The sequence below is a fragment of the Streptomyces sp. NPDC058291 genome (assembly GCF_042880855.1).
Lineage (GTDB): Bacteria > Actinomycetota > Actinomycetes > Streptomycetales > Streptomycetaceae > Streptomyces.
Genome location: NZ_JBHVYK010000008.1, coordinates 83,966 through 141,636, shown reverse-complemented (window position 1 = coordinate 141,636; position 57,671 = coordinate 83,966). Strand labels below are relative to the sequence as shown.

Genomic DNA, 57,671 nt, shown 5'->3' with positions numbered 1-57,671 from the left:
GGCGACCTCGCGCGGGCTGTCCGCCTACCTGTGGCAGCTGGAGCAGCCGGCGGCCGCGGTCGCCAACGAGTACTTCGTCGGCGCGATCAACCGGGTCGGCGTGGAGGAACTCGGCGACAACGACTTCTACGGGACCTCGTACTTCGTGGACCCGGAGGCCCAGTTCGTCGGCGAGGTGGCGAGCGACAAGGAGAGCGAGCTCGTCGTCCGCGACCTCGACATGGCCAAACTGCGCGAGGTGCGCGACCGCTGGCAGTTCTACCGGGACCGCCGCCCCGACGCCTACCCCCCGCTGACCGCACCGTAGTCGGCCACGGCCGCCGCCGGTCCGCAGCAGGGGGGCCGGACCGGCGGCGACCGCCGGGCACGACACCAGTGTTGAACACGGCAGGAGAGGGAGTATGAGCAGCCGTACCGTCATCCGGGGTGGCCTCGTCATCACCGCGTCCGACGAGATCCACGCCGACGTCCTGATCGAGGACGGCCGTGTCGCCGCCCTCGCCGCCTCGGGCACCCCGGCCGCCGAGGCCTGGAGCGCCGGGCACGTCATCGACGCGACCGGGAAGTACGTGATCCCGGGCGGGGTCGACGTCCACACCCATATGGAGCTGCCGTTCGGCGGCACCTTCGCCTCCGACACCTTCGAGACCGGCACCCGGGCGGCCGCCTGGGGCGGCACGACGACGATCGTCGACTTCGCCGTGCAGAGCGTGGGGCACAGCCTGCGCGAGGGCCTCGACGCCTGGCACGCCAAGGCTGAGGGCAACTGCGCGATCGACTACGGCTTCCACATGATCGTCTCCGACGTGAACCAGGACACGCTCAAGGAGATGGACCGTCTGGTGGAGGAGGGCGTCACCTCCTTCAAGCAGTTCATGGCGTACCCCGGCGTCTTCTACAGCGACGACGGCCAGATCCTGCGCGCCATGCAGCGCTCCGCCGAGAACGGCGGACTGATCATGATGCACGCCGAGAACGGCATCGCCATCGACGTCCTGGTCGAACAGGCGCTGGCGCGCGGCGAGTCGGATCCGCGCTACCACGGGGAGGTGCGCAAGGCCCTCCTGGAGGCGGAGGCCACCCACCGCGCCATCAAGCTCGCGCAGGTCGCCGGGGCGCCGCTGTACGTGGTGCACGTGTCGGCCATGGAGGCGGTCGCGGAACTGGCCCGGGCCCGCGACGAGGGACTCAACGTCTTCGGCGAGACCTGCCCGCAGTATCTGTTCCTGTCGACGGACAACCTCGCGGAGCCCGGCTTCGAGGGGTCGAAGTACGTGTGCTCGACGCCGCTGCGGCCCAGGGAGCACCAGGCCAAGCTGTGGCAGGGCCTGAGGACCAATGATCTCCAGGTCGTCTCCACCGACCACTGCCCCTTCTGCTTCGTGGGCCAGAAGGAACTCGGCCGGGGCGACTTCTCGAAGATCCCCAACGGTCTGCCGGGCGTCGAGAACCGTATGGACCTGCTGCACCAGGCCGTCGTGGACGGGCACATCAGCCGCCGCCGCTGGATCGAGATCGCCTGCGCCACCCCGGCCCGCATGTTCGGCATGTACCCCAAGAAGGGCACCATCGCGCCCGGCGCCGACGCCGACGTCGTCGTCTACGACCCGCACGCCGAGCAGATCGTGTCCGCCGAGACGCATCACATGAACGTCGACTACTCGGCGTACGAGGGCAAGCGGCTCACCGGCCGGGTCGAGACGGTCCTGTCGCGCGGCGTGCCCGTCATCACCGAGCGGGAGTACACCGGACACGCCGGTCACGGCGTCTACACCCCGCGCTCCACCTGCCAGTACCTCAACTAGGAGCAGCGCACATGGACTTCGGACTCGTCCTGCAGACCGACCCGCCGGCCTCCAAGGTCGTCAGCCTGATGCAGCGCGCCGAGCGCAACGGCTTCACGCACGGCTGGACCTTCGACTCCGCCGTGCTCTGGCAGGAACCGTTCGTGATCTACAGTCAGATCCTGGCGAACACGCAGACGTTGACGGTCGGGCCCATGGTGACCAACCCCGGCACCCGCACCTGGGAGGTCACCGCCTCCACCTTCGCCACCCTCAACGACATGTTCGGCAACCGGACCGTGTGCGGCATCGGCCGCGGCGACTCCGCGATGCGCGTCGCGGGACGCGCCCCGAACACCCTGGCCCGGATCAGCGAGGCCATGAAGGTCATCAGGGCGCTCGGCTCCGGTCAGGAGGCCGATCTCGGCGGCACGGTCGTCAGGTTCCCCTGGATCAAGGAGGACGCCAGGCTCCCCGTCTGGATGGCGGCGTACGGTCCCAAGGCGCTGAAGATGACCGGCGAGGAGGCCGACGGCTTCATCCTGCAACTCGCCGACCTGTACCTGACCGAGTACATGGTGAAGGCCGTCAAGGACGCCGCCGTCGCCGCCGGCCGGGACCCGGCCGAGGTGAAGATCTGCGTCGCCGCCCCGGCCTACGTCACCGAGGACGACTCGCCCGAGGCGCTGGCCCACGCGCGGGAGCAGTGCCGGTGGTTCGGCGGCATGGTGGGCAACCACGTCGCCGACCTCGTCTCCAAGTACGGCGCGCACTCCGCCGCCGTCCCCGACGAGCTCACCGACTACATCAAGTCCCGCGAGGGCTACGACTACTCCCACCACGGGCGCGCCGACAACCCCGACACGGCGTTCGTGCCCGACGAGATCGTCGAACGGTTCTGCGTCATCGGACCCGTCGAGAAACATGTCGAGAAGCTGACCGCGCTGCGCGAACTGGGCGTCGACCAGTTCGCCGTCTACGACATGCACGACGCGCAGGAGGCCACCATCGACGCGTACGGCACGACGGTGATCCCGGCCGTCAACGCCTGACCCCGCCCGTCCCCAGGGGCCCCGTCCGCCTGTCCTCAGGAGCAACTCCCCATCCCCCCACTCCAGTTCTCCCCTCCTCCACCTCCCCGGAGGAGGGGACCGGAGACCCGCACGGCCTTTCCGGATCCGCCCCTCGTTTGATTGGCCTGCCCATGACCGACACCGCTCCCACGGCCATACCGCCGACCGCTCACGTCACCCTGGCCGACGGCCGGGTGGAGATCGCCCCTGGTTCGCCGCAGCCCAGCGGCCCGTACGCCAACGAGGACCTGCTGCCGGTCCCCGTGGAGAAGCGCACCTGGACCACCTACAACTTCTCCGCGCTGTGGGTCGGCATGGCCCACAACACGGCGTCGTGGACGCTGGCCTCCGGTCTGATCGCCGTCGGCATGGACTGGAAGCAGGCGGTGTTCACCATCGGCCTGGCCAACCTCATCGTGCTGGCGCCGATGCTGCTCACCGGGCACGCGGGCCCGAAGTACGGGATCCCCTTCCCGGTCTTCGCCCGCGCCTCGTTCGGCGTCCGCGGCGCCAACCTCCCCGCCGTCGTCCGGGCGTTGGTGGCCTGCGGCTGGTTCGGCATCCAGACCTGGATCGGCGGCGAGGCGATCTACTTCCTCGCCGGGAAGCTGATCGGCGCCGGCTGGTCCGACGCGGGGAAGATCGGCGGCTACGCCTGGACCATGTGGCTGTCGTTCGCGCTCTTCTGGGTGCTCCAGGTCGCCGTCATCTACCGGGGCATGGACACGATCCGCCGCTTCGAGAACTGGGCGGCGCCCTTCGTGCTCGTCGGCGCGCTCGTGATGCTGGTCTGGATGAGCGACAAGGCAGGCGGTTTCGGCCCGTTGCTGGACCAGCCGTCCAAGCTCGGCTGGGGCGGCGACTTCTGGAAGCTGTTCTGGCCGTCCCTCATGGGCATGATCGGCTTCTGGTCGACGCTGTCGCTGAACATCCCCGACTTCACCCGCTACGGCACGTCGCAGAAGGCGCAGACCTGGGGGCAGGCGCTCGGCCTTCCCACGACCATGACCCTGTTCGCCCTGCTGTCGGTGCTCGTCACCTCCGGTTCACAGGCCGTCTACGGCGAGACGATCTGGGACCCGGTACAGCTCGCCGCCAAGACGGACAACGTCTTCGGGCTGCTGTTCGCGCTGGTGACCGTCCTGGTGGCGACCCTGTCGGTGAACATCGCCGCCAACCTCGTCTCGCCGGCCTTCGACTTCTCCAACATCGCGCCGCGCAGGATCAGTTTCCGCACCGGCGCGCTGGCCACCTGTGTCCTCGGCGTGCTGATCTTCCCGTGGAAGCTGTACTCCGACCCGCAGGGCTACATCTTCACCTGGCTCGGCCTGGTCGGCGGTCTGCTGGGCACGGTGGCCGGCATCCTCATCGCCGACTACTGGATCCTGCGCCGCGGCAAGCTCGACCTGACGGACCTGTACCGCAGGGGCGGCCGCTACTGGTACGACGCCGGCTGGAACTGGCGGGCCGTGGCGGCCTTCGTGACCGGCGGAGTGCTGGCCGTCGGCGGCGCCGACTTCAAGCCGCTGATCGACGGTCGGCCGATCCCGGCGCTGGAACCCCTCGCCGACTACGGCTGGGCGGTCGGCCTCGGCGCCTCGACCGTCGTCTACCTGGCCCTGATGCTGCTGCGCGGGCGCCGGGAGGAAACCGCCGTCTGACACGCACGACGGCGGCGACACCGCACGCTACGGCCAAAGGAGCGCTCGCGCCCCTGCGGCCGTCGCGTGCGGATCGATCAGCTCTTGCGGCCGCTCTGCAGGGCGGCCACCGCTTCCTTGGCCGCCTTGATGGCGCCCTTGTTGATCTCGTCGGTGCCGGGGGCCTTCTTCGACTCGAAGTCGCTGCCGTTGTAGTTGACGACGACCAAGGCGTTGGACACCTGGGCGATGACGACGCCCTCGCGGGTCTGCTGCTTGTCCTGCGTCGTCAGGTTGACCACGGAGTAGGCCGCGCTGCCGAGCCCCGGCACCGTCCCGCCGCCGCTCTTCTCCTTGACGCGCTCCTGGTAGGAACTGCGCGCCGCGTCGTCCGAGTCCGCGATCTCGAAGGAGATGTCGAGCCAGCGGTAGTCGTACCCCTTGAGGGCGTTCCACGAGCAGGTGCGGCGCAGCGAGGTGTCCGTGGACGGGATCTCCTTGCCGGCCGTCTTGGCCCCCGGCACCAGCGCGGAGACCGTCTTCGCGGCGACACTGGCACAGGGCGCGGGCGCGGCGCCGTAGGTCTTGGACACGGCCGTCGTGGACGGCTCGGACGCCTTCTCGGACTGGGTCGTGCGGGTGTCCTCGGCCGCGGTGTCCCGTGTTTCGGTGGGCGGGCCGGACGACATCGCCCAGCCCGCACAGGCGAGGACGACCACGGGGGTCAGACGCGCGGTGAGGGCGAGCGGCAGGGGCAGAGAGCGCACGGCGCACTTTCGTGGGGGACGGTGCGGACGGAGTCCGCGATGCGGACGGTGGACGCCAGTGTCACACGACTCCCTGTGGGGCGGAAGCGAAAACTCGCTGCGTGCACGGCCGGTGACGAAGTGCCGCGCCAAGGCGCCGACTTCGCCGGGACATTGGTGCGTATACGGACGAATCGGTCCCGAGGCGCCCTTCAGGCCGCCGCCCCGCCGACAGGCGGTTCCGTTGTGACGTCTCCCACCCGCTCTTGCCCGGACGAGGATCGCTTCCCTACGTTCGGTCGCATGTCCACCCACGACCGCGCTCTTCCCGGCGACCCGGACGAACCCGCCGCGGCGAGCAGGCCCGCGGCGGACCGGCCCGACGCCCTGCCCACGGCCGACCTGGTCGTCGACCTCGGCGCACACGACATGCTCCGGCGCGCCCACGTCCTGGACGCTCTCGGCCCCGACTGGGACCCCGTCGCCGCACTGCGCGGCGAGGAGGCGGCGTACGGGCTGCTGTACTCCGGCCTCAGCGCGGAGCAACAGCGTGTGTACGACGAGCTGGTCTCGGCCGGTGTGCTTCCGCGGCGAGGAGACGGCCATGCTGCCGCTTGACCCGCACGCGGACCTGGGGCGCCGCGCCTGGGTGGCCTGCCCGAACTGCGACGACCGTCGCGGGTGCGCCACGTGCGAGCAGGGACGCACCTGCTCCGAGCACTGGCGCTACCTGCTCTCCCACGTCGGCAGCCTGCTCCACCTCCAGTGCCGCTCGTGCACCCACATCTGGGCGCACGAGACCCGTTTCGGCGCCACCCGCTCCCCGTGAGAGCGCATCGCCGGCGGCCTGCGACGACGGTGATCATCGGGAACCGCTGAGCCGGTGACGCCGGGGCGTCCGTGCCGCCGCGGGCGGTGGCCGGTGAGGCCGGACGGCGGAGCGGCGCCCGCTTTCGGATGACCGTGCCGCCTGCCGCCGGGGACGGCGGTCCGCCGTGGCCGAGGATCGCGTCGGTGGCCATCGCTGCCTGCCGTTCGCCCGCCCGCCCGGAGGCAGCCGTGCACATCCTGATCCTGGCCAGTGCGTTCAACAGCCTCACCCAGCGCGTCCACGCCGAGCTGCGCGACCGCGGCCACCGGGTGGCGGTGGAACTCGCCCTGCCGGGCGGCTCGCTGCCGGATGCCGTGCGGCGCCATGCGCCCCAGCTGGTCGTGGCGCCGATGCTGAAGTCGGCGATCCCCGAGGAGGTCTGGGCGGCGTATCCCTGCTTCGTCGTCCATCCGGGGCCCGTGGGCGACCGCGGGCCCTCCTCCCTGGACTGGGCGATCCACGAGGGCGTCGACCAGTGGGGCGTCACCGTCCTGCAGGCCGACGCGGAGATGGACGCCGGCGATGTGTGGGCCGAGGCGCCCTGCCGGCTTCCCGAGGCGTCCAAGAGCGAGCTGTACCGGGGCGAGATCGCCGATGCCGCACTCGAGGCCGTCCTGCTCGCCGTGGAGCGCTTCGCCGGGGGCGCCCACGTGCCGCTCAGGCAGGACGCGGCCCGCGCGGCGGACGCCCGCCTGCGTACGCGTCCGTACCTCGACCAGAGCGTCCGGCGGATCGACTGGGCGGAGGACTCCACGCGCACCGTGCTGCGCAAGCTGAGGGCGGCGGACTCGCAGCCCGGAGTGCTGGACACGCTGCTCGGGGGCGAGTGGTACCTGCACGGCGGTCACCCCGAGGGCGTGCTGCGCGGCCGGCCCGGCGAGCTGCTGGCGACCAGGGCCGGGGCGATCTGCCGGGCCACCCGGGACGGCGCCGTGTGGATCCCCGAACTGCGGCCCCGGCGCGAACCCGGTCGGCCCCCCACGTTCAAGCTGCCCGCCGTGCGGGCCCTGGGGGACCGGCTGCCGCCGCTGCCCGAGAGGCCGGCGCCCCTCTCGCCCGGCGACCGGGACCGCACCTGGGCGGACATCCGCTACCGCGAGGACGGCGAGGCGGGCTTCCTCTCCTTCTCCTTCCCCGGCGGCGCCATGAGCACCGAGCAGTGCCGGCGTCTGCTGGACGCCTACCGGGAAGCGTGCGCGCGTCCCACGTCGGTCCTGGTGCTGGGCGGCGACCGGGACTTCTTCTCCAACGGGATCCACCTCAACGTCATCGAGGCGGCCGACGATCCCGCCGCCGAGTCCTGGGCGAACATCAACGCGATCGACGACCTGGTCGAGGCGGTCCTGACGACGACGGACCGGCTGGTGGTCTCGGCGGTCGCGGGCAACGCCGCGGCGGGCGGGGTCATGCTCGCCCTGGCGGCCGACGAGGTGTGGTGCCGCTCGGGGGCCGTGCTGAACCCGCACTACCGCCTGATGGGCCTGTACGGCTCGGAGTACTGGACCCACACGCTGCCGCGCAGGGTGGGCCCCGAGACGGCCGAGCGGCTCCTGCGCGACGCCCTGCCGGTGAGCTCGGCGGGCGCGCTGCGCCTCGGGCTCGTCGACCGCGTCGTCGACAGCGGTCCCGGCGGGTTCGCGCGGGAGGTCGGGGGCCTGGCGGTGCGGCTGGCCGCACTGCCGGGGACCGCGTCACGGATCGCCGCCAAGAAGACGGAGCTGGACCGGCTGCAGAGCGCGACCCCGCTGGCCGGCTTCCGTGAGCGGGAGCTCACCCGGATGCGCCGGACCTTCGACGATCCCGACGCGCCCTATCACGCACTGCGTCGTAGCTTCGTCCACAAGGAGCGGCCCTCGTGCACCCCGCCGCACCTTCGCCCGGCCGCGGTTGCGGAAACCGGCCCGACCCCCTCTGCCGCGGACGTCACCTGAACGGCCCTCGTCGGCGTCTCATCACGGCCCCGCGGCTGTTACGAAGAAACCGACGGCCGAAACGCAGGCTTTCATCCCTTACCTCCCCAGGAGGCGGTCCCATGACTGAGGCGACGGCGAAGACGGACGGCGCTGCGCCCGCCGACGAGACACCCACGATCCACATTCTCTGGATCAACGCGGGTCTGAGCTGCGACGGCGACTCCGTCGCGCTGACCGCGGCCATGCAGCCGAGCATCGAGGAGATCGTGCTCGGCGTGCTGCCGGGGCTGCCGAAGATCGCCGTCCACTGGCCGCTGATCGACTTCGAATGCGGTCCGATCGGCGGCTCGGACACGTTCATCGAGTGGTTCTTCAAGGGGGAGCGGGGCGAGATCGACCCGTTCGTGCTGGTCGTCGAGGGGTCCATCCCCAACGAGGCGATCAAGCCCGAGGGCTACTGGTGCGGGTTCGGCGACGACCCGGAGACCGGTCAGCCCATCACCACCAGCGAGTGGATCGACCGGCTGGCCCCGAAGGCCCTGGCGGTCGTCGCGATCGGCACCTGCGCCACCTACGGCGGCATCCACGCCATGGCGGGCAACCCGACCGGCGCGATGGGCGTGCCCGACTACCTCGGCTGGGACTGGAAGTCCCACGCCGGCATCCCCATCGTGTGCGTCCCCGGCTGTCCCATCCAGCCCGACAACTTCTCCGAGACGCTCACGTATCTGCTCTACCAGGCGACCGGCGCCGCGCCGATGATCCCGCTCGACGACAAGCTGCGGCCCACCTGGCTGTTCGGGGCCACGGTCCACGAGGGATGCGACCGTGCGGGCTACTACGAGCAGGGCGAGTTCGCCCTGTCGTACGACTCCCCGAAGTGCCTGGTCAAGCTGGGCTGCTGGGGGCCGGTCGTCAAGTGCAACGTGCCCAAGCGCGGGTGGATGAACGGGATCGGCGGCTGCCCGAACGTCGGCGGCATCTGCATCGCCTGCACCATGCCCGGGTTCCCCGACAAGTTCATGCCGTTCATGGACGAACCCCCCGGCGCCAAGGTCTCCAGCACGGCCAGCGGCGCCTACGGAGCCGTGGTGCGCAAGCTGCGCTCGATCACGGCGAAGACGGTGGAGAAGGAGCCCAGGTGGCGCCGTACCGGAGAGAAGATCACCACCGGTTACCGGCCGCCCTGGTGACGCCCCGCCCCGACCGACCGCGCGTGACCCACGACCGACTCGCTTCTGCTTCGCGCACCCCACGACCCGACCTCCCGCGCAACGAAGGGCACGGCAAAGACGATGGCAACGACGAAGGCGGCCGGTGACGGCAGCGGCCTGGTGGAGATGGCCTGGGACCCGATCACCCGGATCGTGGGCAGCCTGGGCATCCACACGAAGATCGACTTCAAGCAGAAGCGGGTCGCGGAGTGCTACAGCACATCGTCGGTGTTCCGCGGCTACAGCGTCTTCATGCGCGGCAAGGACCCGCGCGACGCCCACTTCATCACCAGCCGCATCTGCGGGATCTGCGGCGACAACCACGCCACCTGCTCGGTGTACGCGCAGAACATGGCTTACGGCGTGAAGCCTCCGCACCTCGCCGAGTGGATCATCAACCTCGGCGAGTCCGCCGAGTACATGTTCGACCACAACATCTTCCAGGAGAACCTGGTAGGGGTCGACTACTGCGAGAAGATGGTCAGGGAGACCAACCCCGGCGTCCTCGAACTCGCCGAGCGCACCGAGGCCCCGCACGCGGCCGAGCACGGCTACCGCACCATCGCCGACATCATGCGCTCGCTGAACCCCCTCGAAGGGGAGTTCTACCGCGAGGCCCTCCAGGTCAGCCGCTACACACGCGAGATGTTCTGCCTGATGGAGGGCCGCCATGTGCACCCCTCCACCCTCTACCCGGGCGGCGTCGGCACCATCGCCTCCGTGCAGCTCTTCACGGACTACCTCAGCCGCCTGATGCGCTACGTCGAGTTCATGAAGCGCGTCGTCCCCCTGCACGACGACCTGTTCGACTTCTTCTACGAGGCGCTGCCCGGCTACGAGGAGGTGGGCCGCCGCCGTGTCCTGCTCGGCTGCTGGGGCGCGCTGAACGACCCGGAGTACTGCGACTTCACCTACGCCAACATGACGGACTGGGGCCGGCGGATGTTCGTCACGCCCGGCATCATCGTCGACGGCAAGCTGGTCACCAACGACCTCACCGAGATCAACCTCGGCATCCGCATCCTGCTGGGCAGCTCCTACTACGAGGACTGGCAGGGCCAGCAGCAGTTCGTCACCCACGACCCGCTCGGCAACCCGGTGGACCCGCGCCACCCGTGGAACCAGCACACCATCCCCGCCCCGCAGAAGCGGGACTTCGACGACAAGTACAGCTGGGTCATGTCCCCCCGCTGGTTCGACGGCAAGGACCACCTCGCCCTGGACACCGGCGGCGGCCCCATCGCCCGCCTGTGGTCCACCGCCCTGTCCGGGCTCGTCGACATCGGCTACGTCAAGGCCACCGGGCACAGCGTGGTCATCAACCTGCCGCGCACCATGACCAAGCCGGAGACCACCTTCGAGTGGAAGATCCCGAAGTGGTCCAACGCGCTGGAACGCAACCGCGCGCGCACCTACTTCCAGGCGTACTCCGCCGCCGTCGCGCTGCACTTCGCGGAGAAGGGGCTGGAGGAGGTCCGCGCCGGACGCACCCAGACCTGGGAGAAGTTCGAGGTGCCGCAGGAGGGGATCGGCGTCGGCTTCACCGAGGCGGTCCGCGGAGTCCTCTCCCACCACATGGTCATCCGGGACGGCAAGATCGCCAACTACCACCCGTATCCGCCCACTCCCTGGAACGCGAGCGTCCGCGACACCTACGGCACCCCGGGCCCCTACGAGGACGCCGTGCAGAACACCCCGATCTTCGAGGAGAACACCCCGGAGAACTTCAAGGGCATCGACATCATGCGCGCCGTCCGCAGCTTCGACCCCTGCCTGCCCTGCGGCGTACACATGTACGTCGGCGGCGGCAAGACGGTGAAGTCGATGCACGTGCCCACCGGCCTGAGCGGACTGGGCGGATGAGCGCGCCGACGGCGGCGCGACCCGTCGACGCGGAACAGACCGGGCGCCGGGTCGAGGAGGTGCTGGACCGGCTGGCCGGGAGCGACCCGGCCGCCGCGGCGGCGGCCGAGGAACTGGTCCGCTCCCTCATGGACTTCTACGGCTCCGGCCTGGCCCGCGTCCTCCACCTGCTCTCCGCCGCTCCGCCGGGCGACGCCCTCGCCCACCTGCTCGGCGACGAACTCGTCGCGAGCCTCCTCGTTCTGCACGACCTGCACCCCGAGGACCGCGACACCCGCATCGCCCGTGCCCTCGACAGCGTCCGGGAACACGCCCTGGACGTCGTGGACTTCGACGAGGAGAGCGGCACCCTGACCCTGCGGTCCCGGGAGGCCGGGGGCTGCGGTTGCGGCTCCGGCGCGAGCGCCCGGGAAGCCGCGCGGACAGCCCTCGCCTGCTTCGCCCCGGAGGTCACCGCCGTCGACGTACGGACCGCGCCCGCCGGGCCCGCGCTCCTCCAGATCGGTACCGGGCCGGCGCCGACGGGGACCCGATGAGCGCATCCCCCGCGCCCGTCCGCCGGGCGCACCCCGTCGTGGGCCTGCGCAGGTTCCGCACCGAGCGACCGCCCCGGCCCGAGCGCTGCGAACTGTGCGCGGTGACCGTGCCCGAGGCGGACCATCGCCACCTGGTCGACACCGAGAAACGCGCCCTCGTCTGCGCCTGCGCCGCCTGTGCGCTGCTGATGGAACAGCCGGGCGCCGCCGCGGGCCGCTTCCGCACCGTCCCGTCCCGCTACCTCACCGACCCCGGCCACCGCCTCGACGAGAGCGCGTGGGACGCGTTGCAGATCCCGGTCGGCGTCGCCTTCCTGTTCCGCAACGCGGCGCTCGACCGGCTGGTCGCCCTCTACCCGAGCCCGGCCGGGGCCACCGAGAGCGAACTCGAACCGGCGACCTGGACGGCGGTCCTCGGCCGCAGCCCCCTTGCCGAACTCCTCGAACCCGATGTCGAGGCGCTGCTGCTGCGCCGCACCGACGGCCGCTTCGAATGCCACCTCGTACCGATCGACGTCTGCTACGAACTCGTCGGCCGTATGCGCCTGTTGTGGCAGGGCTTCGACGGCGGAGCCGAGGCCCGCGCCGCGCTGGACGCGTTCTTCGCGGACGTCCTGCGTCGGGCCCGGCCGGTGGACGAGGCGGTGCGCCCGTGACGGAGTTCTCCTTCGCCTGCACCGGCGTCCGCGCCGACCGGTACGCCGCCGGACCGACCCTCGTCTTCCGGCTGCGCGTCACCGCGTCCGGCGACACCCCGGTGCACGCCCTCGCGCTGCGCTGCCAGATCCGCGTCGAACCGGCCCGCCGCGGCTACGGGTCCGCCGAGGCCGACGGCCTCGCGGACCTCTTCGGCGAGCGTTCCCGCTGGGGCAGCACACTCCAGCCGGTGCAGTTCGCCCAGATCTCGGTCATGGTCCCCGGTTTCACCGGTGAGACCGAGGCCGACCTGGTGGTGCCCTGCACCTACGACATGGACATCGCGGCCACCCGGTACCTCACCGCTCTCACCGACGGCGAGGTCCCGCTGCTGATGCTGTTCTCCGGTACGGCGTTCACCGGAGCGGGCGGCTTCCGGGTCGAGCCGGTCCCGTGGGACCGGGAGGCGGCCTACCGGATGCCGGTCGCGACCTGGCGGGAGATGATCGAGCAGCACTTCCCCGGATGCGGCTGGATCCGGCTGCCGCGCGACACCATGGACGCCCTCCTCGCCTACCGCTCCCGGCGCGCGCTGCCCTCCTGGGAGGCGACCCTCAAGGCCCTCCTCGACGACGGCGGCGCCGTCGACCCGCCCCGCGGCGACCCGCTGCGCGCGCTCACCGGCACCACCAAAAGGACGGATCCGTGACCGTCACCGCGTTCGCCTCCGAGACGGAGGCGCGGTTCGCCCTGGCCCGGCAGGTGGCCGACGCCGTCCTCTTCGAGGGCTATGTGCTCTACCCGTACCGCGCCTCGGCGGCCAAGAACCGGCTGCGCTGGCAGTTCGGCGTGCTGGTGCCGCCCGGCTGGGGCGCCGAGTGCGAGGAGCACGACTTCCAGCACACCGAATGCCTGATGGAACCGAAGGAGGGCGCGACCCTCTCGGTCGAGGTGCGCTTCCTGCACGCCCGCCGGCGCACGGTGCAGCGGGCCCGCCCGGACGGCGGCTTCGACACGGTCGCCGAACTCCGCCTCGAAGACCGGGTGCTGATGCCCTGGGACGAGGGGACCGAGGAGCGCGTCGAGGTGGTCGCCCCGGTGGAGGACCTCCTCGGCGACGGTGTCACGCACCCCTTCCGGCGCCCCGCCGGGGAGGACGCCGAACCGGTCCTGGACGCGGCCGGCCGCGTCGTGGGCCGACTGCTGCGGCGGCGCGAGGAGATCAGCGGGACGATCCGGCTGTCCGCCCGCGAGCTCGACGGTCCCTACCGGGCCGTGCGGCTGACCGCCGTCGTCGAGAACACCAGCGACTGGACGTCGTCCGACGGCCGTGACGCCGGCCGGGACGCGGCGCTGCCGCACTCCCTGGTGGCCACCCACACCCTCATGGCCCTCAGCGCCGGATCGTTCCTGTCGATGACCGATCCCCCGGAGTGGGCGAAGGGCGCGGTCGCCGCCTGCCGCAACCTGCACACCTGGCCCGTCCTCGCCGGCGAGCCAGGCAGCGCCGACCTCGTGCTGTCCTCGCCGATCATCCTGGAGGACCATCCGGCCATCGCGCCGGAGAGTCCCGGCGCGCTCTACGACGCCACCGAGATCGACGAGATCCTCGCGCTGCGCACCGCGGCCCTCACCGACGAGGAGAAGCGCGAGGCCCGCGGCACCGACGAGCGGGCGGCCGCCGTGATCGAGCTGGCGGACTCGATGCCGGCGGAGGTTCTGGAGCGGCTGCACGGGGCGGTGCGCGGTCTGCGCGAGGCGACCGGCCGGGGCCCCGCGGCCCCGGACGACGGCTTCCCCGACGAGTACGGGGTGCAGCGCCCGGACACACCCTGGTGGGACCCCGCGAGCGAGGCGGGCTTCGACCCGGCGCGCGACCACGTCGTCGTGGACGGCCGGCGGGTGGGCAAGGGCAGCCGCGTCGCGTTGCGCCCGGGCCGGCGTCGCACCGACGCGCAGGACATCTTCCTGCACGGCCGCACCGCGAAGGTCGAGGCGGTGCTGCACGACGTCGACGGCGGGGTGCACCTGGCGGTCACCGTCGAGGGTGACCCGGGCGCCGACATCCGCCGCGAGCAGGGACGGTTCCTGTACTTCCAGCCCGACGAGGTCACCCTGCCGGAGGACGAGGCATGAACCCCTCCCCACCGGCAGGCCCCAGGACGCTCGTCGCGGGCATCGGCAACGTCTTCCTCTCGGACGACGGCTTCGGCGTGGAGACGGCCCGCCGGCTCGCCGAGCGCGGCCTGCCCGCGGACGTCGAGGTCGTGGACATCGGCGTGCGCGGAGTGCACCTCGCCTACCAGCTCCTGGACGGCTACGACACCCTCGTCCTGGTGGACGCCACGGCGCGCGGCGAAGCCCCCGGCACCCTGTACGTGATCGAACACGACGTCGGCGGCGCGAGCCCCTCGCCCCCCGCGCCCGCGCTGGACGGCCACCGGATGACCCCGGACACCGTCCTCGCCCTGCTGGGCGCCCTGTGCGCCGGGACGGGCGGCGAACCACCGCGCCGCGTCCTGGTCGTCGGCTGCGAACCGGCCTCGGTGGACGAGGGCATCGGCCTCAGCGCGCCGGTGTCCGACGCCGTGCCGGAGGCCGTCCGGCTGATCGAAGAGCTGCTGCACGGCGGCGAGCCGGGAGAGTCCGCGCCGCGGGCCACGGCCGGTGGGATCTCGACACGAGGAGAGACGGGATGAAGAAGTTCGTCATCGGCGGAGCGGCCCTGGCGGCCCTGGTGGCCATCGGCGCGGAGGTGTTTCCCGACCTGAGGCGCTATCTGCGGATCCGACGGATGTGAACCGTGGGCGCCGCCGGTGTGCCGCGCGGTTGCGTCGAACGGAGTACCCGCCGACCGGTGACGGCGCGCCGGGCCGTACGACCCGGCCGCGCGCGCCTCTAATGAAGGCCGGCCGGGGGCAAGGGCGCACGAGGACGGAGACCCATGCACGAGATGTCCGTCGCGCTGGCCGTCGTCGACCAGGTGGCTGAGGCCGCCGAGCGGGCCGGTGACGTCACGACGGTGCGGTCGGTACGGCTCCAGGTGGGCGAACTGGCCGGCGTCGTCCCCGACGCGCTCGCCTTCTGCTTCGAACTGGTCTGCGCCGGAACCCTGCTGGAAGGCGCCGAACTGGTCACCGAGACGGTGCCGGGGCGGGCGCGCTGCACGCCCTGCGCACACGAATGGGCCGTCGGCATGCCACCCCGGCTGACCTGCCCGGGCTGCGAGGGGACGGACACCGAGCTGCTCGCGGGGCGGGAACTGCAGATCGTCGACGTGCACTGGGTGGACGGCGGCCCCGCGCACGCCCCCACCCGCGAACCGATCTCCGAGGAGCGCTGAACCATGTGTCGTGTCGTCGATCTGCGCCAGGCCGTACTCGCCAAGAACGACGCGAGCGCCCATGAACTGCGCGCCCACCTCGCCGGCCGGGGCGCCGCGGTCGTCAACCTGCTGTCCAGTCCGGGCAGCGGCAAGACCGCGCTGCTGGAACGGGAACTGGTGCTGGCGCGGGAGCGGTCCGTTCCCGTCGCGGCGCTGAGCGCCGACCTCGCCACCGAGAACGACGCGGCCCGCCTGGCGCGTTCGGGCGTCCCGGTCAAGCAGGTGCTCACCGACGGACTGTGCCATCTGGAGGCGGGGATGCTCGCCGGGCACCTGGACGGGTGGCTGCCGGACGGCACCCGGCTGCTGTTCGTGGAGAACGTCGGCAATCTGGTGTGCCCGGCCTCCTACGACCTGGGGGAGACGCTGAGGGTCGCTCTCGCCTCCGTGACGGAGGGCGAGGACAAGCCGCTCAAGTACCCCACCGCCTTCGGTCTCGCCCACCTCGTCGTGGTCACCAAGACCGACATCGCCGAGGCCGCCGAGTTCGACGAGGACGCGTTCCGCGCGAACGTCGAGCAGGTCAACCCGGGAGTCGAGGTGATCCTGACCTCGGCGCGCCGGGGACAGGGGATCGGCGCGCTGCTCGACCGGGCGATGGCGGCCGCGGACGGCGCACCCGTCCACGCGCCGGTCATGGCCCGGTCGCACCCTCACCACGGTCACACCCACGCGCACCCGGAGGCCGCCGGCACGATGGCCCACACCCACCCGTGAGCGCTCCGCAGGCCCCGGCCGCCGTCACCGAGGACACCCCGCGACGCCGCCTGGTCACCGTCCGGGGAGTGGTGCAGGGCGTGGGCTTCCGGCCCTACCTGTACGGCCTCGCCACCGAACTCGCCCTGTCCGGACACGTGACCAACACCCCGGAGGGCGTCGTCGTGGAGGTCGAGGGCACCGCCTCGGCCGTGGCCCGGTTCTGCGACCGGATCGCCGCCCAGGCGCCCCCGCTGGCCCGCGTCGACTCCGTCCACCACCGGGAGGTGCCTCCCGCCGGCGGCGCCGGGTTCACCATCCTCACCTCCCGCACCGGCGGACCCGCCCGCACCCTGGTCTCCCCGGACTCCGCCACCTGCGCGGACTGCCTCGCCGAGCTGGCCGACCCCGCGGACCGGCGCCACCGCCATCCGTTCGTCAACTGCACCCACTGCGGCCCGCGCTTCACGATCGTCACGGGCGTGCCGTACGACCGGGCCCACACCACCATGGCCGACTTCGCGATGTGCCCCGACTGCGCCCGCGAGTACGCCGATCCGGCCGACCGCCGCTTCCACGCGCAACCGGTCGCCTGCCCGGCCTGCGGGCCGCGGCTGCGGCTGCTCGTCGCCCGGCGGCCACAGCCCCCGAGCGTCGACGAGGGGGATCCGGTCGCCGGCGCGCGCGCCCTGCTGGCCCGGGGCGCGATCCTCGCCGTGAAGGGCCTGGGCGGATACCACCTGGCCTGCGACGCCACGAACCCCGCGGCAGTCGCTCTGCTGCGACGCCGCAAGGCGCGCGGGGACAAGCCGTTCGCCGTCATGGCCAGGACCGCCGACGACGTCCGCCACCTCGTCCGGCTGGGCCCCGAGGAGCGGAGCCTGCTCGAAGGCCGGGACAGGCCGGTCGTCCTCATGAGACGGCGTCCACACGCGTCGGGCACGGCCGGGGACCCGCGGCCCGCCGAGGCCGTCGCGCCCGGCAGTCCCGACCTCGGGGTGCTGCTGCCGTACACGCCCCTGCACCATCTGCTGCTGGGCCTCCCGGGAGACCCGGACGGCCCGCGGCTGCTCGTCATGACCAGCGGCAACGTGTCCGGCGAACCGATCGTCACCGACGACACCGAGGCCCTGGAGCGGCTCGCGCACCTGGCCGACGCCTGGCTCACGCACGACCGCCCGATCCACGTCCCGTGCGACGACTCCGTGGTCCGCGTCTGCGACGGACAGCCGCTGGTGATCCGCCGTTCCCGTGGTCACGCCCCGCTGCCGCTCGCGCTGCCGCTGCCCGTGCGGCCGGCCCTCGCCGTCGGGGGAGACCTGAAGAACGCCTTCTGTCTGGGGGAGGGCCGCCGAGCCTGGCTGTCGGCGCACATCGGCGACATGGACGACCTCGGCACGCAGCGCGCCCTCGAACGGGCCGTGGAGCACCTGGAGTTCATCACGGGCGTACAGCCGGAAACCGTGGCGTCCGACCGGCATCCCGGCTACCGCTCCACCCGATGGGCCGACCGGAACGCGGCGCGCCGCCCCGTCGTACGCGTCCAGCACCATCACGCGCACATCGCCTCCGCGATGGCCGAGCACGGGCTGGACGGCGCCCGGCCGGTGATCGGCGTCGCCTTCGACGGAACGGGCCACGGCGACGACGGCGCCGTGTGGGGCGGGGAGTTCCTGCTCGCGGACTACGACGGCTTCACCCGGTTCGGGCACCTCGCGTACGTCCCGCTGCCCGGTGGCGACGCCGCGGTGCGCCGTCCGTACCGCATGGCGCTGGCCCACCTGAGGGCGGCCGGGATCGCCCGGTCCGCGGACCTCGCCTGTACGACCGCCTGCCCGCCCGACGAACTGAGGCTCCTGGAGAAGCAGTTGGAGCGGGGCTTGCACTGTGTGCCCACCTCCAGCATGGGCCGGCTCTTCGACGCCGTGTCCTCTCTCGCCGGGGTGTGCCACCGCGCCGGGTACGAGGCGCAGGCCGCCGTCGAACTGGAGGGCGCCGCTCTGTCCGCACCCGCCGAGGACTCCACCGCGTACGCCTTCGCCCTGCGCGCGGCGCGGGAGAACACGGGCGGCGCCGTACGGGCCGACCCGGCGCCCGTGCTCGCGGCCATCGTCGACGACCTGCGCGCGGGCGCCGGGCCGGCCCTGGTCGCGGCTCGCTTCCACCGCGGCGTGACCGGCCTGGTGCGCCAGGTCTGCGCGCTGGCCCGTGAGCGGCACGGGCTGGGCACGGTCGCCCTGACGGGCGGCGTGTTCGCCAACACGCTGCTCTCCTCGGCCTGTGCCGCCGCCCTGCGCGAGGACGGCTTCACGGTCCTGCGGCACCGCCTGGTGCCGCCGAACGACGGTGGCCTCGCGCTGGGCCAGCTGATGGTGGCCGCCCGGGCCGTGCCCACCGACTGAGCAACCGACTGAGCAACCGACTGAGCAACCGATCGAGCAACGCGCGACCGACAGCGAGGAGAGGCCCATGTGCCTGGCGGTACCCGGCAGAGTGCTGGACATCGAGGACCGGGACGGTACCCGGATGGCCACCGTCGACTTCGGCGGCGTGGTCAAGGAGGTGTGCCTGGAGTACCTGCCCGACCTCCGGGTCGGCGAGTACGCGATCGTCCACGTCGGCTTCGCCCTGCAACGGCTGGACGAGGAGTCGGCGCGGCAGACACTCGAACTCTTCGCCGAACTAGGCATGCTCCAGGAGGAGTTCGGCGATCCCTGGGAAGCGGCGGCGGCCGTGCAAGCGGACGAGGACGCTGTGCGGGAGGTGCGGAAGTGAAGTACATCGACGAGTTCCAGGACCCGGAGCTGGCACGCCGGCTCCTCGACGACATCCATGCCACGGTGACCAGGCCGTGGGCGCTGATGGAGGTGTGCGGAGGCCAGACGCACAGCATCATCCGCCACGGCATCGACCAGCTCCTGCCGGACGAGGTCGAACTGATCCACGGGCCCGGCTGTCCGGTGTGCGTGACCCCGCTGGAGGTCATCGACAAGGCGCTGGAGATCGCCTCCCGGCCGGGTGTGATCTTCTGCTCCTTCGGCGACATGCTGCGCGTGCCGGGCACCGGGCGTGACCTGTTCCAGGTCCGCGGGGAGGGCGGTGACGTACGCGTCGTCTACTCGCCGCTCGACGCGCTGCGGATCGCGCGCCAGAACCCCGACCGCGAGGTGGTGTTCTTCGGCATCGGCTTCGAGACGACGGCGCCCCCCAACGCCATGACCGTCCACCAGGCCCAGAAACTGGGCGTCCGCAACTTCAGCATGCTGGTGTCCCACGTCCGGGTGCCGCCGGCCATCGAGGCGATCATGTCGTCGCCGAGCTGTCGGGTGCAGGGCTTTCTCGCGGCCGGCCACGTGTGCAGCGTGATGGGCGTGGAGGAGTACCCGGAACTGGCGGAACGCTTCCGCGTCCCGATCGTCGTGACGGGCTTCGAGCCACTGGACATCCTCGAAGGCGTGCGCCGGGCCGTCCGCCAGCTGGAACGCGGCGAGCACACGGTCGACAACGCCTACGCCCGTGCCGTCCGCCCGGAGGGCAACCCGGCCGCCCGGGCCATGCTGGAGGACGTCTTCGAGGTCACCGACCGGGCCTGGCGCGGCATCGGGGTGATCCCCGACAGCGGGTGGCGGCTGTCGTCGAAGTACCGCGACCACGACGCCGAGCACCGCTTCTCGGTCGGCGGGATCCGGACGCAGGAGCCCGCCGAGTGCCGCAGCGGAGAGGTTCTGCAGGGGCTGCTCAAGCCGCACGAGTGCGAGGCCTTCGGCACCCTGTGCACCCCCCGCACCCCCCTGGGAGCCACCATGGTCTCCAGCGAGGGCGCCTGCGCCGCCTACTACCTCTACCGCCGTCTGGACGTGCCCACCACCGCGGCCCGGGAGGCGAGCCCCGTTGTCTGACACCACCGATCTCCCCGCCCCCGTCCCCGCCCTGGATCTCGAAGCGTGGACGTGCCCGGCGCCGGTACGCGACCGGCCCCGCGTCGTCATGGGCCACGGCGGCGGCGGAGTCCTCTCCGCCGAACTGGTCCAGCAGATCTTCGCCCCCGCCTACGGGGGCGAGAAGCTGGCCCAGCTCGGCGACGCCGCCGTCCTGTCCCTGGGGGGCGCCCGGCTGGCGTTCTCCACCGACTCCTACGTGGTGCGGCCGCTGTTCTTCCCCGGCGGCAGCATCGGCGACCTGGCGGTCAACGGCACCGTCAACGACCTCGCCATGAGCGGCGCCCGGGCCGCCTACCTCTCCTGCGGGTTCATCCTGGAGGAGGGCGTCGAGCTGGACGTGGTCAGGCGGGTGTCCGAGGCGCTGGGCGCGGCCGCGCGCACGGCCGGCGTGGAGGTGGCCACCGGCGACACCAAGGTGGTCGAGTCCGGCCACGGCGACGGGATCTACGTCAACACCGCGGGCATCGGTCTCGTCCCCGCGGGCGTCGACCTGCGGCCGCAGCGGGTCGTCCCGGGCGACGTCGTGATCGTCAGCGGAGCCATCGGCGCCCACGGGGTGGCGGTCATGAGCGTGCGCGAGGGCCTGGAGTTCGGCGTGGAGGTCCAGAGCGACTGTGCGGCGCTCGGCGGCCTGGTCGACGCCATGCTCGGCGTCACCCCGGACCTGCACGTGCTGCGCGATCCCACCCGGGGCGGCCTGGCTGCCGCGCTCAACGAGATCGCCGCGGCCTCCGGTGCGGGGGTGGTCGTCCGGGAGCGCGACGTCCCGGTGCCGCCGGCCGTGGCCAATGCCTGCGCCATCCTCGGCCTGGACCCCATGTACATCGCCAACGAAGGGAAGCTGGTGGCGTTCGTCCCGCGCGAGCACGCCGACGCCGTACTCGAGGCCATGCGGGCGCATCCGCTGGGCGCGGAGTCCGCGATCATCGGCGAGGCCGTCGAGGCGCATCCCGGCATGGTCGTGGCCGGCACCGGACTGGGCGGCACCCGGGTGGTCGACCTGCCGATCGGGGAGCAGCTGCCGCGGATCTGCTGATACCGGTCGTCAGCCCCGGCGGTGCCCGGACGGCGGATCCTGTGGGTCCACGCCGGTCGTGGCGGAGGCGTCCCTGGCGCCGCTGGGGCGCTGGGCGCGGCCCTGGCGTCCGGTGTCGCGTCGGCCCTTCTCGTCCGCGTCGCCGTACTCCTCTCCGCGTGCGCTGTGACTCTTGACCGTGTCACCCGGAACGGACTTGCTCTCCTCGGCGGACCTGGTCCGGCCCCGGCCTCGTTCGCCGGCGTGCTCCGCCGCATGGAAGGAGCGCTCGGCGCTCGGGTTGTCCTGCTGGCGGGTCTCGTCCACATCGGGTGACCAGCCGTGCTGCCCGGCGCCCTCGTGACGGCTCGGTCCCTCGCCGTGCGGTGGCTCGGACGAACGTGGTTTCTTCGACATGCTCCGACCTTCCTGTTCATCGGTCCGTGGGGACGGGGGACAAGGGGCACTCATGACAAGGCTGTCTGAATTATCCCTTTGTGCGGTACTTCGCGCACATTGCGGGTCGCGCTGAGGCGCCTGCGTCGGACGGCCACCGTGCGCAGGGCACCTGCGGCCTCCTCCGGTGGAGCGGGAGGCCTGGGGAGGGCCGGAGGGCCGGAGGGCGGCCCAGCCGTGTCGGGGTGCCACCCCCTCGGCCCGGCTCCTAGGTCGGCGGCTTGGATCCTGGGGGATCCGGGGCCGATCCGGGGCGGGGCAGAGACCGCCACGCCGCCCCCGCACCACGCTCACCCCCTCGATCGCCTTGCGCGGCGGAACGCCGGTGCTGCCTTCGGCACTCCCGGCGGCGACCAGCAGGACCAGTGGCAGCTGCACTTCCTGCTCGCCGTCACGCTCCGCGCGCGGGTCCGCGGCGGCCTCGACCTCCAGGGCGCGATCGACGCCCCGAACCGGCACGACGACGCCTTCCCGGGCTCCTTCCATCCGCGCGGGATGCGGCCGGGCAGCGTCACCGTGGAGTCCCGCATGCCGGCCGAGGCGGTGCGCGAACTGCGACGGCGCGGCCACGACGTCACCGTCGGCGACCCGTGGTCCGAGGGCCGGCCGTGCGCGGTCGCCCGCGACCCCGCGACCGGCGTCCTGTCGGCGGCCGCCGACCAGCGCGGGATGCGGGGGTACGCCGTCGGGCGCTGACCCTCCGCGTGCGGGGGCGGCGCGCCCGGTCGTTCATCCTGATTCCACCCGGGATGCACCGGGCGGGCGGGGATTGTCAGTGGGACGTGCTCTCATGGAGGCATGATCGAAGACACGGAAACCATCGACGAGTTTCTCGCCCGCCACTCGGCCGACGTGGAAGAGGCGGTCCGCAAGGCCGCCGCGGCCGAGATCATGCCCCGCTTCCGGCAGCTCGCCGCGCACGAGGTGGACCAGAAGAACGGACCGCACGACCTGGTGACGGACGCCGACCGCAACGCCGAGCTGTATCTCACGGAGGTCCTCGGCGCCCTGTTGCCCGGCTCGGTGGTCGTGGGCGAGGAGGCGGTGCACGCCGATCCGGCGTCCTACGAGGCGATACAGGGCGACACGCCGGTCTGGATCGTCGACCCCGTCGACGGGACGCGTCAGTTCGTGCACGGCGACGACGGCTTCTGCACCCTGGTCGCGCTCGTCCGGCACGGCGTCCTGCTCGCCTCCTGGACCTACGCGCCGGCCCGCGATCAGCTGGCCACGGCGGTGCGCGGCGGCGGCGCCTTCCTGGACGGCGAGCGGCTGTTCGCCGGCCCGCCCGGGCCCGGCCGCGCCCTGACGGTGGCCACCTCGCACCCCGACTACACGAGCGACGAGCAAAAGCGCGCCCTGCTGGGGCTGTGGACGGACGGCGTCGCCCCGCGCCCGTGCGGCTCGGCCGGCCTGGAGTACCTCGCCGTCGCCCGGGGAGAGTTGGACGCCACGGCGTTCTCCTGGGAGGCGGCCTGGGACCACGCGGCCGGACTGCTGCTCGTCGAGGAGGCGGGCGGCGCCCATCTCACCCTCGCCGGCGAGCCGTTCCGCGTCACCGGCGGCAACTCCCTGCCGTTCACGGCGGCCCGGGACGCGGCGACGGCCCGACGCGTGACGGGACTGCTCACGGGCGGCGAACGACGCCGAGAGGCTTCCTGAGCGGAACCACTGCCCCGGGACGGCGCCGGACGGGACGGACTCCTGGACCGTGACGGCTCGCGGGTCCGGCCTCCGGGCCGTGACGGCTTCGCGTCGGACCGGCTCCCAGCGGGAAGGCCCACGCGGGCCGGGCGCTTCCCCGGGCGGGACGACACCGGCCGGCGGGCGCTTCCCGCGCGGGAACAGACCCTGCGGGGATGGGCGACGCCTGCGGGGGGCGAAGCGGCGGGTTCCGCGCTCCGACGGGTGCGGCGCTCCGACGGGTGCGGCGCTCCGGCCGGTGCCGTGCTCCGGCCGGTTCCCCGCCCCGCGCCGCCGGTCTCGTCGTACCCCCGGCATATCCTGATCGCGGGGGGCCACCAATCCACGGGGTCACCGGCTGACGAAGGGGTCGAAGTGCCGTCGATGCTTGATGCGGTCGTGGTGGGAGCGGGGCCCAACGGGCTGACCGCAGCGGTGGAGCTGGCCAGGCGCGGTTTCTCCGTGGCGCTGTTCGAGGCGCGGGACACCGTGGGCGGAGGAGCGCGCACCGAGGAACTCACCCTGCCGGGCTTCCGGCACGATCCGTGCGCCGCCGCGCACCCCCTGGCGATCAACTCGCCCGCCTTCCGGGCCCTGCCCCTGGAGCGCTACGGCCTGGAGTGGCTGCACGCGGAGCTGCCCATGGCACACCCCTTCCTCGACGGCAGCGCCGCGGTGTTGTCCCGGTCCGTCGCCGAGACGGCCGCCTCCTTCGGCCCGCGTGACGCGGGGGCGTACCGCCGCCTGGTCGAACCCTTCCTGCCCCGGTGGGACACCCTGGCCCGCGACTTCATGTCCCTGCCGCTGACCGCGCTGCCGCGCGACCCGCTGACCCTGGCCCGCTTCGGCCTGGTCGGCCTGCCTCCGTCCAGCTGGCTCGTCCGGCGCTTTCGCGACGAGCCGGCCAAGACCCTCTTCGCCGGGCTCGTCGCCCACGTCATGGCCCCGTTGAACGGCCTCGCCACCGGCGCCGTCGGCCTCGTCTTCGCCCTCGCCGCGCACGCCCGCGGCTGGCCGGTGGCCCGCGGCGGATCCCAGTCCCTCTCCGACGCGCTGGCCGCCTACCTCGAGGACCTCGGCGGCCGCATCCACACCGACTACGAGGTCAAGCGCCTGGACGACCTGCCCCCGGCCCGTGCCTACGTCTTCGACACCTCGCCCACCGCCCTCGCCCGCATCGCCGGCTTCGGCAACCACTACGAGGGCTACAAGTACGGACCCGGAGTCTTCAAGATCGACTACGCGCTCGACGGCCCGGTCCCGTGGACGGCCGAGGAGGCGCGGGCGGCCGGCACCGTGCAGATCGGCGCGGACAGCGCGGAGATCGGCGCCGCCCTGCGGGCCGTCTCACGCGAGGGCCGGGCGCCCGACCGCCCCTTCATGATCACGGTCCAGCCCAGCGTGGTCGACCCCACCCGCGCCCCGGCCGGCAAGCACGTCTTCTGGGCGTACGGGCATGTGCCCAACGGCTGGACCGGCGACCTCACCGACGTCATGGAACGCCAACTGGAACGCTTCGCACCGGGGTTCCGCGACCGCGTCCTCGCCCGCGTCACGGCGGGCCCCGCCGAACTCGCCGCCCGCAACGCCAACTACGTCGGCGGGGACATCGCCTCCGGAGCGGTCTCCGGCCTCCAGGCCCTGCTGCGCCCCAAGCTGACCGCGTTCCCCTACGCCACCCCGCACCCGGCCGTCTTCCTCTGCTCCTCGGCCACGCCGCCCGGGCCGGGCGTGCACGGCATGTCGGGCCACAACGCGGCGAAGGCCGTGTGGCGCCGGCTGCGACGGCACGGCTGAGCGGCCGGGCGGTCCCCGTTGGTATACACGAGCTCATGACCACGATCACCCTCGTCCAGGGCGACATCACCCGCCAGTCCGTGGACGCCATCGTCAACGCGGCCAACTCCTCACTGCTCGGCGGGGGCGGCGTCGACGGCGCCATCCACCGCCGGGGCGGCCCCGAGATCCTCGCCGACTGCCGCCGGCTGCGCGCCTCGCACTACGGCAAGGGGCTTCCCACCGGCCGGGCGGTCGCCACGACCGCGGGCGCGCTGGACGCGCGCTGGGTGATCCACACCGTGGGGCCCGTGTACAGCGCGGCCGAGGACCGGTCGGAGCTGCTGGCCTCGTGCTACCGGGAGTCGCTGCGGGTCGCGGACGAGCATGGCGCCCGTACGGTCGCCTTCCCGGCGGTCTCCGCGGGGATCTACGGCTGGCCGATGGACGACGCGGCCCGGATCGCCGTCGAGACGGTCCGGGCCGCGCGGACGAACGTAGAAGAGGTCAGGTTCGTCCTCTTCGACGAACGGGCCTACGAGGCGTTCGCCCGGCAGGCCGGTTGAGGGCTCAGCCCTCGATGCGGTGGGTGCTCCAGAACGACGTCAGGTCCGTGGCCGTGGCGGCCTGGGCGGCGGCCTTGAACTCGGCCGTGGTCGAGACGCCGTACCAGTGCGCAGCGGCGTAGTCCTTCAGCAGCTTGGCCATCGCCGTGTCGCCGAGGAGCCGACGCAGGTCGTGCAGGGCGCACTTGCCGTACCCGTAGACGACGGTCGAGTACCGGGAGGAGTGGGCGTCCCAGTACGCCATCGAGGCGGTGATCTTCTCCGCCGACGAGGCCCACGAGACGCCGCTCCAGCACCCGCTGCCCGTCTTGCCCTGCGCCAGGTCGGTGGCGTAGTCGGTGAAGGACTCGTCCAGCCAGGGGCTGTTGTACTCGTCGTCCCCGACGATCCCGTACCACCACTGATGGCCGATCTCATGGGTCAGCGCCGTGGTGCTGACCAGGTCGAGGACGAAGCCGGGGTACTCCATGCCGCCGAACCAGAAACTGTTGTCGATGACGGCGTCCAACTCGCCGTACGGGTAGGCGCCGAAGCGGGAGGCGTGGGCGTCCACGGCGGTCTTGGCGGTGGTCAGCATCGACTGGGCGTCGGCCGAGCTGATGCCGGAGACGGAGTACACGTTGATCGGCGTCCCGGCGGCCGAGACGCCGGAGATCTTGCTGAACGGACCGGCGGCCCAGGCGAAGTCACGCACCTTGGAGGCGGTCGCCGTGGTCACGGTGCGTCCGCTGGAGCCGGCGGCGTCGGCCGAGGTCCCGGTGGCCGGCACCAGCAGGCTCGTCGGGTGGTCGAGGGTCACCCGGAAGTCGGCGGCCTGCGAGTAGAACGACTCGCCGTTGTTCGTGTACGGGTCCAGGTGCCAGCCCGCCCCGTCCTTGACCGCCAGCACGGGCAGCGCGTTGCCGACGAAGCTGAACGCTCCGTCGTGACCGAACCGGTCGGCGCCGCTGGGCACGGTGATGCCCAGGTCGAAGCCGATCGTGGCGCTCTGTCCCTGCGCGAGGGGCGCGGCCAGGGTGATCTGCAGGGCCGTGCAGCCGACCGACAGGGCGCCGGCGGCGCCGCCGGTGACGTTGCTGACCGCGATCGGCATCGCGGAGCAGGTCCCGTGGTAGTTGTCCCACAGCCGCAGGTACACCTCGCCGAGCGCGGTGGACGAGGCGTTGGTGAAGGTCGCGCTCTCGTGACCGGTCCAGACCGTGCCGGCGGTGTTGGAGCTGAGGGCGACGGTGTACGACGGGGCGGCCGGGGTGCGGGTCGAGTCGCCGGGCGGCACGGTGTCGCCGGAGGTGTCGAGCGCGATGTCGTCGAGGACGAAGCTCGACTGGAGGCTGGAGTCCTCGACGCCCGTGAAGGAGAGGCCGACGGTCTGGCCCGCGAAGGCGGACACGTCGAACGACTTGCGCACGTAGCCGGTGTTCTTGTCCAGGTTCGAGTAGGTGGCCAGCGTCGTGGAGCCGATCTTGGCGGTGAGTTTGTCGTACGCGGTGGACGACGTGGTCTCGGCGGTGTCGACGTGCAGCCAGAAGGTGAGGGTGGCGGCGGCGCACCCGGACGGGACGGTGACGCTCTGGGAGAGCGTGTCGGTGTGCGTGCCGCCGACTCCGTCCAGCCAGGCGAAGGCGGCGCCGCCGTGGGCGCTCTGGCCGGTGCGGCTGGTGATCACACCGGTCGAGGACTGCGACCACGGCGACACGCCGCTCTCGAACCCGCCGTTGACGACGACCTGGGCGGGCGTGCAGGCGGCGGCCGCCGGGGCCGCCTTCCCGGGCGCCCGGCCGTCCGCGGCGGAGGCATCGCCCGGGGTGGCGTGCGCGGGTGCGGCCCGGTGCGGGGCGGCGGCTGCGGCCGGGTCGGCGGCGTCCAGGGGCGCGGCGGCCGACGCGGCCGCGGCCCTCCCGGACGGGGCGGCAGCCGGCGCGGCCGCTACGGGTGTGGCGGGGAGCGAGACGGCGGCCATCGCGGCGAGGGTGAGTGCGCTCGCGGCGAGGGCCTTGCGGGGCGTGGGTCTCACACGTGGCTCCTTTGCGGCGGCCGGGTTCGCGGCCTGCTCGGTTGCTGTCCCTCTCGGTGTGGGTGTGCCGGAGGGCGGTGCGCGACGGCTGCCGGAAGCGTGACAGATTTGACGCGACCATGCCATCAGGTGCGGGTAAAGGGTCCGCTGGAGACCCACGACCCTCACCGTCACACCGTGACGCGCGGGCCCGTTCCCGCCTCCGGCCCCGGGAACGGTGCGCTCGCCCTCCATGACGGGCGCGATCCGCCGCTCACACCCGGCCGCCGCTCGCTGTGCGCCGGGCTTAACCCCTGGCCGCCGGTCCGGGAGACACCTGCGTAATGCACGGTTCGTACGGTCGCAGAGGCTTTCCAGAGACTCTCACCAGGCCGACCGACAGACAGAAAGGGGCGCCCGTGGCCGTGCCGGACCCGCGGACCGACAGCGCGACCGAGACGAAGGTGCGCACGGTCTGCTCGTATTGCGGCGTCGGCTGCGGCATGGTCCTCGACATCGGCTTCGGACCGGACGGCCGCCGCACGGTGCTGAAGGCGTCCGGCGACAAGCGGCACCCGGCGAACTTCGGCCGGCTGTGCACCAAGGGCGCGACCACCGCCGACCTGCTCGCCGCGCCCGGCCGGCTGAGCACCGCCCTCGTCCGCCCGGACCGCGGCGAGGAGGCGGAGCCGGCCCCCGTCGACGCGGCGGTCGCCGAGACGGCACGGCGGCTGCGGGCGATCGTCGACGAGCACGGTCCCGACGCGGTCGCCCTGTATGTGTCCGGGCAGATGAGCCTGGAAGCGCAGTATCTGGCGAACAAGCTCGCCAAGGGGTATCTCCGCACCAACCAGATCGAGTCGAACTCCCGCCTGTGCATGGCCAGCGCGGGAACCGGTTACAAGCTGTCTCTGGGCGCCGACGGTCCGCCCGGCTCCTACGACGACCTCGACCGGGCGGACGTCTTCCTCGTCATCGGCTCCAACATGGCCGACTGCCACCCCATCCTCTTCCTGCGGATGATGGACCGGGTGAAAGCGGGTGCGAAACTGATCGTCGTCGATCCCCGCCGCACCGCCACCGCCGCCAAGGCGGACCTGTTCCTCCAGATCAGGCCCGGCGCCGACCTCGCCCTTCTCAACGGTCTGCTGCACCTGCTGCACGAGAACGGTCACACCGACCCGGAGTTCGTCGCCGCGCACACCGAGGGCTGGGAGGCGATGCCGGAGTTCCTCGCGGACTACCCGCCCGCCACCGTCGCGGAGCTCACCGGCATCCCCGAGGCGGATCTGCGCGAGGCCGCCCGGCTGATCGGCGAGGCGGGGGAGTGGACCAGTTGCTGGACCATGGGCCTCAACCAGTCCACGCACGGCACCTGGAACACCAACGCGCTGGTCAACCTCCACCTCGCCACCGGCGCGATCTGCCGCCCGGGCAGCGGGCCCTTCTCCCTCACCGGCCAGCCCAACGCCATGGGCGGCCGGGAAATGGGTTACATGGGACCGGGGCTGCCCGGCCAGCGTTCGGTCCTCGTCGACGCCGACCGCGCCTTCGTCGAGCGGCTGTGGGGGATCGAACCGGGCACGATCAGGGCGGACGGCGTCGGCAAGGGCACCGTGGAGCTGTTCCGCAGACTGGCCGACGGCGACATCAAGGCCTGCTGGATCATCTGCACCAACCCGGTCGCCTCCGTCGCCAACCGCCGGACGGTCATCGAGGGGCTGGAAGCAGCGGAGTTCGTGGTCACGCAGGACGTCTTCGCCGACACCGAGACCAACGCCTACGCCGACATCGTGCTGCCCGGCGCCCTGTGGACCGAGACCGAGGGCGTCCTCGTCAACAGCGAGCGCAACCTCACTCTCGCCCGGCCGGCCGTCGACGCACCGGGAGAGGCGAGGGCCGACTGGCAGCTCATCGCGGCCGTCGCCTGCGCCATGGGTTACGAAAGCGGCTTCTCCTATGACAGCGCAGAGCAGATCTTCGAGGAGATCAAGCAGGCCTACAACCCGGTAACCGGTTACGACCTGCGCGGAGTCACCTACGACCGACTGCGCACCGCCCCCGTGCAGTGGCCGGCCGCAACGGCCGACGGGCCGGACCGCAACCCGATCCGCTACGTCGACGACGACGGCTCGCTCACCTTCCCCACGCCCTCCGGCCGCGCCGTCTTCCATCCGCGTCCGCACGTGCCGCCGGCCGAGATGCCCGACGAGGACTACCCGTTCGTCCTGAACACCGGACGTCTGCAGCACCAGTGGCACACCCTGACCAAGACCGCCAGAGTGGCCAAGCTCAACAAGCTCGATCCGGGCCCGTTCGTCGAGGTGCACCCGGAGGACGCGGCCGCGCTGTCTCTCGCCGACGGCGACTCCGTCGAGGTCGCCTCTCGGCGCGGGCGGGCCGTGCTGCCCGCCGTCGTCACCGACCGGGTGCTGCCCGGCTCGTGCTTCGCTCCCTTCCACTGGAACGACCTGTTCGGCGAGTACCTCAGCGTCAACGCGGTCACCAGCGACGCCGTCGACCCGCTGTCCTTCCAGCCCGAGCTGAAGGTGTGCGCCGTGTCGCTGACGAAGGTCTCGACACCGGTTTCCGTGCAGTTTCCGACGGCCGAGGCGCCCCGCCCGCAGGGGCCCCCCACCGCGGCGCCACGCACCGCCACACCGTTCGTCGAGGCGTCCGCGGTTCCCGCCGGCCCGACGTCCTTCGCCCAGGCCACCTCGTCGGCCTCCGCCCCCGGCGCCGCGCCTCAGCCCATGGGCGGCGCGTTCCTCCCCACGGCGGCGCAGCCCTCGGCGTCTGCGTCCGCGGCCGCCGTCTTCGGCCTGGATCCCGCCCCGCCACCGGTCCTGACCGAGGGGGAACGCCGGTACCTGGTCGGCTTCCTCGCGGGCGTCCCGGCCGGCGTCCCGGGAGTGCCGGTCCTGCCGCCGGACGCGCCGTTCAGCCCCGAACACGCTCTGTGGGTCAACGGCGCCCTGGCCGGCATGTACTCCCGTGCCGGCGCGGGTCCGACACCCGCCCCGGCGCGGCAGGTCGTGATCCTGTGGGCCTCGCAGACCGGCACCGCCGAGGACTTCGCCGCCGCCACCGCCGCACGGCTCACCGAGGGCGGCCACGCGGCCTCGCTGGTCGCCATGGACGAGGCCGATCCCGCCGCCCTGCCCTCCGACGCCGACCTGCTCCTGATCACCAGCACCTTCGGCGACGGCGACGCGCCCGACAACGGCGCCGGCTTCTGGGACGGCCTCGCCACGCTGGACACCGGCCGGCTGGAGGGACGCCGCTACGCCGTCCTCGCCTTCGGCGACTCCTCGTACGACGACTTCTGCGGCCACGGCCGCCGACTGGACCGCCGCATGGACGAGTTGGGGGCGCTGAGGCTGGCCCCGCGCACCGACTGCGAACCGGACTACGAGACGGAGGCGGAGGCCTGGTTGGACCAGGTGCTCACCGCGCTGAAGGAGGCCACGGAGCGGCAGCCCGCGGGCCACGCCGAGCCTTCGCCCTCGCGGTCGGCCTCGTTTCCGCAAGCGATTACCGCCTCCGAGCCTTCGCCCTCGCGGTCGGCCTCCCTTTCGCAAGCGGTTACCGCCTCCGTCACCGCAACCCCGCCCGCCGCTATCCCGCCGGTCGCGGCACCGACCACGCGGACCCCGACCACGCGGACCCCGGCCACGGCAGCCCCGTCCCTCGCCGTCCCGGTCACCGCGGCCCCGCCCCGCCCGGGACGCCCCGCCCCCGTCACCGCCCGGCTCGCCGGCAACCGTCTGCTGAGCCGTCCGGGCTCCGGCAAGGAGGTCCGGCGCTTCACCTTCGACACCCGCGACAGCGAGACCCCGCTGGTCTACGAGGCCGGGGACGCGCTCGGCGTGCGCCCCCTCAACTCGCCCGGGCTGGTGTCGGAGTGGCTGGCCGTCACCGGGCTCGACGCGCACACGCCGGTGCGGGTGAACGGCGTCGGCGAGGCGCCGCTCGGCGAGGCGCTGCTGCGCCGTCTCGACATCACCCGGATCACCCCGGCGCTGCTCCGCTTCGCCGCCGACCGCACCCGTGACCCGCGCGAACTGCGCAAGCTGCTGCGCCCCGACAACAAGGGCGAGCTGGCGAAGTGGTCCTGGGGCCGTCAAGCCGTCGACGTGGTGGCCGAGTTCGGCGTCCGTGCCGACGCCCAGGAGTGGGCCGAGCTGCTGGGGCGGCTGCAGCCGCGGCTGTACTCCATATCGTCCAGTCCGCTCAGCGACCCCCACCTCGTCTCGCTCACCGTCTCCGTCGTGCGGTACGAGAACCTGGCCGGCCGTTCCCGGCAGGGCGTCTGCTCGGCCTTCCTCGCCGACTCCGGACCGGGCGCCGAGGTCCCCGTCCATGTGCAGCGCTCCCCGCACTTCCGTCCGCCCGCCGATCCGGCGACCCCGATGGTGATGGTCGGACCGGGCACCGGCGTCGCGCCCTTCGTGGGATTCCTGGAGGAGCGCCGGGCGCGTGGGCACCGGGCGCCCAACTGGCTGTTCTTCGGCGAGCAGCGCCGGGCGACGGACTTCTTCTACGAGCAGGAGCTGACCACCCTGCTGGCCGACGGCTCCCTGGCCCGTCTCGACACCGCTTTCTCCCGTGACCAGCGGGCCAAGGTCTACGTCCAGGACCGGATCCGCGAGCACGGCTCCCAGCTGTGGTCCTGGCTCCGGGACGGGGCCCACTTCTACGTCTGCGGCGACGCCTCACGCATGGCGAAGGACGTGGACCGGGCCCTGCGGGACGTCGTCGTCGTCCACGGCGGCCTGAGCGAGGCGGAGGCGGCGGCCTATGTGAAGCAACTCGCCTCCGACAAGCGGTACGTGCGGGACGTGTATTGACGGGAGTCGACAAAAAGTGACCCTGATGTCCGCGGGCGTCAAGTGGCGTTGCGCCGAAGAGAGTTGATATTCGGCCATCGCGGCGCGTCTATGTTCGTTTATCCAACAGGAGTGGACAAGATCTGACGCACCCTCCGTCCGTGCAGAGCCGCACGGTTCGCCCTGAGGAAGGTCGTGGTCATGACCCACCCGCACGAGTCGTCCATGGACCGACCGGACCGCCCCCGGTGGGCGGAGCCGCACCGCCGCCCGCGCCCGGCCGTCAGCCGCCGCCGTCTGCTCGAAGGGTCGGCCGCCGTCCTCGGCGCCCTCGCCCTGTCCGGGCCCCTGGCCGCCCACGGCGCCGTCGCGGACGACGCCGCGCCCGAGTGGAACGGGCGTATCGACGTCTTCCGCCTCGGCGCCGAGGACCCGCACACCACCCTCATGCCGTACGCGGACCTCGCCCAGGCCCTGACCGCCGACCGAACCCGCTCCCCGTACCGGCTGAGCCTCGACGGCGCCTGGAGGTTCGCCTACGCCGACCGTCCCGGCGACCGCGACGTCGACTTCCACCGCACCGACCTCGACGACAGCGGCTGGGACACCGTCCCCGTCCCCTCCGCCTGGCAGCTGCACGGTTACGACCGCCCGATCTACATCAACATCACCTACCCGTGGTGGGGCCCCAACGGCCTCGGCGAGGAGGCGCAGCCGCCGGCCGCCCCCACCCGTTACAACCCCGTGGGCCAGTACCGCCGCACCTTCACGGTCCCGCGCGGCTGGACGGGGCGCCGGACGTTCCTCCACTTCGAGGGGGTCAAATCGGCCCACTACGTATGGATCAACGGTGTGCTGGTCGGTTACCACGAGTCTTCCTACGACCCCGCCGAGTACGACGTCACCGACCACCTCAAGCCGGGAACCAACCAGATCGCCGTGGAGGTCTACCGCTACTCCGACGGCGACTGGCTGGAGGACCAGGACATGATCCGGCTGAGCGGCATCTTCCGCTCGGTCTACCTGTACTCCACGCCGGCCGTGCACCTGCGCGACTTCCGGCTGGACACCCCGCTCAGCCAGGACTACGGGGCGGCCGAGCTGTCGGTCACGGCGAGCGTGCGGGACTACGGCGGACACGGCGCCGGCCGGTACTCCGTCGAGACCCAGCTCTACGACGCGGGCGGCCACCCGGTCTGGTCCCGGCCGCTGCAACAGTCCGTCGCACTCGCCGCGGGCGACGAGACGACCGTCCGGGCCGCCAAGGCCGTGCCCGAGCCGCGGCTGTGGTCGGCCGAGCACCCCGAGCTGTACACGGCCGTGCTCCGCCTGCGCGACCAGGCCGGAAAAGTCATCGAAACCCTTTCCCACCGGGTCGGTCTGCGCGAGTTCGCGCTCAAGGACGGCCTGATGCGCATCAACGGCAAGCCGGTGTCGCTGCGGGGCACCAACCGCCACGAGATGCATCCGCGGCGCGGTTCGGCCCTCACCCGCGCGGACCTGGCCGAGGACATCGGCATCATCAAGCGGCTCAACATCAACGCCGTCCGCACCTCGCACTACCCCAACAACCCGCACTGGCTCGAACTCGCCGACGAGTACGGCCTGTATCTCGTCGACGAGACCAACCTCGAGACCCACGGCATCCGGGGCGAGTACCCCGGCGACCACGCCGAGTGGACGCGGGCATGCGTGGCGCGCGCGCAGAGCATGGTCCACCGCGACAAGAACCACGCCTCGGTCGTCATCTGGTCCCTCGGCAACGAGGCCGGCGGCGGCAGCACCTTCACCGCCATGCACGACTGGATCCGCTCCTACGACACCACCCGTGTCATCCAGTACGAGGGCGACGACCGCCCGGGGATCAGCGACATCCGCTCCGAGATGTACGACAGTCCCGGCCGCGTCGAGGCACGGGCCGAGGACACCGGCGACACCCGGCCGTACGTCATGATCGAGTACTCCCACGCCATGGGGAACTCCAGCGGGAACTTCAAGAAGTACTGGGATGTCGTGCGCCGTCACGACGTGCTCCAGGGCGGCTGGATCTGGGACTTCGTCGACCAGGCCCTCGAGTGGCCCACTCCGACCCGCAAGCTGTTCACCGAGGCCGGACCGGGCGCGCTGCGCGGCGAGATCATCGCCCCCAGCGGAGCGTTCACCCGTGACAAGGGGCTCACCGGCGGTACCGTCTTCGCCCGTGACCCGCGCCTCGACCTCACCGGCTCCCTCACCCTGGAGGCGTGGATCACCCCGCGCGTAACCGGTTACCACCAGCCCGTCATCGCCAAGGGCGACACCCAGTACGCCCTCAAGCAGAGCGACAGGACGCTGGAGTTCTTCATCTACGGCAGCGGCCAGTGGATCGCGGTCGGCTGGGCGCTGCCGGACGACTGGACCGGCGCGGAACACCATGTGGCGGGCGTCTTCGACGCGGCGACGGGCACCCTGACCCTCCATGTCGACGGCGTGGTCCGGGCGACCCGGACCACCACGGTGCGCCCCGCCGTGAACACCGCGCCCCTGTCCCTGGCCACCGACGTCGACAACCCGACCCGGGAGTTCAGCGGCGCCGTCCGGCGGGCGCGCGTGTACGCCCGGGCGCTGAGCGCCGCCGAACTGGCCGCCGACGGCCGCGGCCCCGGCGACGACGGCGTGCGGTTCTGGTTCGACGCCGCCACCGTCGCCTTCACCGAGGAACGCCCCCGCGAGCGCACCTTCTACGCCTACGGCGGCGACTGGGGCGACAACCCCAACGACGGGGCGTTCTCCGGCGACGGCATCGTCACCGCCGACCGGGGAGCGACCGGCAAGTCCGCCGAGATCAAGCGGATCTACCAGGCGATCGGCGCGGCCCCCGCCGCCGGCCGGCTGCTCGCCCCCTCGGGCGCGGTCACCCTCACCAACGAGCACCTCTTCACCAACGTCCGTGAGTTCGAAGGCCGTTGGGAGCTCGTCGCCGACGGCCGGACGGTCCAGCGCGGGACGCTGAGCCGGGCCCAGCTGGACGTGGCGCCGCTGTCGAGCAAGGACGTCACAGTGCCGTTCAGGCTGCCGCGCGACCCCGCCCCGGGCACGGAGTACTTCCTGCAGCTGTCGTTCACCACCAGGCGGAGCTCCAAGTGGGCCGAGGCCGGTCACGAGGTGGCCCGGCAGCAGCTCGCCGTCGACGCCGGCAGCCCCGCCGTCACCCCCGTGCCGCTGGACGCCGTCCCGGCCCTCGGCCACCAGGAGGACGAGCAGGCGGTCACCGTCAGCGGCAGGGACTTCTCGGTCACCGTCGACAAGAGGACCGGCGTCATCACCTCGTACCGCGCCGGCGGCCTCCGGCTGCTCACCTCCGGGCCCGCGCCGAACTTCTGGCGCGCCCCCACCGACAACGACCGGGGAAACGGCCAGCACACCCGCAACCAGACCTGGCGCGACGCCGGCGCGCGCCGCACGGTGACCGGGGTGAGCGTACGGGCGCTGCGCGACCGGGCCGTCGAGATCCAGGTGTCCGGCACCCTGCCCACCACGACGCGGTCGTCGTACACCACCACCTACACCGTTTTCGGAAACGGGGAGATCAAGGTCGACAACACGCTGCACCCGGGGGCCGCGAACCTGCCGTACATCCCGGAGGTGGGCACCCTGCTGTTCCTGCCCGCGCGTCTGGAGCATCTGCACTACTACGGCCGCGGTCCCGAGGAGAACCACTGGGACCGCAACGACGCCACCGACGTGGGTCTGTACTCCGGCACGGTCACCGGGCAGTGGACCTCGTACCTGCGTCCGCAGGAGAACGGCAACAAGACCGACGTCCGCTGGGCCGCCCTGACCGACGGCGCAGGCGCCGGTCTGCTCGTCAGCGGCGAGCCGCTCCTGGAGGTCAACGCCTCGCACTTCACCCCGGAGGACCTGTCGGTCGGGGCCCGGCACGACTACCAGCTCACCCCCCGCAAGGAGGTCGTGCTGCGCCTGAACCACCGCCAGATGGGCGTGGGCGGCGACAACAGCTGGGGCGCGCACACCCACGACGAGTACAAGCTGTTCGCCGACCGCGACTACGCGTACACCTACCGGCTGCGGCCGCTGACCGACCTCAGCAAGGCGACGCAGGCCTCCCGGCGGCCCACGGCGACGTCGTAGGAGAAACGAGAAGAGACGAGGGGACGAGAAGAGACCGGGGGACGAGAAGAGACAAGGAGACGGGGAGAGACAGGGAGACGGCAGACGGGAGAGACAAGGAGACGGGGCGCGGCCGGCGCTCGCCGAGCGACGATCGTGCCCCGCCGCCCCTCGCCCGCCCCGCAGGCGTGAGCCGCACCACGGGTCGCGGTGTTCGATCACTCACGCATTCTCTCCGGCGACACGGGAGAATCGGACGGGAAGGACGATCACCCGTCACGAACCCCACGGAAAAGGAACTCCTATGCCCGAGCAGGACGAACGCTTCGACGTCGTGGTCCTCGGCGCCGGCCCCGGCGGTTACGTCGCCGCGGTCCGCGCCGCCCAGCTGGGCAAGCGCGTCGCCGTCGTCGAGGAGAAGTACTGGGGCGGTGTGTGCCTCAACGTGGGCTGCATCCCCACCAAGGCACTGCTGCGCAACGCCGAACTCGCCCACATCTTCACCCGCGAGGCCAAGACCTTCGGCATCAGGGCGGAAGGCCAGGTCAGCTTCGACTACGGCGAGGCCTACCGCCGCAGCCGCAAGGTCGCCGACGGCCGGGTCAAGGGCGTCCACTACCTGATGAAGAAGAACAGGATCACCGAGTTCGACGGCCGCGGCGAGTTCGTCGACGACCACACCCTGCGGGTGACCGGTGTCGGCGGGGAGACCCGCACCATCGGCTTCGACCACTGCGTCATCGCCACCGGGGCCACCCCGAAGCTGCTCCCCGGCACGAAGCGCAGCGCCCGCGTGGTGACCTACGAGGAGCAGATCCTCGCCGACGACCTCCCGCAGTCGATCGTCGTCGCCGGAGCCGGCGCCATCGGCATCGAGTTCGCCTACGTGCTGCACAACTACGGCGTGAAGGTGACGATCGTCGAGTTCCTGGACCGGGTCGCGCCCCTGGAGGACGCCGAGATCTCCGCCGAACTCGCCAAGCAGTACCGGAAGTTGGGCATCGACGTGCTCACCTCCACCCGCGTCGAGTCCATCGACGACTCCGGCCCGCGGGTGCGCGTCAGCGTCACCGGCAAGGACGGCGCCCAGCAGGTGCTGGAGGCCGACAAGGTGCTGCAGGCGATCGGCTTCGCCCCGAACGTGACGGGGTACGGCCTGGAGAACACCGGCGTGAAGGTCACCGAGCGCGGCGCGATCGACGTCGACGGCCGCTGCCGCACCTCCGTGCCGCACATCTACGCCATCGGCGACGTCACCGCCAAGCTCATGCTCGCGCACACCGCCGAGGCGATGGGCGTGATCGCCGCGGAGACCCTCGCGGACGCGGAGACCATGGAGCTGGACTACGTCATGATCCCGCGCGCCACCTACTGCCAGCCCCAGATCGCCAGCTTCGGCTACACCGAGGCCCAGGCCCGCGAGCTCGGCCACGACGTCAAGGTCGCCAAGTTCCCGTTCACCGCCAACGGCAAGGCGCACGGCCTCGGCGACGCCACCGGCTTCGTGAAGCTGATCAGCGACGCCCGGTACGGCGAGCTGCTCGGGGGGCACCTCATCGGCCCCGACGTCACCGAGCTGCTGCCCGAGCTGACCCTGGCCCAGCAGTGGGACCTCACCGTCCACGAGGTGGCCCGCAACGTGCACGCCCATCCCACCCTGGGCGAGGCCGTCAAGGAGGCCGTGCACGGCCTGGCCGGCCACATGATCAACATGTAGCGCCCTCGACCTGTGGCCATACCGACCTGGAGCCCCATCGTCCCGTAGCTCCCGTAGCTCCCGTAGCTCCCGTGGCTCCCGTGGCTCCCGTGGCTCCCGTGGCTCCCGCACGACCCCGCCCGGCGGGACCGTTCACCCGGACGGGCCCGCCGCGCTCGCCGTCGACGCGAGTCCGGGATCTGCTGGCCTCCACCGGACCGGACCGGACCGGACCGGACCGGACCGGCCCGGACCGGATGCCGGCCGACCGGCCCGGACCTGCGCCGAGGGCCCTCGTGCGGGACTGACGCCGCGCAGCTGGGGACGTCCAGGGCCCGGGGTGCGGGGCGCGGCGCGGGAGGCGGAGCGCGCCCGCCGGTGACCTGGCCGTCACCGGCCCCACCGCGATCCGGCCCGCCGCGAAAGGACCACCCCGCATGAGCCCGAGCGCCCCGGCAGGCGACCCGCACGGCGAGATCGGCACCGCCTGGTCGTCCCGCGCGGGGGACCACGACCGCCCGCTCCGCCCGCTCCGCCGGACGGCCGGAGCGGCGGCAGTGCGGCCTTCGCCGGCGTCCTGATGCTGTGCGGCGGAGTCCTCGCCGTGCTGCAGGGCGTCGCGGCCGTCGCCGGGGACGACGTCTACGCCCGCGTCGGCTCCTACGTCTACCGGTTCGGTCTCACCGGCTGGGGCCGGGTCCACCTCGTCCTCGGCGCCGCCACGGCCGCCACCGGCGCGGCCCTGCTCCAGGGCATGGCGCGGGCCCGCGGGGCGGGCGTGCTCCTGGCCGGCATGAGCCTCGTCGCCCAGTTCCTGTTCCTGCCGTACGAACCGCTGTGGTCGATCACCGTCATGGCGGTCGACGTGTTCGTGATCCGGTCCCTGGCGACGGCGCCGGGGACGGAGCGACCGTCTCTCCGACGACGCCGGCCGCCCCGAGGATGATGTCGGATTCTCGCCAGCGGGGGAGCGGCCGCGGGGCGATGCTGGACGCATGCGGAACGGGATGTACACCGATCGAGAGCGTTGTGCGCGCGCCGTGCGGTCCAAGGACGCGCGCTTCGACGGCTGGTTCTTCACGGCGGTGCTGACCACCGGCATCTACTGCCGGCCGAGCTGCCCCGTCGTGCCGCCCAAGCCGGAGAACATGGTCTTCCAGCCGAGCGCCGCCGCCTGCCAGCAGGCCGGCTTCCGCGCCTGCAAGCGCTGCCGGCCCGACACCAGCCCCGGCTCACCGGAATGGAACCAGCGCGCCGACCTGGTGGCCCGCGCGATGCGGCTGATCGCCGACGGCGTCGTCGACCGCGACGGTGTGCCCGGCCTCGCCGCCCGTCTCGGCTACAGCGCCCGCCAGGTGGAGCGCCAGCTCCTCGCCGAAGTCGGCGCGGGTCCCCTCGCGTTGGCCCGCGCCCAGCGGGCACAGACCGCCCGCCTCCTCGTCGAGACGACCGAACTGCCCATGGCTGACGTCGCGTTCGCCGCCGGCTTCACCTCCGTGCGCACCTTCAACGACACCGTCCGCGAGGTCTTCGCGCTCTCCCCGAGCGCCCTGCGCACCCGACTCCCGCGCAGAACGACCTCCCTGCCCGCGGCCACCCCGGGCACGCTCGTGCTGCGCCTCCCGTTCCGTGCTCCCCTCAACCCCGACAACCTGTTCGGGCACCTGGCCGCGACCGGCGTCCCGGGAGTGGAGGAGTGGCGGGACGGCGCGTTCCGGCGCACGCTCCGGCTGCCGTACGGGCACGGCGTCGTGGCGCTCACCCCGAACCCCGACCACGTCGGCTGCCGGCTCACCCTCAGCGACCTGCGCGACCTCACGGTCGCCATCAGCCGGTGCCGCCGCATGCTCGACCTGGACGCCGATCCGGTCGCCGTCGACGACCAACTGCGCACGGACCCGCTGCTCGCTCCCCTGGTGGACAAGGCCCCCGGCCGCCGGGTGCCGCGCACGGTCGACGAGGCCGAGTTCGCCGTCCGGGCCGTGCTGGGCCAGCAGGTCTCCACCGCTGCCGCCCGCACCCACGCGGCCCGGCTGGTCACCGCCCACGGTGACCCGGTCGACGATCCGGAAGGCGGCCTCACCCACCTCTTCCCCACCCCCGAGGCGCTCGCCGCCGTCGATCCCGACTCCCTGGCGATGCCGCGCACCCGCCGCGCCACCCTCACCGGCCTGGTCGCCCAACTGGTCGGTGGAAAGCTGTCGTTGGGGGTGGAGAGCGACTGGACGCAAGCACGCGAACGGCTCCTCGCGCTGCCCGGCTTCGGGCCCTGGACGGTCGACGTCATCGCGATGCGCGCCCTGGGCGACCCCGACGCGTTCCTCCCCACCGACCTCGGGATCCGGCGCGCCGCACGGGACTTGGGCCTGCCCTCCACCCCCGCGGCGCTCACCGCCCGCGCGGCCGCCTGGCGACCCTGGCGGGCGTACGCCGCGCAGTACCTCTGGGCGACCGACGTCCACCCGATCAACTTCCTTCCCGTCTGACTCCGTCAAGGACGTTCCGTGAAACAGCACACCGTCATCGACAGCCCCTACGGCGACCTCACCCTCGTCGCGGACGAGGGCGTCCTGTGCGGCCTCTACATGACCGGACAGCGCCACCGCCCACCGCAGGAGGATTTCGGCCCCCGCGACGACACCCTCTTCGGGGAGGCCGAGGAGCAGCTGGCCGCCTATTTCGCCGGCGAGTCGAAGGAGTTCACGCTCGAACTGCGGCTGCACGGCACCCCGTTCCAGCGCAGCGTCTGGGACCGGTTGCGCACCATCCCGTACGGCGAGACCCGAAGCTACGGGGAGCTGGCCCGCGCCCTCGGCAGCCCCGCGGCCTCCCGCGCGGTGGGCCTGGCCAACGGCCGGAACCCCGTCGGCATCATCGTCCCCTGCCACCGCGTGATCGGCGCCGGCGGCGGCCTCACCGGCTACGGCGGCGGTCTGGACCGCAAGCAGCGCCTGCTGCGGTTCGAGAGCGGCGCCGCCCCCAGCGGGACCACGCTGTTCTAGGCGCCGCGTTCCCCGGGCGATGCCGGAGTCCGTGGAGACCCCGGCCCAGCTGAGGATGGCGACGAGGGGCTTGCCCATGGGCCGAGCGCAGGCCGGGGGCAGCGCCGGCCGCGAGCGGACAACGCCCCCGGGGCGGGCCCGTCCGGTGCTACCGTCCCGGCATGGCGAAGGTCACCCTCTCGCTCGACGCCGAACTCGTCGTCGAGGTCATGGTGTTCACCGGCGTGGGCAGCCCGCAGGACGCCGTCGAGGTCGTCGTCCGCGACCACATCGAGCGCGGCCACCGCACGGAGGCCCGCACGGCCGTCCGCGACGAGGCGCTGCGCGAGGTGGACGGCAAGCCGCGGGACGTGGAGGGCTGAGCGCTCAGCCCACCGGACGGCCGTTCTCCAGTTCGGCCGTCACCGAGCCGTCCGCCAGGGCGTCCAGGGCCGCCAGCACCCGGTGGCCCAGTGAGCCGAGCAGGAAGTCGGCGAGCTCCTCGCGCGGCACCAGCCGCCAGGACAGCAACTCCTCCTCCTGCAGCTCGATCGCCCCGAGAGCCTCCTCGTCGAGGACTCCGCCGTCGTACACGTACGCCACCTGCGGCGGACGGCCGGGGCCGACCGTCCAGTCCACGGCGAGCAGCCGTCCGAGCTCGCGGTCCAGACCGATCTCCTCCAGCGTCTCGCGCCGTGCGCCCTGGCGCGGGCTCTCGCCGTCGTCGGACTCGATCGTGCCGCCGGGCAGGCCCCAGCCCTCCCGGTAGCCGGGTTCGACGAGCAGGACCCGTCCCTCGGCGTCGCGGAACAGCGCGGCGGCGCCCGCCAGGACCCGGGGCAGAGAGGCGACATGGGTGGCGAAGTCGCTGCTGGACGTGCTCATGGGGGAACGGTAGACGGCGGCGCGCCGCCCGGTCCCTGGGTCGGCGGGGCTTCCCCCGGAGGGCTGTGGCCCTCGGCCAGCCGTACGGTCCGCCGGGCCAACTCGCTGATCCGGGCGCCGTCGAAGCCGAACACCGCGCTGCGCACGGTGTCCTGCAGCGGCTGCGTCCACTGGGGCGGGATCGCCGACGCCCCCGTGAGGACGCCCGCCACCGACCCGGCCGTCGCGCCGTTGGAGTCGGTGTCCAGCCCGCCGCGCACGGTGAGCGCGAGGGTGCGGGTGAAGTCCCCGTCGCCGTACAGCAGTCCCGCGGTGAGGACGGCGACGTTGGGGACGGTGTGGATCCAGCCCAGGCCCGCCGTCTCCCGCGTCATCGTCGCGAGCGTGTCCTCCCAGCTCATCCGGGTGGCGTGGAGGGCGGCGACGCGGCGCACGGTACGCGCCAGGCGGCTGCCCGGCGGGACGACGGCCAACGCCTCGTCCAGGGCGTGGCGCACCGTCGGCGCGACGAACGCCGCGGAGATCAGCGCCGCCGCGAACATCGCGCCGTACACGCCGTTGCCGGTGTGCGAGAGCACCGCGTCCCGGCGGGCCAGGGAGGCGGCGCGGCGCGGGAGCCCCGGGCTGGTCCAGCCGTGCACGTCGGCGCGGATCAGGGCGCCGATCCATTCCTGGTAGGGGTTGTCGTAGGTCGCCGTCAGCGGCGGCTTCAGGCCTGCGGTGAGGTTGCGGTAGGCGGCCCGCTCGGCGGTGAACGTCTGCAGATACGGCAGCCGCGACAGCCACAGATCGCCGACCTGCTCGGTGCTGAAGCCGAAGCCGTGCGTCTCCAGCAGGTCGAGGCCGAGGATCGCGTAGTCCACGTCGTCGTCGCGGCAGCTGCCGTGGACGCGGCCGCGCACGCAGTCGCGCCACTCCGGGCGCAGCAGGAGGGCGTCCTCCTCGTCGGCCGGCTCGGGCAGGTAGTCGGTGAGCGGCAGGGCGTCGGCCCGCCGCAGCCAGCGGTCGATGCGCTCGCGCGTCCACACCTCGCCCTGCTCGACCGGTTTGCCGAGCATGTTGCCCGCGATCCGGCCCAGCCAGCCTCCGAGGACGCGGTCGGCGAGGTCCGCCGGGCCGTCCACAGCAGTCATGCCTCCGGTCTACCCGATCGCGGGGGGACACGCCCGGCTTCCACCGGTGCGCGCATCCTCGCCCGGCCGGTCCAGGGACCGGGCGCCGCATGACGGAGGGGGCGTCCGGCGGTTAAGGTCGCAGCGGCGCGACTGGCCCTGACGTGCGCGGGGCCCGGAGAGCAAGGGGATGCAAGGTGGCGGACGCTGCAGCGCAGGGCACCCGACGGGTGCTCGTGGCCGCGGACAAGTTCAAGGGCTCGCTGACGGCCGTGGAGGTCGCCGAGCGGGTGACGGCGGGGCTGCGCCGGGCCGTACCCGACGTCGAGGTGACGGCCCTGCCCGTCGCCGACGGCGGGGACGGCACCGTGGCCGCGGCGGTCGCGGCCGGCTTCGAACGCCGGGAGGTCCGGGTCGCCGGGCCGCTCGGACACGAGGTCGCCGCGGCGTTCGCGGTGCGCGGCGACACCGCGGTCGTGGAGATGGCCGAGGCGAGCGGGCTGCAACGGCTCCCGGCCGGCGCCTTCGCCCCGCTCACGGCGTCGACCTACGGCTCCGGGGAGCTGCTGCGCGCCGCACTGGACGCGGGCGTGCGGACGATCGTGTTCGGCGTCGGCGGCAGTGCGACCACCGACGGTGGCGCGGGCATGCTGTCCGCGCTCGGCGCCCGGTTCCTCGACGCGGACGGCGAGCCGGTCGCGCCGGGCGGCGGCGGACTCGCGGACCTGGCCCGGGCGGACCTCTCGCAGCTGGATCCTCGCCTGTCGACCGTGGAACTGGTCCTGGCGAGCGACGTCGACAACCCGCTGACCGGCCCGAAGGGCGCGCCGGCGGTCTACGGTCCGCAGAAGGGCGCCGCGCCCGACGACGTCGAGACGCTGGACGCGGCGCTCGCCCACTACGCGAAGGTCCTGGAGACCGAGGTGGGCCCGAAGGCTGCGGAGTACGCCGTCGCACCGGGCGCGGGCGCCGCGGGCGGCATCGGCTACGGGGCGCTGCTGGTCGGCGCCCGCTTCCGCGCCGGCATCGAGGTCATGCTCGACGTGCTGGGCTTCGCGGCGGCCCTGGAACCGGCCGAGCTGGTCATCACCGGGGAGGGGTCGCTGGACGAGCAGACCCTGCACGGCAAGGCCCCCGCGGGCGTCGCCGCGGCCGCCCGCGCGGCCGGCAAGGAGGTCGTCGCGGTGTGCGGGCGGCTGGCGCTCCCGCCCGAGGCGCTGGGACGGGCCGGCATCCGGCGCGCGTACCCGCTGACCGACGCCGAGCCGGACGTCGCCACGTGCATCTCGGACGCGGGGCCCATCCTGGAACGGGTCGCCGAGCAGATCGGACGCGACTTCCTGACCTGAGGGCGGTCCGACCGGCGCCAGGACGACCGAAGGGGCCCGAACCGGATGGTTCGGGCCCCTTCGGTCGTTCGACGACCGTCGTCCGTCACGGCAGCTGCGCCGCCCGGGCCTCGCGTCGGTTGTCACGGAAGTTGTTCACCCGGCGGGCCGTGGCGAACAGCGGGATGACCGCGCCCATGACCAGCTGCAGCGCGCAGCCCGTCTGGAGCAGGAGCTGACCGCTCGGGGCGTCGAACGCCCAGGCCGCCAGCAGCCCCATCGACAGCACGATCCAGGCGAGCATCGCGCCGGCGAGGCGGCCTCGCGGCTTCGGGTACTCGACCCGGCTCACCATCAGCCAGGCGGTGCCCAGGATGGCCATCAGCGTTGCCGCGAAGGGCAGCTCCAGGAGCACGATCGAGACGACCGTGAGCGCGCCGAACGGCGACGGCATGCCCTGGAAGGTGCCGTCCTTGACGGTGACGCACGAGAATCTCGCGAGCCTCAGCACCACGGCGAGCAGCACCACGATCGCGCCGACCGCCGCGACCCGCTGGTGCGCGTCGTCGGCGACCATGCCGTAGACCAGGACGAAGTACGCCGGGGCCAGGCCGAAGCTGATCAGGTCCGAGAGGTTGTCCAGCTCCGCGCCCATGGGCGAGGAGCGCAGCTTGCGCGCGACCAGGCCGTCGAAGAGGTCGAAGACGGCCGCGCAGAGCATCAGGATGACGGCCGTGGCCGCGCTGTGCCGGGCCATGCCCGACTCCTGGCTGCCGGTGAGGTGCGGGATCAGGATGCCCGTGGTGGTGAAGTACACCGCCATGAAGCCGCACGTGGCGTTGCCGAGGGTGAGGGTGTCCGCTATCGACAGACGCAGAGAGAGGGGCATCTCCTCCTCGTCGTCCACGTCGTCCGCCTCGGGCACCCAGCCCGCCTGGGTCTCCGGGTCAATCACGGTCAATGCGAGTCACCCCTGCCACGGTCTTCTGCCCCACCTCGACCGCTACCTCCACGCCCTCGGGCAGGTAGACGTCGACGCGCGAGCCGAAGCGGATCAGGCCGATCCGCTCGCCCTGCTCGACCTTCGTGCCCTCGGGGATGTAGGGGACGATGCGGCGCGCGACGGCTCCGGCGATCTGGATCATCTCGATGTCACCGAGCTCGGTGTCGAAGTGCCAGACGACGCGCTCGTTGTTCTCGCTCTCCTTGTTGAACGCCGGCACGAACCCGCCGGGGATGTGCTCGACCGACGTCACGGTGCCGGCCAGCGGCGCGCGGTTGACGTGGACGTTGAGCGGGCTCATGAAGATCGCGACCCGGGTGCGTCCGTCCTTCCACGGCATGATGCTCTGCACCACACCGTCTGCGGGGGAGATGACCCGGCCCGGGGCGATCTCGCGCTCGGGGTCGCGGAAGAACCACAGCATGCCCGCCGCGAGAGCGGTGGCGGGCACGGCGACGGCCTTGGCGGCGCCCGAGCGGCGGGCGCGCAGCAGGCTGACGGCTGCGGTGGCGACGGTCGGCAGGAGCCACGGCGATGCTCCGCGCGCGAGGCGTGCGCCTACCAGGCTGTCGCGGTGTGCAGAGGTTTGGCTGTGGGGCATGGATGACCTTCGTAGCGGATGATGCCGCGCTTCGACGGGGGGACGGCGGCTTTCCGCGATCGTAGCGGTTCGGGGCCACAACTGGGTAAGCCAGGAAGCGGAGTCGACGGGCGGGGGAAGTTGACAGGGTGTGATCTTCTTCTCGAAGAAAACACCCCCAACCCGGACAATCAGCCCTGGAACCGATACTCCTCGAGCAACCTGCGCCCGATGATCATTTTCTGGATTTCGGCGGTGCCTTCACCGATCAGCAACATCGGGGCCTCACGGTAGAGGCGCTCGATCTCGTACTCCTTGGAGAAGCCGTACCCGCCGTGGATCCGGAAGGAGTCCTCCACGACCTCCTTGCAGTACTCGGAGGCGAGGTACTTCGCCATCCCTGCCTCAAGGTCGTTTCGTTCTCCGGAGTCCTTTTTGCGCGCGGCATTCACCATCATCGCATGGGCGGCCTCGACCTTGGTAGCCATCTCGGCGAGCTTGAACTGGATCGCCTGGTGCTGGGCGATCGGCTTGCCGAAGGTGTGCCGCTGCTGGGCGTAGCGGACGCCGAGCTCGAAGGCACGCTGAGCGACGCCGCAACCACGCGCCGCGACGTTCACGCGCCCAACCTCGACTCCGTCCATCATTTGGTAAAAACCTCGGCCGGTGACCCCGCCGAGCACCCGATCGGCGGAAAGGCGCAGGCCGTCCATGATGAGCTCGGTGGTGTCGACGCCCTTGTAGCCCATCTTGTCGATCTTGCCCGGGATGGTCAGGCCGGGCCGGACCTCGCCGAAGCCGGGCTCCTTCTCGATCAGGAAGGTCGTCATCGACTTATGGCGGGCGGTGCCCTCGGGGTGTCCTTCGTCACTGCGCACCAGAACGGCCACCAGCGACGACGTCCCACCGTTCGTCAGCCACATCTTCTGGCCGTTGAGGACGTACTCGTCCCCGTCCTTCACCGCCTTCGACGTGATCGCGGACACGTCCGAGCCGAGAGCGGGCTCCGACATGGAGAACGCGCCGCGGACGTCGCCGGCCGCCATCCTCGGCAGATAGTGGTCCTTCTGCTCCTGCGTGCCGTGCTGCTTGAGCATGTACGCCACGATGAAGTGGGTGTTGATGATGCCGGAGACGGACATCCAGCCGCGGGCGATCTCCTCGACGCACAGCGCGTACGTGAGGAGCGACTCGCCCAGACCGCCGTACTCCTCGGGGATCATCAGGCCGAACAGGCCCAGCTCCTTGAGGCCGTCGACGATCTGCTGCGGGTACTCGTCTCGGTGCTCCAGCTCGGTGGCGACCGGGATGATCTCCTTGTCCACGAAGTCGCGGACGGTGGAGAGGATCTCCTGCTGGACGTCGGTCAGACCGGCGGTCTGGGCGAGTCGCGCCATGACTACTTCTCCTGCTCCTCGAGCCGGGGCCGGCCGGGCTGCTCGCCGCCGCGCTCCTTGATGTACGTCTCGGTCGGCACCATGACCTTGCGCCGGAACACGCAGACCAGCGTGCCGTCCTGCTTGTAGCCCTTGGTCTCGACGTAGACGATCCCGCGGTCGTTCTTCGACTTCGACGGCCACTTGTCGAGCACGGTCGTCTGACCGTAGACGGTGTCGCCGTGGAAGGTCGGCGCCACGTGCTTCAGCGACTCGATCTCCAGGTTGGCGATCGCCTTGCCGGAGACGTCCGGCACGGACATGCCGAGCAGGAGCGAGTAGATGTAGTTGCCCACGACGACGTTCTTGCCGAAGTCGGTCGTCTTCTCCGCATAGTTCGCGTCCATGTGGAGGGGGTGGTGGTTCATGGTGAGGAGACAGAACAGGTGGTCGTCGTACTCCGTGACCGTCTTGCCCGGCCAGTGCTTGTACGTCGCCCCGACCTCGAACTCCTCGTAGGTGCGTCCGAACTGCATCGCGCTCAGGCCTCCGGGATCTCGAACTTCGACGTGCGCCGCATGCCCGCCGCGCGCCCCTTGCCGGAGATGACCAGGGCCATCTTGCGACTGGCCTCGTCGATCATCTCGTCGCCGAGCATCGCCGAGCCCTTCTTGCCGCCCGCCTCGGACGTGTAGTAGTCGTACGCGTCCAGGATCAGCTCGGCGTGGTCGTAGTCCTCCTGCGACGGCGAGAAGATCTCGTTGGACGCCTCGACCTGGCCCGGGTGGAGCACCCACTTGCCGTCGAAGCCGAGGGCGGCGGCCCGCCCGGCGACCTCGCGGTAGCCGTCCACGTTGCGGATCTGCAGGTAGGGGCCGTCGATCGCCTGGAGGTCGTTGGCCCGGGCGGCCATCAGGATCTTCATCAGGATGTAGTGGTAGGCGTCCGCCGGGTAGCCGGGCGGCTGCTCGCCCACGACCAGCGACTTCATGTTGATCGACGCCATGAAGTCGGCCGGGCCGAAGATGATCGTCTCGATGCGCGGCGAGGCCTGCGCGATCTCGTTGACGTTGTTCAGGCCCCGCGCGTTCTCGATCTGCGCCTCGATGCCGATCCTGCCGACCTCGAAGCCCATGGTCTTCTCGATCTGCGTCAGGAGCAGGTCCAGCGCGACGATCTGCTGGGCGTTCTGCACCTTCGGCAGCATGATGCAGTCGAGATTGGGACCGGCGCCCTCGACCACCGTCACGACGTCGCGGTACGTCCACTCGGTCGTCCAGTCGTTGACCCGGACCACACGCGTCTTGCCCGTCCAGTCGCCCTCGTTGAGGAACTTGACGATGGTGTGCCGCGCCTCGGGCTTGGCGAGCGGCGCGCACGCGTCCTCCAGGTCGAGGAAGACCTGGTCCGCCGGGAGGCCCTGCGCCTTCTCCAGGAACCGGGGGTTGCTGCCCGGAACGGCGAGACACGAGCGCCGCGGACGCAGACGGTTGAGAGGGTGTGCGGCGGAGCCGCTCGCCGAAAGGGCGGTGGTGGGCGACGGGTGGGCGGTCATGCGGGGACCTCCAGGGGGTCGAGCTTGTTCGCTTTCCGGATCTCGTCGACGATGCGGCCGATGATTCCGGTGATGTCGAAGTCCTTCGGGGTGAAGACCGCGGCCACGCCGGCGGCCCTGAGCTGTTCGGCGTCTCCATGGGGGATGATGCCACCGGCGATCACCGGGATGTCTGTGGCACCGGCCACACGGAGCCGTTCGAGGACGTCCGGCACCAATTGGGCGTGCGAGCCGGAGAGGATGGACAGGCCCACGGCGTGCACGTCCTCCTCCAGCGCCGCGTCCACGATCTGCTCGGGCGTCAGCCGGATGCCCTGGTAGACCACCTCGAACCCGGCGTCCCGCGCGCGCACGGCTATCTGCTCGGCGCCGTTGGAGTGCCCGTCCAGGCCCGGCTTGCCGACCAGGAAGCGCAGCTTGCCGACGCCCATGTCGTGCGCGGTCACCTCGACCCTGCGGCGGACGTCGGCCATGGCCGAGCCCGCCTCCGCCGGAACCGCCACCGGCGCCGACGAGACCCCGGTCGGGGCGCGGAACTCGCCGAACACCTCGCGCAGCGCCCCGGCCCACTCGCCGGTCGTGACGCCGGCGCGGGCGCACTCCAGGGTGGCCTCCATGAGGTTGGCGGTGCCCTTGGCCGCCTCCTTCAGCTTCTCCAGCGCCTTGCACGGGCGCGGGTGGTTGAAGGGCGGCTGGTACCGGGTGTCGCGCCAGTGCTGCAGGGAGGCGATGACACGCGCCTCGACCGCCGGGTCGACCGTCTGGATCGCGGTGTCGAGATCGGCGGTCAGCGGGTTGGGCTCGGTCGTCTCGAAGATGTTGACGCCGATGATCTTCTCCTGCCCGGACTCGATCCGGGCCCTGCGCTCGGCGTGCGAGGAGACGAGCTGCGACTTGAGGTAGCCGGACTCGACGGCGGCCATCGCGCCGCCCATCTCCTGGATCCGGTCGATCTCCGCGAGGGACGCGTCCACCAGCTCGGCGACCTTCGCCTCGACGACGTGCGAGCCCTCGAAGATGTCCTCGTACTCCAGCAGGTCGCTCTCATGGGCCAGGACCTGCTGGATGCGCAGCGACCACTGCTGGTCCCAGGGCCGGGGCAGCCCGAGCGCCTCGTTCCAGGCCGGCAGCTGGACGGCCCGCGCGCGGGCGTCCTTCGACAGCGTCACGGCGAGCATCTCCAGCACGATCCGCTGGACGTTGTTCTCCGGCTGCGCCTCGGTCAGCCCCAGGGAGTTGACCTGGACGCCGTAGCGGAAGCGGCGCTGCTTGGGGTTCTCGATGCCGTAGCGCTCGCGGGTGACCCGGTCCCAGATGCGGCCGAAGGCGCGCATCTTGCACATCTCCTCGACGAAGCGCACGCCCGCGTTCACGAAGAAGGAGATGCGTGCGACGACGTCGCCGAACTTCTCGGCCGGGACCTGTCCGGAGTCGCGGACGGCGTCCAGCACGGCGATCGCGGTGGACATCGCGTACGCGATCTCCTGCACCGGTGTGGCCCCGGCCTCCTGCAGGTGGTAGCTGCAGATGTTGATCGGGTTCCACTTCGGCATGTGGGAGACCGTGTACGCGATCATGTCCGTCGTCAGCCGGAGGCTCGGTCCCGGGGGGAAGACGTGCGTCCCCCGGGACAGGTACTCCTTGACGATGTCGTTCTGGGTCGTGCCCTGGAGCCTGGTGACGTCCGCACCCTGCTCCTCGGCGACGACCTGGTAGAGCGCCAGCAGCCACATGGCGGTGGCGTTGATCGTCATCGAGGTGTTCATCTGCTCCAGGGGGATGTCCTGGAACAGCCTGCGCATGTCGCCGAGGTGGGCCACCGGCACGCCGACCCGGCCGACCTCGCCGCGGGCGAGGACGTGGTCGGAGTCGTAGCCGGTCTGGGTGGGCAGGTCGAACGCGACCGACAGACCCGTCTGACCCTTGGCGAGGTTGCGCCGGTACAGCTCGTTGGACGCCTCGGCCGTGGAGTGACCGGCGTACGTGCGCATGAGCCACGGCCGGTCCTTCTCCCGCTTTCCTTCGGCGAACTGACGCTCAGTCATCTATGACCTCGGGTGTCTCAGATGTTGCGGAAGCGGTTGATGGCGTCGATGTGCTGGGCGCGCTTCTCCTCGTCGCGCACGCCCAGCCCCTCCTCGGGGGCCAGCGCGAGGACGCCGACCTTGCCCTGGTGGAGGTTGCGGTGCACGTCGTAGGCGGCCTGGCCGGTCTCCTCCAGGGAGTAGACCTTCGACAGCGTCGGGTGGATCCTGCCCTTCGCGATCAGCCGGTTGGCCTCCCAGGCCTCGCGGTAGTTGGCGAAGTGCGAGCCGATGATCCGCTTCAGGGACATCCACAGGTAGCGGTTGTCGTACTCGTGCATGTAGCCGGAGGTCGAGGCGCAGGTGGTGATGGTGCCGCCCTTGCGGGTGACGTAGACCGAGGCGCCGAAGGTCTCGCGGCCCGGGTGCTCGAAGACGATGTCGATGTCCTCGCCGCCGGTGAGCTCGCGGATGCGCTTGCCGAAGCGCTTCCACTCCTTCGCGTCCTGCGTGTGCTCGTCCTTCCAGAACTTGTAGTCCTCGGCGTTGCGGTCGATGATCGCCTCGGCGCCCATGGCCCGGCAGATCTCCGCCTTCTGCGGCGAGGAGACGACGCAGATCGGGTTGGCGCCGCCGGCCAGCGCGAACTGCGTGGCGTAGCTGCCGAGGCCGCCGCTGGCGCCCCAGATCAGCACGTTGTCGCCCTGCTTCATGCCGGCGCCGTTGCGGGAGACCAGCTGGCGGTAGGCGGTGGAGTTGACCAGGCCCGGGGCCGCCGCCTCCTCCCAGCTCAGGTGGTCCGGCTTGGGCATCAGTTGGTTGGACTTGACCAGGGCGATCTCCGCGAGGCCGCCGAAGTTGGTCTCGAAGCCCCAGATGCGCTGCTCGGGGTCGAGCATCGTGTCGTTGTGGCCGTCCGAGGACTCCAGCTCGACCGACAGACAGTGCGCGACGACCTCGTCGCCGGGCTTCCAGGCGTTGACGCCCGGACCGGTGCGCAGGACCACGCCCGCGAGGTCGGAGCCGATGACGTGGTACGGCAGGTCGTGCCGCTTGGTGAGCTCGCTGAGCCGGCCGTAGCGCTCCAGGAAGGAGAACGTCGACACGGGCTCGAAGATCGAGGTCCACACCGAGTTGTAGTTGACCGAGGAGGCCATGACGGCCACCAGGGCCTCGCCCGGTCCGAGCTCGGGCAGTGCCACCTCGTCCAGGTGGATCGACTTGCGCGGGTCCTTGTCGCGGGTCTCCAGGCCGGCGAACATCTCCGCCTCGTCCTTGTGCACGGTGATCGCGCGGTAGGACTCGGGGAGCGGCAGAGCGGCGAAGTCGGCCGGGGTGGACTCCGGCGACTGGATCGCGTCCAGGATCTTCTGCATGGTCACGGTGTTGCCTCCGGCGGTGAGCGCCCTGAGGGCGGGGCGCTGAGGGTTACGGCGGTGCTGCTGAGGGTGGGATGGAACGTGCCGTCGGTTCGGCGGGTGCTGTTCGGCAGCGCTTTGTGGCGCGGGAGGTTGCCTGTGACGCAGGCGTCCGGGCGCGCAATCCATGGGGTTGCGGGGACAGCCGGCGTACGTATGGTCTCTGCACGCCGGCCGCCCGGACACCTTCAACGTATGACACCGCGTGTCACCTCGCAAGGCACTGAGTGCCAGAAATTCCTCTCAGATGAAATCTTTACGTAACACATGAGCGATGATCGATCGAACGCGGTCGGAAATCCGCGCGAAAAGGTGCTCTGACATGCCAAAACGGCCACCCCGAGGGGTGGCCGTCATCACAGCGGCAAGCGGACTCGATCGGGACCCGCCGCGGCTCTCAGCGCTCCTTGAGCGCCTGCTCGATGGTGCGCATGACCTCGTCCAGCGAGGCGTCGGTCCGGGCGACCGTCACCAGCACCTCGCCCTGCGCGGAGACCGCCGCCGGAGCCGCCTGCGGGCCGCCCGCGCCGCTGCGGCCCGCTCCGATGCCCGTGCCGAAGGTCTTGCGGACGATCGCGAAGGCGTGGTCGAGCTGGGCCTCGACATCGCCCTGCCCGCCCGCCCTGAGCCAGCGCCGCAGCACGTGGTTGTGGGCGGTGACCACGGCGGACGCGGCCACCTCGGCCAGCAGCGGGTCGTCGTTGGCGTCGTCGTCGTGGGCGTGCTCGTCGAAGTGGCCGAGGAGGTAGCGGGTGAAGAGGCGCTCGTAGCGGGCCACCGACGCGATCTCCGCCTCGCGCAGGGTGGGCACCTCGCGCGTGAGCTTGTAGCGGGCGACCGAGATCTCCGGCCGGGCCGCGTACATCCTCATGACCTCCTTGATGCCACGGCACACCGTGTCGAGCGGATGCTCGTGCGCGGGGGCCGCGTTGAGCACGGCCTCCGCCCGGATCAGGGTGTCGTCGTGGTCGGGGAAGATCGCCTCTTCCTTGGAGCGGAAGTGACGGAAGAAGGTGCGGCGGGCGACCCCGGCCGCGGCCGCGATCTCGTCGACCGTGGTCGCCTCGTACCCCTTCGTGGAGAACAGCTCCATGGCCGCGGCCGCCAGTTCTCGGCGCATCTTGAGCCGCTGGGCGGCCGCGCGGCTGCCCGCGGCGCTCTCGGGCGCGTCGGGCGTGACGGGTGTGCGTGAGGACCTGGCGGGCTGGGACATGACCCGAACGTACTGCATGTGCGCAGCTCGGTGCGCGTGTCCGGGTCTCCCCCCGACCCCGGCGGGCGGGGGCCCGCCGCCGGGTCCGAGCAGCCCGCCCCAGTCCTCGCGCGCGGGGCGCCGGTCGCCGGGCCCGTCAGCGGCGGGCATATTCGCGGAAGCCACGGCCGGTCTTGCGGCCGAGGCAGCCCGCGGCCACCAGGTGCTCCAGGAGCGGGGCCGGGGCCAGGCCCGGGTCGCGGAACTCGCGGTGCAGGACCTTCTCGATCGCGAGCGAGACGTCGAGTCCGACCACGTCCAGCAGCTCGAAGGGGCCCATCGGATAGCCACCGCCCAGCTTCATCGCCGCGTCGATGTCGTCGAGGGTCGCGTAGTGCTCCTGCACCATCTTGATCGCGTTGTTGAGGTACGGGAAGAGCAGCGCGTTCACGATGAAGCCCGCGCGGTCCCCGCAGTCGACGGCGTGCTTCTTGATCCGGGCGCACACCTCGCGGACCGTCGCGTGGACGTCGTCGGCCGTCAGCACGGTGCGGACCACCTCGACCAGCTTCATGGCCGGCGCCGGGTTGAAGAAGTGCATCCCGATCACGTCCTGCGGGCGCGAGGTGGCGCGGGCGCAGGCGACGACCGGCAGCGAGGAGGTCGTCGTGGCGAGGACCGCGCCCGGCTTGCAGACCTTGTCCAGGACGGCGAACAGCTGCTGCTTGACCTCCAGGTCCTCGGCGACCGCCTCCAGGGCCAGGTCGACGTCGGCGAACGCGTCGTAGGAGCCGGCCGGGGTGATCCGGTCCAGGATCTGCGCGGCGGCCTCCGCGGTCAGCCGGCCCTTGTCGACCGAGCGGGACAGCGACGTGCCGATCCGGGCCTTGGCGGTCTGCGCCTTCTCCTCGCTGCGGGCGGCGAGGACGACGTCGTAGCCGGCCTTGGCGAAGACCTCGGCGATGCCGGAGGCCATGGTGCCGGAGCCGGCGACGCCGACCGAGGCGACCGGCCGGCCGGCCGACCCGGCCCCGCCGGACAGCGGCGTCAGCGCGTCCGGGACGACCGTCGCGCTGCCGGGGGCGTCGTAGGTGTAGAAGCCGCGGCCCGACTTACGGCCCGTCAGGCCGGCCTCGCTGAGCTGCTTGAGGATGGGCGCGGGGGCGTGCAGCCGGTCGTGGGACTCGGCGTACATGGCCTCCAGGACCGTGCGGGCGGTGTCGACGCCGATCAGGTCCAGCAGTGCGAGCGGGCCCATCGGCAGGCCGCAGCCCAGCCGCATCGCGGCGTCGATGTCCTCGCGGGAGGCGTAGCGGGCCTCGTACATCGCGGCCGCCTGGTTGAGGTAGCCGAACAGCAGGCCGTCGGCGACGAAGCCGGGCCGGTCGCCGACCGCGACGGGCTCCTTGCCGAGGTCGAGGGCCAGCTCGGTGACGGCGGTGACGGCGGCCGGCGCGGTCAGCACCGAGGAGACCACCTCGACCAGCTTCATCGCCGGCGCCGGGTTGAAGAAGTGCAGGCCCAACACCCGCTCGGGGCGCGCCGATTCGGCGGCGAGGCGGGTGACGGAGAGCGCGTTGGTGCCGGTGGCCAGGATGGTCTCGGGACGCACGATCGCGTCCAGGTCACGGAAGATCTGCTGCTTGATCTCGTACGACTCGGGAGCCACCTCGATGACCAGGTCGGCGTCGGCGGCCGTGCGCAGGTCGGTGGAGACGCGGACGCGGGCCAGGACGGCCGTGCGCTCCTGCTCGGTGAGCCGGCCGCGCTGCACCGCGCGGGCGGTGGAGGTCTCCAGCGCGGCGAGGGACCGCGCGGCCTGGGTCTCGCTGACGTCGACGCCGATCACCTCGCGGCCGGCCTTGGCCAGGACCTCGGCGATGCCGGTGCCCATGGTGCCGAGGCCGATGACGGCGATCGTCTGGAGCGGGGACAGAGGGGTGTCGGACAGGGGAGCGGCCATCGCGGGACTCCAGGAATGAGGTGACGACTGGGAAATGCGCCCGGGTGCGCCGGAGAGACCTCTGCGAGGCCCGGGCGCACCGGGTGCACGGAAAGGAGTGCGGGTGTTGTTGCCGGGCTGCGAGCGCACACGCCCGGTGCCGTCGCCGCGGGCGTGCACACGCCCGGAGACGAACGGGGGATCCGACCGGCCCTGTCCCGTGGCCGGGTCGTACAGCGGTACGCGTGGTACCGAACCGACGTCTCGCGGCGACTGCGTCACCAGGCCGCCACGAGAGGTGCTGCGAGTGGATGTCTCGCTCGTATGAGCTTAACCGGTGGGTAACGAGCGCGCCAGCCCCCTTCCCTGTGACGTGTTCCGCATCGGGTCACGCGTCGGGCGCCGGCCGTCCCGCTCCGGGCAGGGGGTCATGCGCCCGCTCGTGCTCCCGTGTGCCGCCGCGCGCCGTATGCCCCGGGAGCCTGTCCTAGGCTCGGCACATGGACGAAGAGTTGCGATCCCTCACGGAGCGCTTACGGCGCGAGGCCGGCGCGACGGCCGCGTACGAGCGGCTGGCGGCCGCCGCGGACCCCGACGAACTGGCCGACCTGCTCACCGAGCCGGGGCAGCCCCTGTGGGCCAGGGAACTGGCCGCGTTCCGGCTGGGCCTGGCCGGGGACCGGCGCGCCTTCGAGACGCTCGTCCTGCTGCTGAACCACCGGGATCCGCCGCGCTGCGCCTCCGCCGCCCACGCGCTGGCCCGCCTCGGCGACCCCCGCACCGCCCGCGCCGCGGCCGCCCTGGCAACCAATGAACTGCGGGTCGCCTACGCCCTGCACCCCGTCCGGCTGCTGGTGGAGCTGCGCGCGCCCGAGTCGGTGCCCGCGCTGATCACGACGCTCCAGCGGCGGCTGCGGCCGCACGACCCCTACCGGCGGGTGGCCCTCGCCTGCGTGGAGGGGCTGGGCGCGCTGGGCGACGGGCGGGCCCGACCGGTGCTGAACGACGCCCTGGCCCACCCGGTGCTGGCGCAGGCGGCCGTGCACGCCCTGGCCCGGATCCCCCGGCAGAGGTGACGCGTCATCAGAAAAGCTGAATCTGTGCGGCGCTGACGCACCCTCAGGACGGACGGGTGTGAGCGCTCAAGCCGTGGGGGAGGGGCTTCGCAGGGGCAGACGTCCCCCGTGGCGCACCTCGGGCACGGCGACGCCCGCCACCTCGAAGGACGTCTCGGCGCCGTCCGCGGGCAATCCGGCCCGCTCGTAGAAGCGGCGGGCCGGGACGTTGTCCCTGAGCACCCAGAGCCGCATCACGGGGTGCCCGAGGGCCTCGGCACGCCGTGCCGCCGCGTCGAGCAGGACGCGCCCCACGCCCGTGCCGATGTGCTCGACGGCCACGTAGAGGGCGTACAACTCGGCTTCGGCCGTGCGGACTTCGCTGTCCCGGCAAGCGCCCAGGGCCGCCCAGCCGACCACCGTCCCGGCCCGCTCGGCGACCAGGTTCACCACGTCGGCGCCGCCCTGCCCGAAGCCGGCCCGGCGGTTCGCGGCGTCCTCGGCGACGCTCAGCGCGTCCAGGTACGACCGTGGCATCAGGCCCCGGTAGGCCCGCTGCCAGCCGCGGACGCGGATCTCCGAGACGCGCTCCACGTCCGCGAGCGTCATCTCCCGCACCAGCGGGGCCCCGACCGGTGTCACTCGCCCACCACCGCGAACGCCTCGATCTCCACCAATCCTGATCGGTTCGCTCATGAGTACATGGTGGACCAACCCCGGCGACGACGTCCCCCTCGTCCCGACGCCACGACGCCACGACGCCACGACGCCACGACGCCACGACGCCACGACGCCACG

The 57,671-nt window shown here is 72.1% G+C and carries 48 protein-coding genes and 1 pseudogene (1 of these 49 cut by a window edge); 34 read left to right on the top strand and 15 right to left on the bottom strand.

The window, feature by feature from the left end; genetic code table 11:
- The 4 genes from ACFVYK_RS06530 to ACFVYK_RS06515 form a co-directional block, all read left to right on the top strand.
- On the top strand, positions 1-307 hold the 3' end of the coding sequence (locus ACFVYK_RS06530; protein ID WP_389769313.1) for a nitrilase-related carbon-nitrogen hydrolase. It extends 536 nt beyond the left edge of the window; 307 of the gene's 843 nt are visible here — the last part of the coding sequence; its start codon lies beyond the left edge, outside the window; its stop codon occupies positions 305-307.
- Between the two features lie 94 nt (positions 308-401).
- Positions 402-1,805, top strand: a complete 1,404-nt coding sequence (gene hydA / locus ACFVYK_RS06525; protein WP_389769310.1) for a dihydropyrimidinase — start codon at positions 402-404, stop codon at positions 1,803-1,805.
- 11 nt (positions 1,806-1,816) lie between these two features.
- Complete coding sequence (locus ACFVYK_RS06520; RefSeq protein ID WP_389769307.1) at positions 1,817-2,836, top strand: TIGR03842 family LLM class F420-dependent oxidoreductase; 1,020 nt, start codon at positions 1,817-1,819, stop codon at positions 2,834-2,836.
- 152 nt (positions 2,837-2,988) lie between these two features.
- On the top strand, positions 2,989-4,518 hold the full coding sequence (locus ACFVYK_RS06515) for an NCS1 family nucleobase:cation symporter-1 (RefSeq protein WP_389769304.1): 1,530 nt from the start codon (positions 2,989-2,991) through the stop codon (positions 4,516-4,518).
- Between the two features lie 77 nt (positions 4,519-4,595).
- Here the strand turns inward: ACFVYK_RS06515 and ACFVYK_RS06510 are convergent, their stop codons facing one another.
- The gene (locus tag ACFVYK_RS06510; protein WP_389769301.1) at positions 4,596-5,264 is read right to left on the bottom strand and encodes a hypothetical protein; all 669 of its coding nucleotides are present in this window, start codon (positions 5,262-5,264) and stop codon (positions 4,596-4,598) included.
- 282 nt (positions 5,265-5,546) lie between these two features.
- On the opposite strand from ACFVYK_RS06510, the gene ACFVYK_RS06505 reads away from it, so the two are divergent.
- The 17 genes from ACFVYK_RS06505 (at position 5,547) to hypE (ending at position 21,334) form a co-directional block, all read left to right on the top strand.
- Positions 5,547-5,861, top strand: a complete 315-nt coding sequence (locus ACFVYK_RS06505) for a DUF6400 family protein (RefSeq protein ID WP_389769298.1) — start codon at positions 5,547-5,549, stop codon at positions 5,859-5,861.
- Positions 5,848-6,072, top strand: a complete 225-nt coding sequence (locus tag ACFVYK_RS06500; protein WP_389769295.1) for a hypothetical protein — start codon at positions 5,848-5,850, stop codon at positions 6,070-6,072. The genes ACFVYK_RS06505 and ACFVYK_RS06500 overlap by 14 nt, the downstream gene beginning before the upstream one ends.
- Before the next feature lie 230 nt (positions 6,073-6,302).
- Entirely contained in the window at positions 6,303-8,045 is a 1,743-nt protein-coding gene (locus tag ACFVYK_RS06495) for a hydrogenase maturation protein (RefSeq protein ID WP_389769348.1), read from the top strand.
- Positions 8,046-8,146: 101 nt separating this feature from the next.
- On the top strand, positions 8,147-9,220 hold the full coding sequence (locus ACFVYK_RS06490; RefSeq protein WP_389769293.1) for a hydrogenase expression protein HypE: 1,074 nt from the start codon (positions 8,147-8,149) through the stop codon (positions 9,218-9,220).
- A gap of 102 nt (positions 9,221-9,322) precedes the next feature.
- Positions 9,323-11,104, top strand: coding sequence for a nickel-dependent hydrogenase large subunit (locus ACFVYK_RS06485; RefSeq protein WP_389769290.1), 1,782 nt, complete (start codon positions 9,323-9,325; stop codon positions 11,102-11,104).
- The gene (locus ACFVYK_RS06480) at positions 11,101-11,640 is read left to right on the top strand and encodes a hypothetical protein (protein ID WP_389769287.1); all 540 of its coding nucleotides are present in this window, start codon (positions 11,101-11,103) and stop codon (positions 11,638-11,640) included. The genes ACFVYK_RS06485 and ACFVYK_RS06480 overlap by 4 nt, the downstream gene beginning before the upstream one ends.
- On the top strand, positions 11,637-12,296 hold the full coding sequence (locus tag ACFVYK_RS06475; protein WP_389769286.1) for a DUF5947 family protein: 660 nt from the start codon (positions 11,637-11,639) through the stop codon (positions 12,294-12,296). Before ACFVYK_RS06480 ends, ACFVYK_RS06475 begins: the two co-directional genes overlap by 4 nt.
- Positions 12,293-12,985, top strand: coding sequence for a DUF6084 family protein (locus tag ACFVYK_RS06470; RefSeq protein ID WP_389769283.1), 693 nt, complete (start codon positions 12,293-12,295; stop codon positions 12,983-12,985). The genes ACFVYK_RS06475 and ACFVYK_RS06470 overlap by 4 nt, the downstream gene beginning before the upstream one ends.
- On the top strand, positions 12,982-14,412 hold the full coding sequence (locus tag ACFVYK_RS06465) for a hypothetical protein (RefSeq protein WP_389769281.1): 1,431 nt from the start codon (positions 12,982-12,984) through the stop codon (positions 14,410-14,412). Before ACFVYK_RS06470 ends, ACFVYK_RS06465 begins: the two co-directional genes overlap by 4 nt.
- On the top strand, positions 14,409-14,975 hold the full coding sequence (locus ACFVYK_RS06460; RefSeq protein ID WP_389769279.1) for a hydrogenase maturation protease: 567 nt from the start codon (positions 14,409-14,411) through the stop codon (positions 14,973-14,975). Before ACFVYK_RS06465 ends, ACFVYK_RS06460 begins: the two co-directional genes overlap by 4 nt.
- The gene (locus tag ACFVYK_RS06455) at positions 14,972-15,076 is read left to right on the top strand and encodes a DUF6893 family small protein (protein WP_389769277.1); all 105 of its coding nucleotides are present in this window, start codon (positions 14,972-14,974) and stop codon (positions 15,074-15,076) included. Before ACFVYK_RS06460 ends, ACFVYK_RS06455 begins: the two co-directional genes overlap by 4 nt.
- Before the next feature lie 144 nt (positions 15,077-15,220).
- Complete coding sequence (gene hypA, locus ACFVYK_RS06450) at positions 15,221-15,619, top strand: hydrogenase maturation nickel metallochaperone HypA (RefSeq protein WP_389769274.1); 399 nt, start codon at positions 15,221-15,223, stop codon at positions 15,617-15,619.
- A 3-nt stretch (positions 15,620-15,622) separates the two neighbouring features.
- Positions 15,623-16,378 (top strand): hydrogenase nickel incorporation protein HypB, encoded by a 756-nt coding sequence (gene hypB / locus ACFVYK_RS06445; RefSeq protein ID WP_389769271.1) that lies wholly within the window; start codon positions 15,623-15,625, stop codon positions 16,376-16,378.
- Entirely contained in the window at positions 16,375-18,759 is a 2,385-nt protein-coding gene (hypF, locus tag ACFVYK_RS06440) for a carbamoyltransferase HypF (RefSeq protein ID WP_389769268.1), read from the top strand. Before hypB ends, hypF begins: the two co-directional genes overlap by 4 nt.
- Positions 18,760-18,826: 67 nt before the next feature.
- Positions 18,827-19,132, top strand: a complete 306-nt coding sequence (locus ACFVYK_RS06435) for a HypC/HybG/HupF family hydrogenase formation chaperone (RefSeq protein WP_389769266.1) — start codon at positions 18,827-18,829, stop codon at positions 19,130-19,132.
- Positions 19,129-20,256 (top strand): hydrogenase formation protein HypD, encoded by a 1,128-nt coding sequence (gene hypD, locus ACFVYK_RS06430; protein WP_389769263.1) that lies wholly within the window; start codon positions 19,129-19,131, stop codon positions 20,254-20,256. The genes ACFVYK_RS06435 and hypD overlap by 4 nt, the downstream gene beginning before the upstream one ends.
- Positions 20,249-21,334: a hydrogenase expression/formation protein HypE gene (gene hypE / locus ACFVYK_RS06425; RefSeq protein WP_389769260.1), complete on the top strand. Its 1,086-nt coding sequence runs from the start codon at positions 20,249-20,251 to the stop codon at positions 21,332-21,334. Before hypD ends, hypE begins: the two co-directional genes overlap by 8 nt.
- 9 nt (positions 21,335-21,343) lie before the next feature.
- Here the strand turns inward: hypE and ACFVYK_RS06420 are convergent, their stop codons facing one another.
- On the bottom strand, positions 21,344-21,730 hold the full coding sequence (locus tag ACFVYK_RS06420) for a hypothetical protein (RefSeq protein ID WP_389769256.1): 387 nt from the start codon (positions 21,728-21,730) through the stop codon (positions 21,344-21,346).
- A 304-nt stretch (positions 21,731-22,034) separates the two neighbouring features.
- Between ACFVYK_RS06420 and ACFVYK_RS06415 the strand changes: the two are divergent.
- The 4 genes and pseudogenes from ACFVYK_RS06415 to ACFVYK_RS06400 all read left to right on the top strand — a co-directional run.
- Positions 22,035-22,465, top strand: a pseudogene (locus ACFVYK_RS06415) (gamma-glutamyltransferase); the annotation flags it as partial.
- A 102-nt stretch (positions 22,466-22,567) separates the two neighbouring features.
- Positions 22,568-23,431 (top strand): inositol monophosphatase family protein, encoded by an 864-nt coding sequence (locus ACFVYK_RS06410; protein ID WP_389769253.1) that lies wholly within the window; start codon positions 22,568-22,570, stop codon positions 23,429-23,431.
- 405 nt (positions 23,432-23,836) lie between these two features.
- On the top strand, positions 23,837-25,249 hold the full coding sequence (locus tag ACFVYK_RS06405; RefSeq protein ID WP_389769250.1) for a phytoene desaturase family protein: 1,413 nt from the start codon (positions 23,837-23,839) through the stop codon (positions 25,247-25,249).
- A gap of 35 nt (positions 25,250-25,284) precedes the next feature.
- The gene (locus ACFVYK_RS06400) at positions 25,285-25,794 is read left to right on the top strand and encodes an O-acetyl-ADP-ribose deacetylase (RefSeq protein ID WP_389769247.1); all 510 of its coding nucleotides are present in this window, start codon (positions 25,285-25,287) and stop codon (positions 25,792-25,794) included.
- A 4-nt stretch (positions 25,795-25,798) separates the two neighbouring features.
- On the opposite strand, the gene ACFVYK_RS06395 is transcribed toward ACFVYK_RS06400, so the two are convergent.
- Positions 25,799-27,808, bottom strand: a complete 2,010-nt coding sequence (locus ACFVYK_RS06395) for a M1 family aminopeptidase (protein ID WP_389769244.1) — start codon at positions 27,806-27,808, stop codon at positions 25,799-25,801.
- A 482-nt stretch (positions 27,809-28,290) separates the two neighbouring features.
- Here ACFVYK_RS06395 and ACFVYK_RS06390 point away from each other — a divergent pair, with 482 nt between their 5' ends.
- The 7 genes from ACFVYK_RS06390 to ACFVYK_RS06360 all read left to right on the top strand — a co-directional run bounded on the left by ACFVYK_RS06390 (position 28,291) and on the right by ACFVYK_RS06360 (position 41,786).
- Complete coding sequence (locus tag ACFVYK_RS06390; protein ID WP_389769345.1) at positions 28,291-32,637, top strand: molybdopterin-dependent oxidoreductase; 4,347 nt, start codon at positions 28,291-28,293, stop codon at positions 32,635-32,637.
- 204 nt (positions 32,638-32,841) lie between these two features.
- Positions 32,842-36,747, top strand: a complete 3,906-nt coding sequence (locus tag ACFVYK_RS06385) for a glycoside hydrolase family 2 TIM barrel-domain containing protein (RefSeq protein ID WP_389769342.1) — start codon at positions 32,842-32,844, stop codon at positions 36,745-36,747.
- A gap of 283 nt (positions 36,748-37,030) precedes the next feature.
- Positions 37,031-38,443 carry a dihydrolipoyl dehydrogenase gene (gene lpdA, locus ACFVYK_RS06380; protein ID WP_389769241.1) on the top strand — a complete coding sequence of 471 codons (1,413 nt, stop codon included), beginning with the start codon at positions 37,031-37,033 and terminating at the stop codon, positions 38,441-38,443.
- Positions 38,444-39,026: 583 nt separating this feature from the next.
- Positions 39,027-39,368 carry a hypothetical protein gene (locus ACFVYK_RS06375; protein WP_389769238.1) on the top strand — a complete coding sequence of 114 codons (342 nt, stop codon included), beginning with the start codon at positions 39,027-39,029 and terminating at the stop codon, positions 39,366-39,368.
- Positions 39,369-39,417: 49 nt separating this feature from the next.
- A complete protein-coding gene (locus ACFVYK_RS06370; protein ID WP_389769236.1) occupies positions 39,418-40,908 on the top strand; it encodes an AlkA N-terminal domain-containing protein in 1,491 nt (496 codons plus the stop codon).
- An 18-nt stretch (positions 40,909-40,926) separates the two neighbouring features.
- Positions 40,927-41,424, top strand: a complete 498-nt coding sequence (locus ACFVYK_RS06365) for a methylated-DNA--[protein]-cysteine S-methyltransferase (protein ID WP_389769234.1) — start codon at positions 40,927-40,929, stop codon at positions 41,422-41,424.
- Positions 41,425-41,585: 161 nt separating this feature from the next.
- Complete coding sequence (locus tag ACFVYK_RS06360; protein WP_389769231.1) at positions 41,586-41,786, top strand: DUF2191 domain-containing protein; 201 nt, start codon at positions 41,586-41,588, stop codon at positions 41,784-41,786.
- Positions 41,787-41,790: 4 nt separating this feature from the next.
- Here ACFVYK_RS06360 and ACFVYK_RS06355 read toward each other — a convergent pair whose 3' ends face one another.
- Positions 41,791-42,288, bottom strand: coding sequence for an NUDIX domain-containing protein (locus ACFVYK_RS06355; RefSeq protein WP_389769228.1), 498 nt, complete (start codon positions 42,286-42,288; stop codon positions 41,791-41,793).
- Complete coding sequence (locus tag ACFVYK_RS06350; protein ID WP_389769224.1) at positions 42,285-43,421, bottom strand: ADP-ribosylglycohydrolase family protein; 1,137 nt, start codon at positions 43,419-43,421, stop codon at positions 42,285-42,287. Before ACFVYK_RS06350 ends, ACFVYK_RS06355 begins: the two co-directional genes overlap by 4 nt.
- 209 nt (positions 43,422-43,630) lie before the next feature.
- On the opposite strand from ACFVYK_RS06350, the gene ACFVYK_RS06345 reads away from it, so the two are divergent.
- Positions 43,631-44,749 carry a glycerate kinase gene (locus tag ACFVYK_RS06345; protein WP_389769340.1) on the top strand — a complete coding sequence of 373 codons (1,119 nt, stop codon included), beginning with the start codon at positions 43,631-43,633 and terminating at the stop codon, positions 44,747-44,749.
- A gap of 85 nt (positions 44,750-44,834) precedes the next feature.
- Here the strand turns inward: ACFVYK_RS06345 and pssA are convergent, their stop codons facing one another.
- The 9 genes from pssA to ACFVYK_RS06300 all read right to left on the bottom strand — a co-directional run bounded on the left by pssA (position 44,835) and on the right by ACFVYK_RS06300 (position 55,839).
- Positions 44,835-45,653: a CDP-diacylglycerol--serine O-phosphatidyltransferase gene (pssA, locus tag ACFVYK_RS06340; protein ID WP_109004883.1), complete on the bottom strand. Its 819-nt coding sequence runs from the start codon at positions 45,651-45,653 to the stop codon at positions 44,835-44,837.
- A 22-nt stretch (positions 45,654-45,675) separates the two neighbouring features.
- Positions 45,676-46,332, bottom strand: coding sequence for a phosphatidylserine decarboxylase (locus ACFVYK_RS06335; RefSeq protein WP_329415105.1), 657 nt, complete (start codon positions 46,330-46,332; stop codon positions 45,676-45,678).
- A 170-nt stretch (positions 46,333-46,502) separates the two neighbouring features.
- Complete coding sequence (locus ACFVYK_RS06330; protein WP_389769219.1) at positions 46,503-47,708, bottom strand: acyl-CoA dehydrogenase family protein; 1,206 nt, start codon at positions 47,706-47,708, stop codon at positions 46,503-46,505.
- A gap of 2 nt (positions 47,709-47,710) precedes the next feature.
- Entirely contained in the window at positions 47,711-48,223 is a 513-nt protein-coding gene (locus tag ACFVYK_RS06325; RefSeq protein ID WP_389769216.1) for a MaoC family dehydratase, read from the bottom strand.
- Positions 48,224-48,228: 5 nt separating this feature from the next.
- Positions 48,229-49,242, bottom strand: coding sequence for an HpcH/HpaI aldolase/citrate lyase family protein (locus tag ACFVYK_RS06320; RefSeq protein ID WP_389769214.1), 1,014 nt, complete (start codon positions 49,240-49,242; stop codon positions 48,229-48,231).
- The gene (locus tag ACFVYK_RS06315; RefSeq protein WP_389769211.1) at positions 49,239-51,287 is read right to left on the bottom strand and encodes a protein meaA; all 2,049 of its coding nucleotides are present in this window, start codon (positions 51,285-51,287) and stop codon (positions 49,239-49,241) included. Before ACFVYK_RS06315 ends, ACFVYK_RS06320 begins: the two co-directional genes overlap by 4 nt.
- A gap of 17 nt (positions 51,288-51,304) precedes the next feature.
- Positions 51,305-52,642 (bottom strand): crotonyl-CoA carboxylase/reductase, encoded by a 1,338-nt coding sequence (gene ccrA / locus ACFVYK_RS06310; RefSeq protein WP_389769336.1) that lies wholly within the window; start codon positions 52,640-52,642, stop codon positions 51,305-51,307.
- A 439-nt stretch (positions 52,643-53,081) separates the two neighbouring features.
- Positions 53,082-53,897, bottom strand: coding sequence for a TetR family transcriptional regulator (locus ACFVYK_RS06305; protein ID WP_389769209.1), 816 nt, complete (start codon positions 53,895-53,897; stop codon positions 53,082-53,084).
- A gap of 136 nt (positions 53,898-54,033) precedes the next feature.
- Complete coding sequence (locus ACFVYK_RS06300) at positions 54,034-55,839, bottom strand: 3-hydroxyacyl-CoA dehydrogenase family protein (RefSeq protein WP_389769206.1); 1,806 nt, start codon at positions 55,837-55,839, stop codon at positions 54,034-54,036.
- Between the two features lie 479 nt (positions 55,840-56,318).
- Between ACFVYK_RS06300 and ACFVYK_RS06295 the strand changes: the two genes are divergently transcribed.
- Positions 56,319-56,894, top strand: coding sequence for an adenylosuccinate lyase (locus ACFVYK_RS06295; RefSeq protein ID WP_389769204.1), 576 nt, complete (start codon positions 56,319-56,321; stop codon positions 56,892-56,894).
- A 66-nt stretch (positions 56,895-56,960) separates the two neighbouring features.
- Here ACFVYK_RS06295 and ACFVYK_RS06290 read toward each other — a convergent pair whose 3' ends face one another.
- Positions 56,961-57,482, bottom strand: coding sequence for a GNAT family N-acetyltransferase (locus ACFVYK_RS06290; RefSeq protein ID WP_389769333.1), 522 nt, complete (start codon positions 57,480-57,482; stop codon positions 56,961-56,963).
- Positions 57,483-57,671: the final 189 nt, after the last annotated feature.

Coding starts and splice junctions, on each gene's coding strand:
- ACFVYK_RS06455 (WP_389769277.1), top strand. CDS start 14,972: ATGAAGAAGTTCGTCATCGGCGGAGCGGCCCTGGCGGCCCTGGTGGCC.
- ACFVYK_RS06515 (WP_389769304.1), top strand. CDS start 2,989: ATGACCGACACCGCTCCCACGGCCATACCGCCGACCGCTCACGTCACC.
- ACFVYK_RS06325 (WP_389769216.1), bottom strand. CDS start 48,223: ATGCAGTTCGGACGCACCTACGAGGAGTTCGAGGTCGGGGCGACGTAC.
- ccrA (WP_389769336.1), bottom strand. CDS start 52,642: ATGCAGAAGATCCTGGACGCGATCCAGTCGCCGGAGTCCACCCCGGCC.
- ACFVYK_RS06355 (WP_389769228.1), bottom strand. CDS start 42,288: ATGAGCACGTCCAGCAGCGACTTCGCCACCCATGTCGCCTCTCTGCCC.
- ACFVYK_RS06400 (WP_389769247.1), top strand. CDS start 25,285: ATGACCACGATCACCCTCGTCCAGGGCGACATCACCCGCCAGTCCGTG.
- ACFVYK_RS06300 (WP_389769206.1), bottom strand. CDS start 55,839: ATGGCCGCTCCCCTGTCCGACACCCCTCTGTCCCCGCTCCAGACGATC.
- ACFVYK_RS06350 (WP_389769224.1), bottom strand. CDS start 43,421: ATGACTGCTGTGGACGGCCCGGCGGACCTCGCCGACCGCGTCCTCGGA.
- ACFVYK_RS06385 (WP_389769342.1), top strand. CDS start 32,842: ATGGACCGACCGGACCGCCCCCGGTGGGCGGAGCCGCACCGCCGCCCG.
- hypA (WP_389769274.1), top strand. CDS start 15,221: ATGCACGAGATGTCCGTCGCGCTGGCCGTCGTCGACCAGGTGGCTGAG.
- ACFVYK_RS06315 (WP_389769211.1), bottom strand. CDS start 51,287: ATGACTGAGCGTCAGTTCGCCGAAGGAAAGCGGGAGAAGGACCGGCCG.
- ACFVYK_RS06500 (WP_389769295.1), top strand. CDS start 5,848: ATGCTGCCGCTTGACCCGCACGCGGACCTGGGGCGCCGCGCCTGGGTG.
- ACFVYK_RS06435 (WP_389769266.1), top strand. CDS start 18,827: ATGTGCCTGGCGGTACCCGGCAGAGTGCTGGACATCGAGGACCGGGAC.
- ACFVYK_RS06360 (WP_389769231.1), top strand. CDS start 41,586: ATGGCGAAGGTCACCCTCTCGCTCGACGCCGAACTCGTCGTCGAGGTC.
- ACFVYK_RS06420 (WP_389769256.1), bottom strand. CDS start 21,730: ATGTCGAAGAAACCACGTTCGTCCGAGCCACCGCACGGCGAGGGACCG.
- ACFVYK_RS06335 (WP_329415105.1), bottom strand. CDS start 46,332: ATGCCCCACAGCCAAACCTCTGCACACCGCGACAGCCTGGTAGGCGCA.
- ACFVYK_RS06485 (WP_389769290.1), top strand. CDS start 9,323: ATGGCAACGACGAAGGCGGCCGGTGACGGCAGCGGCCTGGTGGAGATG.
- ACFVYK_RS06505 (WP_389769298.1), top strand. CDS start 5,547: ATGTCCACCCACGACCGCGCTCTTCCCGGCGACCCGGACGAACCCGCC.
- ACFVYK_RS06520 (WP_389769307.1), top strand. CDS start 1,817: ATGGACTTCGGACTCGTCCTGCAGACCGACCCGCCGGCCTCCAAGGTC.
- hydA (WP_389769310.1), top strand. CDS start 402: ATGAGCAGCCGTACCGTCATCCGGGGTGGCCTCGTCATCACCGCGTCC.
- ACFVYK_RS06330 (WP_389769219.1), bottom strand. CDS start 47,708: ATGGCGCGACTCGCCCAGACCGCCGGTCTGACCGACGTCCAGCAGGAG.
- ACFVYK_RS06475 (WP_389769286.1), top strand. CDS start 11,637: ATGAGCGCATCCCCCGCGCCCGTCCGCCGGGCGCACCCCGTCGTGGGC.
- hypB (WP_389769271.1), top strand. CDS start 15,623: ATGTGTCGTGTCGTCGATCTGCGCCAGGCCGTACTCGCCAAGAACGAC.
- ACFVYK_RS06370 (WP_389769236.1), top strand. CDS start 39,418: ATGCGGAACGGGATGTACACCGATCGAGAGCGTTGTGCGCGCGCCGTG.
- ACFVYK_RS06305 (WP_389769209.1), bottom strand. CDS start 53,897: ATGTCCCAGCCCGCCAGGTCCTCACGCACACCCGTCACGCCCGACGCG.
- lpdA (WP_389769241.1), top strand. CDS start 37,031: ATGCCCGAGCAGGACGAACGCTTCGACGTCGTGGTCCTCGGCGCCGGC.
- ACFVYK_RS06320 (WP_389769214.1), bottom strand. CDS start 49,242: ATGACCGCCCACCCGTCGCCCACCACCGCCCTTTCGGCGAGCGGCTCC.
- ACFVYK_RS06390 (WP_389769345.1), top strand. CDS start 28,291: ATGGTCCTCGACATCGGCTTCGGACCGGACGGCCGCCGCACGGTGCTG.
- ACFVYK_RS06490 (WP_389769293.1), top strand. CDS start 8,147: ATGACTGAGGCGACGGCGAAGACGGACGGCGCTGCGCCCGCCGACGAG.
- ACFVYK_RS06290 (WP_389769333.1), bottom strand. CDS start 57,482: ATGACGCTCGCGGACGTGGAGCGCGTCTCGGAGATCCGCGTCCGCGGC.
- ACFVYK_RS06295 (WP_389769204.1), top strand. CDS start 56,319: ATGGACGAAGAGTTGCGATCCCTCACGGAGCGCTTACGGCGCGAGGCC.
- ACFVYK_RS06405 (WP_389769250.1), top strand. CDS start 23,837: ATGCTTGATGCGGTCGTGGTGGGAGCGGGGCCCAACGGGCTGACCGCA.
- ACFVYK_RS06460 (WP_389769279.1), top strand. CDS start 14,409: ATGAACCCCTCCCCACCGGCAGGCCCCAGGACGCTCGTCGCGGGCATC.
- ACFVYK_RS06410 (WP_389769253.1), top strand. CDS start 22,568: ATGATCGAAGACACGGAAACCATCGACGAGTTTCTCGCCCGCCACTCG.
- ACFVYK_RS06480 (WP_389769287.1), top strand. CDS start 11,101: ATGAGCGCGCCGACGGCGGCGCGACCCGTCGACGCGGAACAGACCGGG.